General features: G+C 70.5%; 37 protein-coding genes, 1 tRNA gene and 1 pseudogene. 7 read left to right on the top strand and 32 right to left on the bottom strand.

Annotation, left to right across the window (positions count from 1 at the left end):
- The 12 genes and pseudogenes from OXG55_06970 to OXG55_06915 all read right to left on the bottom strand — a co-directional run.
- Positions 1-813, bottom strand: an 813-nt coding sequence (locus OXG55_06970) for a dihydroorotate dehydrogenase (protein MCY4102985.1), incomplete at its 3' end; no start/stop codon positions are given.
- Positions 810-4,190, bottom strand: a complete 3,381-nt coding sequence (gene carB, locus OXG55_06965; GenBank protein MCY4102984.1) for a carbamoyl-phosphate synthase large subunit — start codon at positions 4,188-4,190, stop codon at positions 810-812. The genes carB and OXG55_06970, both read right to left, overlap by 4 nt.
- Entirely contained in the window at positions 4,190-5,341 is a 1,152-nt protein-coding gene (carA, locus tag OXG55_06960) for a glutamine-hydrolyzing carbamoyl-phosphate synthase small subunit (protein MCY4102983.1), read from the bottom strand. Before carA ends, carB begins: the two co-directional genes overlap by 1 nt.
- Complete coding sequence (locus tag OXG55_06955) at positions 5,338-6,639, bottom strand: dihydroorotase (protein ID MCY4102982.1); 1,302 nt, start codon at positions 6,637-6,639, stop codon at positions 5,338-5,340. Before OXG55_06955 ends, carA begins: the two co-directional genes overlap by 4 nt.
- Positions 6,632-7,660, bottom strand: coding sequence for an aspartate carbamoyltransferase catalytic subunit (locus tag OXG55_06950; GenBank protein ID MCY4102981.1), 1,029 nt, complete (start codon positions 7,658-7,660; stop codon positions 6,632-6,634). Before OXG55_06950 ends, OXG55_06955 begins: the two co-directional genes overlap by 8 nt.
- On the bottom strand, positions 7,657-8,154 hold the full coding sequence (gene pyrR, locus OXG55_06945; GenBank protein MCY4102980.1) for a bifunctional pyr operon transcriptional regulator/uracil phosphoribosyltransferase PyrR: 498 nt from the start codon (positions 8,152-8,154) through the stop codon (positions 7,657-7,659). The genes OXG55_06950 and pyrR overlap by 4 nt, the downstream gene beginning before the upstream one ends.
- Positions 8,155-8,404: 250 nt before the next feature.
- Positions 8,405-8,833 carry a transcription antitermination factor NusB gene (gene nusB / locus OXG55_06940; protein ID MCY4102979.1) on the bottom strand — a complete coding sequence of 143 codons (429 nt, stop codon included), beginning with the start codon at positions 8,831-8,833 and terminating at the stop codon, positions 8,405-8,407.
- Positions 8,830-9,393 (bottom strand): elongation factor P, encoded by a 564-nt coding sequence (gene efp, locus OXG55_06935; GenBank protein MCY4102978.1) that lies wholly within the window; start codon positions 9,391-9,393, stop codon positions 8,830-8,832. The genes nusB and efp overlap by 4 nt, the downstream gene beginning before the upstream one ends.
- Positions 9,394-9,420: 27 nt before the next feature.
- Complete coding sequence (locus OXG55_06930; GenBank protein MCY4102977.1) at positions 9,421-10,620, bottom strand: aminopeptidase P family protein; 1,200 nt, start codon at positions 10,618-10,620, stop codon at positions 9,421-9,423.
- Between the two features lies 1 nt (position 10,621).
- Entirely contained in the window at positions 10,622-11,080 is a 459-nt protein-coding gene (locus tag OXG55_06925; GenBank protein MCY4102976.1) for a 3-dehydroquinate dehydratase, read from the bottom strand.
- Positions 11,077-12,108, bottom strand: a complete 1,032-nt coding sequence (locus tag OXG55_06920) for a 3-dehydroquinate synthase (protein MCY4102975.1) — start codon at positions 12,106-12,108, stop codon at positions 11,077-11,079. Before OXG55_06920 ends, OXG55_06925 begins: the two co-directional genes overlap by 4 nt.
- A 138-nt stretch (positions 12,109-12,246) precedes the next feature.
- Positions 12,247-12,714 (bottom strand): annotated as a pseudogene (locus OXG55_06915) (shikimate kinase).
- 96 nt (positions 12,715-12,810) lie between these two features.
- Between OXG55_06915 and ruvX the strand changes: the two are divergent.
- From ruvX to OXG55_06900, 3 genes are read left to right on the top strand one after another with little or no spacing between them, the layout of a single operon-like run.
- A complete protein-coding gene (gene ruvX, locus OXG55_06910; protein ID MCY4102974.1) occupies positions 12,811-13,242 on the top strand; it encodes a Holliday junction resolvase RuvX in 432 nt (143 codons plus the stop codon).
- The gene (mltG, locus tag OXG55_06905) at positions 13,239-14,486 is read left to right on the top strand and encodes an endolytic transglycosylase MltG (GenBank protein ID MCY4102973.1); all 1,248 of its coding nucleotides are present in this window, start codon (positions 13,239-13,241) and stop codon (positions 14,484-14,486) included. Before ruvX ends, mltG begins: the two co-directional genes overlap by 4 nt.
- Positions 14,486-15,334, top strand: a complete 849-nt coding sequence (locus OXG55_06900) for a shikimate dehydrogenase (GenBank protein ID MCY4102972.1) — start codon at positions 14,486-14,488, stop codon at positions 15,332-15,334. The genes mltG and OXG55_06900 overlap by 1 nt, the downstream gene beginning before the upstream one ends.
- A 166-nt stretch (positions 15,335-15,500) precedes the next feature.
- Here OXG55_06900 and alaS read toward each other — a convergent pair whose 3' ends face one another.
- Positions 15,501-18,095 (bottom strand): alanine--tRNA ligase, encoded by a 2,595-nt coding sequence (gene alaS, locus OXG55_06895; protein MCY4102971.1) that lies wholly within the window; start codon positions 18,093-18,095, stop codon positions 15,501-15,503.
- Between the two features lie 83 nt (positions 18,096-18,178).
- On the bottom strand, positions 18,179-18,985 hold the full coding sequence (locus OXG55_06890; GenBank protein MCY4102970.1) for a hypothetical protein: 807 nt from the start codon (positions 18,983-18,985) through the stop codon (positions 18,179-18,181).
- A gap of 385 nt (positions 18,986-19,370) precedes the next feature.
- Between OXG55_06890 and OXG55_06885 the strand changes: the two genes are divergently transcribed.
- Both OXG55_06885 and OXG55_06880 read left to right on the top strand, forming a co-directional pair.
- Positions 19,371-20,132, top strand: a complete 762-nt coding sequence (locus OXG55_06885) for an ATP-binding cassette domain-containing protein (GenBank protein ID MCY4102969.1) — start codon at positions 19,371-19,373, stop codon at positions 20,130-20,132.
- 48 nt (positions 20,133-20,180) lie between these two features.
- Entirely contained in the window at positions 20,181-20,882 is a 702-nt protein-coding gene (locus OXG55_06880) for an SDR family NAD(P)-dependent oxidoreductase (protein ID MCY4102968.1), read from the top strand.
- Positions 20,883-20,930: 48 nt separating this feature from the next.
- Here the strand turns inward: OXG55_06880 and OXG55_06875 are convergent, their stop codons facing one another.
- From OXG55_06875 to OXG55_06845, 7 genes are all read right to left on the bottom strand, one after another.
- The gene (locus OXG55_06875; GenBank protein MCY4102967.1) at positions 20,931-21,974 is read right to left on the bottom strand and encodes a Gfo/Idh/MocA family oxidoreductase; all 1,044 of its coding nucleotides are present in this window, start codon (positions 21,972-21,974) and stop codon (positions 20,931-20,933) included.
- A 24-nt stretch (positions 21,975-21,998) separates the two neighbouring features.
- Complete coding sequence (locus OXG55_06870) at positions 21,999-23,099, bottom strand: aryldialkylphosphatase (GenBank protein MCY4102966.1); 1,101 nt, start codon at positions 23,097-23,099, stop codon at positions 21,999-22,001.
- A gap of 28 nt (positions 23,100-23,127) precedes the next feature.
- Complete coding sequence (locus OXG55_06865) at positions 23,128-24,015, bottom strand: ABC transporter permease (protein ID MCY4102965.1); 888 nt, start codon at positions 24,013-24,015, stop codon at positions 23,128-23,130.
- A gap of 233 nt (positions 24,016-24,248) precedes the next feature.
- On the bottom strand, positions 24,249-25,466 hold the full coding sequence (locus tag OXG55_06860) for a substrate-binding domain-containing protein (GenBank protein ID MCY4102964.1): 1,218 nt from the start codon (positions 25,464-25,466) through the stop codon (positions 24,249-24,251).
- 350 nt (positions 25,467-25,816) lie between these two features.
- Positions 25,817-26,194: a hypothetical protein gene (locus tag OXG55_06855; GenBank protein ID MCY4102963.1), complete on the bottom strand. Its 378-nt coding sequence runs from the start codon at positions 26,192-26,194 to the stop codon at positions 25,817-25,819.
- A gap of 160 nt (positions 26,195-26,354) precedes the next feature.
- Entirely contained in the window at positions 26,355-26,657 is a 303-nt protein-coding gene (locus OXG55_06850) for a nucleotidyltransferase domain-containing protein (GenBank protein MCY4102962.1), read from the bottom strand.
- The gene (locus OXG55_06845) at positions 26,654-27,535 is read right to left on the bottom strand and encodes a hypothetical protein (GenBank protein MCY4102961.1); all 882 of its coding nucleotides are present in this window, start codon (positions 27,533-27,535) and stop codon (positions 26,654-26,656) included. Before OXG55_06845 ends, OXG55_06850 begins: the two co-directional genes overlap by 4 nt.
- Positions 27,536-27,670: 135 nt before the next feature.
- Between OXG55_06845 and OXG55_06840 the strand changes: the two genes are divergently transcribed.
- Positions 27,671-29,002: a Fic family protein gene (locus OXG55_06840; protein MCY4102960.1), complete on the top strand. Its 1,332-nt coding sequence runs from the start codon at positions 27,671-27,673 to the stop codon at positions 29,000-29,002.
- Positions 29,003-29,005: 3 nt separating this feature from the next.
- Here OXG55_06840 and OXG55_06835 read toward each other — a convergent pair whose 3' ends face one another.
- The 9 genes from OXG55_06835 to tig form a co-directional block, all read right to left on the bottom strand.
- Positions 29,006-30,661, bottom strand: coding sequence for a hypothetical protein (locus tag OXG55_06835; GenBank protein ID MCY4102959.1), 1,656 nt, complete (start codon positions 30,659-30,661; stop codon positions 29,006-29,008).
- A gap of 118 nt (positions 30,662-30,779) precedes the next feature.
- On the bottom strand, positions 30,780-32,108 hold the full coding sequence (locus tag OXG55_06830; GenBank protein ID MCY4102958.1) for a replication-associated recombination protein A: 1,329 nt from the start codon (positions 32,106-32,108) through the stop codon (positions 30,780-30,782).
- A 47-nt stretch (positions 32,109-32,155) separates the two neighbouring features.
- Entirely contained in the window at positions 32,156-33,889 is a 1,734-nt protein-coding gene (gene aspS / locus OXG55_06825; GenBank protein ID MCY4102957.1) for an aspartate--tRNA ligase, read from the bottom strand.
- A 14-nt stretch (positions 33,890-33,903) separates the two neighbouring features.
- A complete protein-coding gene (gene hisS / locus OXG55_06820) occupies positions 33,904-35,202 on the bottom strand; it encodes a histidine--tRNA ligase (GenBank protein MCY4102956.1) in 1,299 nt (432 codons plus the stop codon).
- Between the two features lie 5 nt (positions 35,203-35,207).
- Positions 35,208-35,621, bottom strand: coding sequence for a nucleoside-diphosphate kinase (gene ndk, locus OXG55_06815; protein MCY4102955.1), 414 nt, complete (start codon positions 35,619-35,621; stop codon positions 35,208-35,210).
- A gap of 211 nt (positions 35,622-35,832) precedes the next feature.
- Positions 35,833-37,140 carry a Mur ligase family protein gene (locus OXG55_06810; GenBank protein MCY4102954.1) on the bottom strand — a complete coding sequence of 436 codons (1,308 nt, stop codon included), beginning with the start codon at positions 37,138-37,140 and terminating at the stop codon, positions 35,833-35,835.
- Between the two features lie 74 nt (positions 37,141-37,214).
- Positions 37,215-38,483, bottom strand: a complete 1,269-nt coding sequence (gene clpX, locus OXG55_06805; protein MCY4102953.1) for an ATP-dependent Clp protease ATP-binding subunit ClpX — start codon at positions 38,481-38,483, stop codon at positions 37,215-37,217.
- 69 nt (positions 38,484-38,552) lie between these two features.
- A complete protein-coding gene (locus OXG55_06800) occupies positions 38,553-39,176 on the bottom strand; it encodes an ATP-dependent Clp protease proteolytic subunit (GenBank protein MCY4102952.1) in 624 nt (207 codons plus the stop codon).
- A 34-nt stretch (positions 39,177-39,210) separates the two neighbouring features.
- Positions 39,211-40,854: a trigger factor gene (gene tig / locus OXG55_06795; GenBank protein MCY4102951.1), complete on the bottom strand. Its 1,644-nt coding sequence runs from the start codon at positions 40,852-40,854 to the stop codon at positions 39,211-39,213.
- A 157-nt stretch (positions 40,855-41,011) separates the two neighbouring features.
- On the opposite strand from tig, the gene OXG55_06790 reads away from it, so the two are divergent.
- A tRNA-Gly gene (locus OXG55_06790) sits at positions 41,012-41,082 on the top strand.
- A 125-nt stretch (positions 41,083-41,207) separates the two neighbouring features.
- On the opposite strand, the gene OXG55_06785 is transcribed toward OXG55_06790, so the two are convergent.
- Positions 41,208-42,206, bottom strand: a complete 999-nt coding sequence (locus OXG55_06785; GenBank protein ID MCY4102950.1) for a nucleotidyltransferase domain-containing protein — start codon at positions 42,204-42,206, stop codon at positions 41,208-41,210.
- Positions 42,207-42,408: 202 nt separating this feature from the next.
- A complete protein-coding gene (locus OXG55_06780; protein MCY4102949.1) occupies positions 42,409-42,942 on the bottom strand; it encodes a hypothetical protein in 534 nt (177 codons plus the stop codon).
- Positions 42,943-43,071: the final 129 nt, after the last annotated feature.

The raw sequence follows: 43,071 nt of genomic DNA, 5'->3' as shown, positions 1-43,071 counted from the left end.
GACCTGCACGGCGCAGGCGCCCGCCATCAGCATCTCGACCGCATCGGCGCCGCGCGCCACTCCGCCCGCGGCCACGATCGGCAGGTCGCCGAACGCCGCGTGCGTCTCCCAGACCGCCCGCACCGCCAGGGGGCGGATGGCCGGGCCCGACACGCCGCCGGCACCGGCGCCCAGGACCGGGCGACGCTCGGCGATATCGATGACCATGCCCGGGACTGTGTTGATGAGGGTCACCGCGGCCGCTCCGGCCTCCCGGGCGGCGGCCGCCACCGCCACGATGTCGGGAGCGACGAGGCTCAGCTTGGCCCAGCGCGGCAGACCGGCTGCGGCGGCTGCCTCGGTGGCAGCGGCGGTGGACTCGGGCGCCCGGGCGAAGAGGTGCTCGCCCGCCTCCAGGTTGGGGCAGGAGAGGTTCACTTCGAGGGCCAGGATGCCGTCGCGGTGCGGTGCCAGCAGTTCGGCGGCCCTGCGGTACTCCTCGACGGTGCGACCCCAGATGCTGGCCACCACGCGCACGCCGGCCGCCTGAAGCGCCGGCAGTTGCTCGGCCGCCCAGGCCGCCACGCCCGGTCCCTGCAGGCCGACGCTGTTGATCATCCCCGCCGGGGTTGCGTCCACCCGGGGGGCGGGATTTCCCGGCCACGGCTCGGCGGAGAGCGACTTCACGACGACCGCGCCGGGCGCCGTCAGGTCCATCACGCCGGCCATCTCGGTTCCGTAGCCCGCCGTGCCCGAGGCGCACAGCACCGGGTTCGGCAACTCCACCGTGCCCACCGAGACCCGCAGGTCGACGGCCCGCCGGCGCTGCCTCACGCCGACTCCCGGATGTCCCGGTGGTATTCCTGCAGGCTGCGCACCTCCATGGGATGGTTGCGCTGGTCGGCAATACCGGCGGTGGCCGCCAGCGCCGCGGCGACCGTGGTCAGCAGCGGCACGCCGCGCTGCGCCGCGACGCGGCGGATGTCGGCCCCGTCGGCGCGCGGGCCGCGGCCCTGCGGCGTGTTGATGACCAGATCGATGCACCCTGCGTCAAGGAGCGTCACCGCATGGGGGCCGTCGGGGTCGGCGAGCTTCGCCACGACCGCCTCCGTGCCGACCCCGGCGGCGGCGAGGGCGGCTGCCGTGCCCCGGGTGGCCAGCAGCGTGAAGCCCATCTCGGCGAGACGCCGCGCCACGGTGATCCCCGCCTGCTTGTCCCTGTCGGCGAGCGACAGGAACACCGACCCGTTGGTCGGCAGGGCGGCGCCGGCGGCGATCTGGCTCTTGGCGAACGCCAGGCCCGGCCGCTTGTCGATGCCCATCACCTCACCGGTGCAGCGCATCTCGGGTCCCAGCACTGCGTCCACGCCCGGGAAGCGATTGAAGGGCAGCACCGCCTCCTTCACCGAGATGTGCTCGGGTGGCCGCCAAGCCTCGTAGGAGCCGGGAGCAGGCGCCGGCCCGGTCCAGCCCTCGACCGACCCGGATGCGGCGACTTCGGCCAGGGTCCGCCCCATCATCGCCAGCGTCGCCAGCTTCACCAGCGGCACGCCGGTCGCCTTGGCCACGAACGGCACCGTGCGTGACGCCCGCGGGTTGGCCTCCAGCACGAACACCGAACGGCCGTCGGGGCCGCCGAGGCTGCCGTCGGGACCGCGGGGCACCGCGTACTGCACGTTCAGCAAGCCGACGACCTGCAATTCGTCGGCGATCGCCCGGGTGTGCCGCTCAAGCGCTTCGATCACACCCGCCGGGAGGTTCACCGGCGGCAGCAGGCAGGCGCTGTCACCGGAGTGCACGCCCGCCTCCTCGACGTGCTCCATCACGCCGCCGATGAGAACCGAGCCGGCGCGGTCCCGCACGGCGTCGACGTCCACCTCCACGGCGTCCTCCAGGAAGCGATCCACCAGTACGGGCCGCTCCGCCGAAAGGCCACCCTCGCGGCCGAGAGAACCCTCGTGGCTCATCTCGGCCATGGCGACCGCCAGTTCCTCGTCGTCGTGCACGATGACCATGGCGCGCCCGCCCAGGACGTAGGAGGGACGCACCAGCACCGGGTAGCCGATCCGCCGGGCAACCGCCCGGGCCGCGTCGGCCGAGGTGGCGACATCCCCGGGCGGCTGGGGGACCCCCAGGCGCCTGCAGAGCACCCCCCACTGCTCGCGATCCTCCGCCGCGTCGATGGCGGCCGGCGACGTGCCCGCCACCAGCCCCGGCGGCAGTTCGCCCGCCAGCTTGAGCGGCGTCTGCCCGCCGAGTCCCACGATCACCCCGACCACGCCCGGTCCGCCGCCACGCCGCGCCGAGCGCTCCTCGGCGCCCAGCACCGCCAGCACGTCCTCGGTCGTTAGGGGCTCGAAGTAGAGCCGGTCGCTGGTGTCGTAGTCGGTGGAGACCGTTTCGGGGTTGCAGTTCACCATCACCGTCTCGTAGCCGGCGTCGCCCAGCACCTGCGCGGCGTGCACGCAGCAGTAGTCGAACTCGATGCCCTGGCCGATGCGGTTGGGTCCCGAGCCCAGGATCACCACCTTCGGACGATCCGAGGGCGCCACCTCGTCGGAGTCCTCGAAGGTGGAGTAGTGGTACGGGGTCTCGGCGGCGAACTCCGCCCCGCAGGTGTCCACCGTCTTGAACGTGGGCCCCACCCCCGTGGCCAGGCGTGCCCGGCGGACCTCGCCCGCTGTGCAGCCCCAGAGATAGGCCATCTGGGCGTCGCTGAAACCCAGGCGCTTGAGCCCCCGCCAGTCGCGGAGGTTCAGCACCTCGGGGGTGACGCCGGCGAGGCGGTCCCGCTCGGCGGAGATTAGGCGCATCTGTTCCAGGAACCACGGGTCCACGCCGCTGGCGGCGTACAACTCGTCGGTATCGAGTCCCCGCCGCAGGGCGGCCTCCAGCTGGAAGACCCGTTCGGGGGTGGCCACGGCGCAGGCCTCCAGAAGGGCGGCGTCGTCGAGCCGGTCGTAGGCCGACTCGGCCGGATCGCAGTTGAGCCCCGCCCTGCCCAGTTCCAGGGAGCGCAGAGCCTTCTGCAGCGATTCGCAGAACGTCCGGCCGATCGCCATGACCTCGCCGACCGACTGCATCGAGGTGCCCAGGGTGGACCGCGCCCCGGGGAACTTCTCGAAGTTCCAGCGCGGCACCTTCGTGACCACATAGTCAATGGTCGGCTCGAAGGCCGCGGGGGTCTTGCGGGTGATGTCGTTGGGGATCTCGTCGAGGGTGTAGCCCACGGCGAGCCGGGCGGCAATCTTGGCGATGGGGAACCCGGTGGCCTTGGATGCCAGCGCCGAGGAACGGCTGACCCGGGGATTCATCTCGATGACGACCTGGGAGCCATCGGCGGGATCGACGGCGAACTGGATGTTGGAGCCGCCGGTCTCCACGCCGATACGGCGGATGCAGGCGAAGGCGGCGTCGCGCATCTGCTGGAACTCGATGTCCGAGAGCGTCTGGGCGGGAGCCACCGTGATGCTGTCGCCGGTGTGGACCCCCATGGCGTCGAAGTTCTCGATGGAGCAGATCACCACGCAGTTGTCGGCCCGGTCGCGCATCACCTCCAGTTCGAACTCCTTCCAGCCGGCGATGGAGCGTTCGATGAGGATCTCGGAGATGGGGCTGGCGGCGAGGCCCTCGGTGGCGACGGCGGCCAGCTCCTCGACGGTGGAGGCCATGCCGGTCCCCCGCCCGCCCAGGATGTAGGCGGGACGGACGATGACCGGCAGCCCGACTGTCTCGGGGGCGGCCATCGCCTCCTCAAGCGAGCGGGCGATCATCGAGGCGGGCACCGCCAGGCCGATCTCCACCATGGCGGCCTTGAAGCGCTCGCGGTCCTCGGCGCAGGCGATCGCCTCGGGCGAGGCACCGATCATCTCGCAGCCGTGCGCCTCCAGCACGCCTCCCTCGGCGAGCCCCATGGCCAGGTTCAGGGCGGTCTGGCCCCCGAGCGTCGGCAGCAGCGCGTCGGGGCGCTCGCGCTCGACGATCCGGCTGAGCGCCTCGTGGGACAGCGGCTCCACGTAGGTGGCGTCGGCGAACCCGGGGTCGGTCATGATCGTGGCCGGATTCGAGTTCGCCAGGATCACCCGGTAGCCCTCCTCGCGCAGGACTCGGCAGGCCTGGGTGCCGGAGTAGTCGAACTCGCAGGCCTGGCCGATGACGATCGGCCCCGAGCCGATGATCAGGATCGACTCGATGTCGTCGCGGCGTGGCATCAGCGGTCGGCGCCCGCGGCGAACGGCGCCCCGTCGGGCTCTGCTCCGTGCAGCTCCCGGAGCCAGGAGTCGAAGGTGGCGAAGAGGTAGCCGCTGTCGTGCGGGCCGGGACCGGCCTCGGGGTGGTGCTGCACGCCGTAGGCGGGAACCTCCAGGCTGCGGAGACCCTCGGTGGTGCCGTCGTTGAGGTTGCGGTGCGTGATCTCGGTGCCGGGCACCCCGCCGTCGGCTACGCAGAAGTTGTGGTTCTGGCTGGTGATCTCGACGGTGCCCGTGGCGAGGTGGCGCACCGGGTGGTTGCCGCCGTGATGCCCGAAGGGCAACTTGAACGTCTCCCCGCCGAGCGTGGCGCCGAGCAGCTGGTGGCCGAGGCAGATGCCGAAGACGGGCACCTCCCCCAGCAGCCCCTCGATGACCTCGGTGGCGCCCCGCACCGCCGCCGGATCACCGGGACCGTTGGAGAGCAGCACACCGTGCGGGCGGCGAGCCAGGATCGCCGCCGCGCCGAAGCCGGCGGGGACCACCTCCACATGGGCGATGCCGGCCAGCCGACGCAGGATCGACGTCTTCACGCCGAAGTCCACGACGCTGATGCGCCAGGGACGCCGGCCGTCGCCGCGGGTGGTGGCCCGCAGGTAGGGGCGCTCGCAGGTGACGGTTGCGACGAGGTCGACACCGTCGGTGCCGGGCTCGGCGGCGGCCGCGGCCCGTAGGTCCGTCTCCGCGGCGGTGCCGAAGGCCCCCACCATGGCGCCCTCCGAGCGGATGTGGCGGGTGAGCCGGCGGGTGTCGGCGCCGGTGAGGCATGACAGGCCATGGCGCACAAGGAACTCCTCCAACCCGCCTCCGGCCCGCCAGCTGCTGGGGGTCGTGACCAGGTCGCGCACCACGAGTCCCCGGCAGAACGGGCGGCGACTCTCGAAGTCGACGTCGCTGACGCCGTAGTTGCCGATGTGGGGATAGGTGAAGGTGATGATCTGCCCCGCGTAGGAGGGATCGGTGAGAACCTCCTGGTAGCCACACATGACGGTGTTGAACACGACTTCGCCGGCGGTGACTCCCCCCGGTGGCTCCGCGCCGGCGATCTCGCCCTCGAAGATCTCGCCGTCGGCGAGAACCAGCGCGCCGGGGCGCCTCGCCGCCGGCGTCATCGCTGCGCCTCGCCGTCGACGACCAGCGCTTCACCGGCCACCAGCGTGTGTCGCACCCTGCCGCGCAGCCGCCGCCCCACATAGGGCGTGTTGCGGCTGCGGCTGGCGCCGCCGCTGTCGTCAGGAGTCCAGATGGCCGACGGATCGAACACGCACAGGTTGGCCGGGCGGCCCGCCGCCACGGGCCCGCCGTGGGCGCCGTCGATGCCGGCGATGCGCGCCGGCTGCCACGACAGCAGCGCCAGCACCCTCGCCGGCGACAAGTCCAGCTCGGTCAGGGCGAGGGCCAGCGCGGTCTCCAGGCCAAGCATTCCCGGCGGGGCCTCCTCGAAGGGGCGCTCCTTGGCGTCAGTGGTGTGGGGCGCATGGTCGGTGGCGATGGCGTCCAGGTTGCCCCGGGCCAGGGCGGCGCGCACCGCCGCCACGTCGTCCGCGGCGCGCAGCGGCGGGTTGACCTTGAAGCGGGCGTCGTAGGAGGCGCAGCACTCGTCGGTGAGCGTGAAGTGGTGCGGCGCCACCTCGGCGGTGACCGCCACGCCGCTGCGGCGCGCCGCCTCCACGATGGCCACCGAGCCGGCCGTGGAGAGGTGCTGGAAGTGCACGGGCGCCCCGGTGAGGCGGCTGAGGGCCACGTCGCGCATCACCATGATTTCCTCGGCCTCGGCGGGGATGCCGGGAATGCCCAGCCGCGAGGACCACTCGCCCTCGTGCATGTGTCCTCCGGCGGCGAGCGAGTCCACCTCGCAGTGTTGCGCCAGCCGCACCCCGAGGTCGGAGGCGTACTCCAGGGCGCGGCGCATGACCGCGGTGTCCTGCACCCCGGCGCCGTCGTCGGTGAACAGCCGGACGCCGAGCGCCGCCATCTCCGCCATGGGGGCAAGGCGCTCCCCCGCCCGGTCGACCGTGATGGCGCCGGCCACCTCCACCTGGCAGAGCGAGGCGCGACCCAGTTCCTGCACCTCGCGCACCATGGCAGCGGAGTCGATGGATGGGTTGGTGTTGGGCATCGCCACGACGGCACAGAAGCCCCCGAGGACGGCGGCACGGCTGCCGGATTCCACGGTCTCGGCCTGCTCGCCCCCCGGCTGGCGCAGGTGGGCGTGCAGGTCCACCAGGCCCGGGGCCACGATGCAGCCGCGGGCGTCGAGGGTTCGGTCACCGCCGCCGGCCCCCGCAGCCAGACCGTCGTCGACGGCCGCGATCGTGCCGTCGGGCCCGACGAGCACGTCGGCCGCCCGCTCGCCGGTGGCGTCGGTGACGGTGCCGCCGGCGATGACCAGCCGGGACCGCTCAGCCACCGCCCACCTCGGCGGCGGACGCCTGTTCGGTGGCCGGGGCGGCCTCGGCATCCGGTGTCGAGGCGATCCCCGGTTCGGCGCCCAGCAGCCAGAACAGCACCGCCATCCGCACTGAGACGCCGTTGGCAACCTGCTCGGAGATCGTGGTACAGGCCATCTCGGGCACTTCGGAGCCGATCTCGACCCCGCGGTTCATGGGACCGGGATGCATCACGATGGCGTGGTCGGCCAGGCGCCGGGCGCGTTCGGCGCTCAGCCCGAAGCGCTCGTGGAACTCGCGCAGGCTGGGCAGCAGCGCCCGATCCTGCCGCTCGCGCTGCAGGCGCAGCAGGTACACCACATCGGCGCGGGGCAGGACATCGTCGATGCGGCTGCTGACGCTCACACCCCAGCCGTCCACCGCCGGGGGCAGGAGCGTGGCCGGAGCCACCAGCGTGACACCCGCGTCCAGCAGTTGCAGCGCCGCCACCAGCGATCGGGCCACGCGCGAGTGGGCGATGTCGCCCACGATCGCCACGTGCCGCCCCTCGATGCCACTCAGTCGTCGGCGGATCGTGTAGCAGTCCAGCAGGGCCTGGGTGGGATGCTCGTGACGGCCGTCGCCGGCGTTGACCACCGCGGCGTCCAGCCAGCGGGACAGTTGCACCGCCACACCGGCGCTGCGGTGCCGCACGACCACGCAGTCGACACCCATTGCCGTCACCGTCTGGGCCGTGTCGCGCAGCGACTCTCCCTTGCTCAGCGAGGAGTTCCCGGCGCTGAAGGTCACCGTGTCGGCCGACAGGCGCTTGGCCGCGGTCTCGAAGGAGAGACGGGTGCGGGTGGAGTCCTCGAAGAACAGCGAGGCGACCGTCTTACCCCGCAGGGCGGGCACCTTCGGGATGGCCCGGGTGTTGACCTCGGCGAAGCTGTCGGCGAGACGCAGGATCTCGCGGATGCCGTCCGCGCCGAGGTCGCCGACGGACAGCAGGTGCCGCCGACCGCCGGCGCCGGCGGTGGGACCCCCCGGTGGCCCGCTCATACCGTCACCCCCAGAACGACGCCCCGATCACTGACGTCCACCATCTCCTCGCGCCGGGTGGGCAGGTTCTTGCCCACGTAGTCGGCCCTGATCGGAAGCTCGCGGTGGCCGCGGTCGACCATCACCGCCAGTTGCACGGCCCGGGGGCGCCCGAAGTCGCAGACGGCGTCGAGCGCGGCGCGCACGGTGCGGCCCGTGTACAGCACGTCGTCCACGAGCACCACCGTGCGTCCCGTCAGATCGCCCGAGATGGTGGTGGGTGCCTGCACCAGCACGGGCCGCAGACCGATGTCGTCGCGGTGCATCGCCACGTCCAGCGAGCCGCAGGGGACATCGGCGCCGTCGATCTCGGCCAGCAGCCCGGCCAGCCGTTCGGCCAGGAACACTCCCCCGGTCTGCAGCCCCACCAGCACCAGGTCCGCCGTGCCGTCGTTGCGCTCGATGATCTCATGCGCCATGCGCCTCAGCGCCCGGCCGAGCGCCTCGGCGTCCATGATCTCGACCCGAGGCACGAAGTCGCCCGGAGCGCCGGCGTGTCGAGCGGGAGCAGCCGCATCCCCAGAACCGGAAGGATTCGACGACTCGGCCGGAGAAGAAGTGGCCGCGGCTCGTACCCTGCGCTCGCGGTCAGACAGCGTGAAACCTCCGGTCCGTGCGGGCCTCGCCGGACCCGCTTAACGGTCGGCTGACGGTACCACGACAGCCGACGTCAGCAACGCATGCCGTCGAAGGGATTTCCGAGCGCTAGACGCGCACCTGCCGGGCGACGGTCGCCAGCACGCCGTTCACGAAACGGCTCGAGGACTCCGTGGAGTAGAGGTTGGCGAGCTCCACCGCCTCGTTGAGCACCACCGCCGTCGGCGTCTGCGGCCGGTGCGCCAGTTCGTAGACGGCGAGGCGCAGGATGGCGCGGTCCACCGGCGCCATGCGCGGCACCGACCAGTCCACCGCCACCTCGCCCAGCAGCTCGTCGATGGCCGCGCCGTGGACGGCGACGCCCTCGACCAGTTCTGCGGCCAGCGGTTGCGGCGGCAGGTGCTGGCGCCGCAACAGTTCGAGAGTGTCGAGTTGGCGGGCTTCGGCCTCGTACAGGAGCGCCAGCGCCCGCTCGCGCGCCCCGCGGGCCTCGCTGCGGGCGCCCGGCGTGGCGTCGGGGTCGGCGTGCCCGCTCACCCTCGGGCGATGTACTGGCCCGAGCGGGTGTCCACCTTGATGCGCTCGCCCGGCTCGATGAACAGCGGCACCGACACCACCAGACCGGTCTCGGTGACGGCCGGCTTGGTTGCGCCGGAGACCCGGTCGCCCTGGATGCCCGGCTCGGTCTCGGTGATGGCCAGGGTGACCGCGGCGGGCAGGTCGGTGCCCACGATCTCGCTCCCGTACATCTGCAGGATCACCGAGTCACCCTCGATGATGTAGCTCCCGGCGTCACCCAGCGTGGCCTCCTCCACGTCGAGCTGCTCGTAGGTCTCGCCGTCCATGAACACCCGGGCCTCACCGTCGCGGTACAGGTACTGCATGGAGCGCTTGTCGATGATGGCCCGCTCCACCTTCTCGCCGGCCCGGAAGGTGCGCTCCAGCACCGCCCCGGTGCGGGCGTTCTTGAGGGTGGTGCGCACGAATGCGTGGCCCTTGCCCGGCTTGACGTGCTGGAACTCCACGACCGAGAACAGTCCCTCGCCCAAGTCGAGGGTCATGCCCGTCTTCAGGTCGTTGGTGGTGATGGCGACCATTCCTACCTCCGTCGGGTGTGGCCGGGCTCAGCCCACGACCAGCGTCTTGGGCGAGCACGTGAGGCGCCGGCAACCGTCGTCGGTCACGACCACGGTGTCCTCGATGCGCACGCCTCCCTCGCCGGCCAGGTAGATGCCCGGCTCCACCGTGACGACCTCGCCGGCGGCGAGCACCTCGTCGCTGCGGCTGCTGAGGCTGGGCGCCTCGTGGATGTCGAGACCCACCCCGTGCCCGGTGCTGTGCAGGAAGGCCTCACCCCAGCCCGCGTCGTTGATGACCTCGCGGCAGACCGCGTCCACGTCCGCGCAGGGCACACCGCCGGCGACGGCCTCGACGCCGGCCTGCTGCGATGCCCGCACCACCTCATAGACCCTCCCACCGGGGGGCCGCGGCTCGCCAACGCAGACCGTGCGGGTCATGTCGGAGCGGTAGCCGTCGATGATCGCCCCGAAGTCGATGACCACCAGATCCCCGGGCTCGATGCGGCGCGGGCCCGGTCGGGCGTGGGGCAGGGCGCTGTTCTCGCCGGCCGCCACGATGGTGTCGAACGCCGAGCCGGAGGCGCCCCGGCGGCGCATGAGATGGTCCAGTTCGGCGGCCACGTCACCCTCGGTGGGCCGCTCGGCGAGGCGCGGCAGCACCTCGGCCAGGGCGCCGTCGGCCACTGCGGCCGCCGCGGCCACGCGGGCCACCTCCTCGGGCGACTTGCGGCGGCGCAGACGCTCGATCACGCCGGTCGACGGCACCAACTCGGCGCCGCCGAACCACTCGCCGGCGAATCTCCGGTAGCGGGACCAGCTCACGTTGTCGGCCTCGAGGGCGATGCGCCCCAGCCCGGCAACGGCCCCGGCGGCCGCTTCCTGCTGCTCGCTGCCGCGGTTGGCGATGACGACCCTGCCCTCGACGCCGGCGGCTGACAGCTCGACGGGTGCTTGCGTGGCGTAGCGGCCGTCGGTGATCACCAGCAGATCGTCCGCCGTGAGCACCACGACCATGGCGGAGCCGCTGAAGCCGGTGAGCCAGCGCCCGTTCGCCAGGTTGGTGAGAACCAGCGCCTCGACCGCCACGACGTCGGAGCCGTTGCCCTCGGTGTCGTTGACGGGGGCCACCTCGACCCCCTCGGCGAGGATCTCCCGCACGCTCGCGGCCCTGCCGCCGACGCGCAGCGGCGGCAGGTCGGCCGCGATCGGTGGCGACCCCGCGGGAGTCGCCGTATCCGGCGCCATCTCAGCCACCCGCCAACTCTGCGGCGGCCTCGACGGCCAGCCGGTAGCCCAGCCCGCCGAAACCACAGATCAGTCCGTCGGCGACCGGGGCGACCACCGAAGCCTGCCGCCAGGCGTCGCGGGTGTACGGGTTGGAGAGGTGCAACTCCACAACCGGACCTTCGAAGGCCGCCAGGGCGTCCTGCAGGGCGCGCGAGTAGTGCGACAGCGCGCCGGCGTTGATGACGATGGCGGCGACGCGGCCGACCGCCCCGCCCACGGCGTCCACGAGGTCGCCCTCGTGATTGGACTGGGCGTGCTCGAGGGCGAAGCCGGCCTCGGCCGCAGCGGCGGTGGCCGTGCGCACGTGGTCGTCGAGGGTGTCGGTGCCGTAGACCTCCGGCTCTCGCCGTCCCAGCAGTTGCAGGTTGGGGCCCGACAGCAGAAGGATCACAGGAACAGGGGGGGAAGTCTGGTTCATCTGATTGCCTCCAGGGCTTCGGCCAGCGCGACCCGGTCCACGCCGCGCACGGGTTCGAGCCCGCGCGGACCGTCCAGGACGAGGGTCAGCTCGCCGACGGCCTTCTTGTCCCGGCCGAACAGGTCGATGAGCTCGCCGGCCTCGGTGCCCGCCGGCAGCGAGGCCGGCAGACCGTAGGCGCTCACCACCTGCCGGTGCTCGGCCACCCTATCGCCGTCGATGCGCCCCAGCCGTCGCGCAACCTCGGCGGCGTAGACCAGGCCCACGGCCACAGCCTCGCCGTGGCGCAGACCGAAGCCACCGGCGATCTCCAGCGCGTGGGCCAGCGTGTGCCCGTAGTTCAGCAGCATCCGCCGCCCCGACTCGCGCTCGTCGGAGGCCACGATCTCTGCCTTGAGCCGCACGCAGCGGGCGATGCGCTGCTCGAGGGGCAGTTCGGCCATGGCGGCGGCACCCGGCCCCGAGTCGTCGCCGGCCAGGAAGTGGTACTTGGCCATCTCGCCGAGCCCCGAGCGGTACTCCGCAGCGGGCAGCGTGGCCAGCACCTCGCTGTCGCAGAGCACCAGCGACGGCTGCCAGAAGGCTCCCACCAGGTTCTTGCCCTCCGGCAGGTTCACGCCGGTCTTGCCGCCGATGGCCGCGTCGATCTGGCCCAGCAGCGTGGTGGGGACGAAGACCACGGGGGTGCCCCGGTGGTAGACGGCGGCGGCGAACCCCGCTACGTCGGTGACCAGACCGCCCCCGACCGCCACCACCGCGTCGCCGCGCGTGAGGCCGAAGCGGGCGAAGCGCCGGCAGAGATCCTCGACGGTGGCCAACGACTTGAACCGCTCCCCCGCCGGGATGGTGAACGTCTCGGCGGCGGAGCCTTCGCCGGGGTCCACCTCCACCCCGATGCCGTCGGAGGTCACGACGACGACCCGGCGGGGTGTCGCCGGCATGCAGGCAGCCAGTTCGGCGGCCAGCCGGTGCCGCACGCCGGGTCCCACCAGCACGTCGTAGGAGCGCTCGCCGAGCCCCACACGGATGCGGGCAGGCCCGGTCCCGTCCTCACCCGTCTCGTCCTCGCCCCTCTCGCCACCGCCTTCCCGGTGGCCGCTGCCGTCCTCGGCATCACCCTCGCCGGTCGTCATCCACCCGCGGACGCGGGTCAGGCGTGTCACCAGAGCGGAGGCCGCCTGGAGCGCGGAAAGCTCATCGGCGTCCAGGACGACGTCGGCAACCTCGTCGTACCAGTGGTCGCGCTCGACTGTCAGCTTGCGCAGTCTCGCCATCAGCGCCTCGTCGTCCTCCGCTCCCGCCAGCAGCGGGCGCCCCGAGCCGTCACCCAGCCGGGTGGCCAGCGCCTCGGGCCGCACCCTCAGCCAGCAGACCACGGCGCCGGCCAGCCGGGCACGGTTGGCGGCGACGGTCACCACGCCGCCGCCGGTGGCCACCACCAAGGGCTCGGCGCTCGCCAGCACCTCGGCGAGCGTCTCGCTCTCGCGGCGGCGGAACCCGGCCTCTCCCTCGGCCTCGAAGATCTCCGGGATCGAGCGGCCCGCCCCGGCGGCCACCAGCTCGTCGCAGTCCACGAAACGCCGCCCCAGCACGAGCGCCAGCCTCCGCCCCGTCTCGGACTTGCCCGAGCCCATCATCCCCACGAGCGCAATGTGACGCACGGATCCGAGGCTACCGGTACCGCCCCACCCTCCCCGGCAGCGGCGTCCCGAAGCGGTACCGTCGGGTACGTGCGAGCGTTGGGCGTCGACCTGGGGACACGCAGGGTGGGGCTGGCGCTGAGCGACTCCGAGGGCCGCATCGCCACGCCTCTCGAGGTCCTGGAACGGACCGGGTCGGAGGCCCAGGACCACGCCGCCATCGCCGAGGTGGTGGCCGAGCGCAACGTGGCGGTGGTCGTGGTGGGGCTCCCGATCTCGCTGGACGGATCCATGGGTCCGGCCGCCCGCGCCGCCCGCGCCGAGATCGCGCGGCTGGCACCGGCGGTCGGGGTCCCGGTGGAAACCTACGACGAGCGCTTCAGCACCGCCGCGGCCGAGCAGCACCTCGACATGGGCGAGGTGCGCGGATCCAAGCGGCGCCAGGTGGTGGACATGGTGGCTGCTGCCGTGCTGCTGCAGTCCTGGCTGGATGCCCGCCGCCACGAACCCCCGACCACGTGAACAGCGATCGCGACTCGCCCGGGATCGACCCGCTCCTCCCCGGCGAGGCCGCTGATGCCGCCCCGGTGCCGCCCACGGTGACCCCACCGGTTCCGGACGCCGGGGCCCAACTCGATCCCGCTCCCGGCGACATGCTCCTGGACCCCGAGGCGATCGCCGAGGACGAGGCCCTGTTCTTCGGCGACGACGCCTGGACCCGCTTCCGGCGCCCCTGGGGGTTCTGGCGGCGCCTGCTGGTGCTGGCGGGCGGCTTGGCGCTCGTGCTCGGCGGCGCCTACTGGTGGGGCAACTCGTGGTTGCAGCGCCAGCTCGACCCGCCGGGCGAGCCGCAGGGCCGCTTCCTGGTGGAGATCCCCAACGGCGCCGGCGTCAATGACATCGCCAGGATCCTGGCCAACGAGGGCGTCGTGGCCAACGCCACTATCGCCCGCCTCTGGTGGCGCGACGCAGAGAGCCTCCAGGCCGGGGATTACTACTTCGCCGAGAACATGTCGGTGGATCAGGCCCGGGCCATCCTGGAGGCTGGGCCGATCCCGCCGGCCTTCGAGAGCATCACGATTCCCGAAGGTCTGTGGCTCGGCGAGATCGCCGACCGGCTGCTGGACTCCCTGCCGGAGTTCGACCCCGCCGAGCTGCAGGCCGCGCTCAGCGACGGGCAGATCCGGTCCCGGTACATGCCCGTCGGGATCGACAGCCTCGAAGGCGTCCTGTTCCCCGACACCTACCAGGTGGACGAAGCGGGCGTGAGCGACGAGCGCGCCCTCCTGCGACGGATGGTGGAGCAGTTCGACACCGTCGCAGCCCAGGTCGGCTACGACGACGCCCTCGAGCGCATCGGCCTCACGCCCTACCAGCTGCTGGTGGCCGCCTCGATCGTGGAAGCGGAGGCGGCGCGCTCCGAGGACCGCCCGAAGGTGGCGCGGGTCATCTACAACCGCCTCAATGCCGGCATGCCCCTGCAGATGGACGCCACCGTGCTGTACGCCATCGGCCGGCGCAAGAGCTCGCTGACGCTCACAGACCTCGACGTGGACTCGCCCTACAACACCCGCAGGTTCTCGGGCCTGCCGCCGACGCCGATCGCCGCGCCCGGCCGGGAGTCGCTGGCCGCTGCCATGAACCCCGAGCCGGGAGAGTGGTTGTACTTCGTACTCGTCGAGAGGGACGGCACACTGTTCTTCACCGAGGACTACGACGAGTTCCTGGTGCGGGCGGCCGACGCCCGCGCCCGGGGGGTGTTCTGATGACACAACCGGCCGGCCTCAGCAGCCACACCCGCCTGGCGATCGTGATCGGCGACCCGGTCCGCCACTCGCTGTCGCCGGTCATCCACAACGCCGCGTTCGCCGCCTGCGGGCTGGATTGGGTGTTCCTGGCCTGCGAGGTGCCCGAAGGGCGGGTGCCCGATGCGCTGGCGGGGGCGCGGGCGCTAGGGATCGAGGGCCTCTCCGTCACGATGCCGCACAAGGCGGCGGTCGCCGCCGCGGTCGACGATCTCTCGCCCGCGGCGCGCCTGCTGGGCGCCGTGAATTGCGTGGCACGCCACGGCGAGCGGCTGGTGGGCCACAACACCGACGGCGGTGGCTTCGTGGACGCCCTGGCTGATGAGGCCGGCTGGTCGCCGGCGGGAACTCGCTGCGTGGTGCTCGGCGCCGGCGGCGCCGCCAGGGCGGTGACCCTGGCGCTGGCCGACGCCGGGGCGGTGGAGGTCGCGATCGTGAACCGCACCGCCCCGAACGCCGTGATCGCCACCGCGCTGGCGGGAGATCGGGGGCGTGTCGCCGAGCCGGGCGAGGTGGGCGGCTTCGATCTCGTCGTCAACGCCACCCCGCTGGGGATGCGCGGCCACAGCGGCGCCGCGATGCCCCTGGATCCGGAGCTGCTGCGGCCCGACCAGCTACTCGTGGACCTCGTCTACGAGCCGGCCGAGACGGCCCTGCTGGCCGCGGCGCGGGAGCGCGGTCTGCGCGCCTTCAACGGCGTGCGCATGCTGGTGCACCAGGCTGCCCGGGCCTTCCAGCTGTGGACCGGCACCGACGCGCCGGTCGACGCCATGGTGGAGGCCACGAAGCAGGCCCTGGCGCTCCGCTGACCGGGCCGGGAGGCAACGCTCTGGAGCCACCCGTCATTCCGGTGCAGAGCCTGCCCCGGACTCGATCCGGGGCCGGAATCCATTCTCCGGCGGTCCGACCGGTGTCGAGGTTCGGGGCCGTGCCGATCCCTGGGTTCCGGCTTCCGCCGGAACGACGAACGAGGGCTCAGACGTTGTCCCGCTGAGTTGCAGCCGCCCGACGCACCAGGTCCAGGGCCGCGTCGAGGTTTGCGGCGTCCTTGCCGCCGGCCGTGGCGAAGTCGGGATTGCGGCCCCCTCCCCCGCCGACCAGCTTGAGGGCGTCGCCCAGCAGGTCCGAGGCGTGCCAGCCGGCGCCGGGCACCACCGCGGACACGAACGCCACGCCGCCGCTCGCCGGCGCGGTCGCCAGAACCACCCCTGTCACGCCGTCGCGGTCGCGCACCGTGACGGCCAGGTCGCGCAACTCGTTGCGGTCGACGCCGTCGATGCGGGCCACCACCAAGCCGCCGTCGGCCGCTGCGGCCAGGTCGCCGGCCCGGTCGCCGGCCGCCTGCCGCCGCAGGCCCTTCAACTCGTCCCGGAGGGCCTTCAACTCGCCCGCCCAGCGTCCCGCGCCCTCCACAACCTCCTCGGGCGGCACGCCCAGCACGCCGGCAGCCTCGTCCAGCCGTGATTCGGCGCGGCGCAGCCGCTGGATCGGGCCGTGGCCGCACACAGCCTCGAGGCGACGGATGTTCGACCCGATCGATCCTTCCGAGATGATCTTCAGCGGCCCGATGTCGCCGAGCGCCCGCACGTGGGTGCCGCCGCAGAGTTCGATGGAGTTGGGGCCGGCCTCCAGCACCCGCACGGTGTCGCCGTACTTGTCGCCGAAGAAGGCGATCGCTCCCGCCGCCTTGGCCTCCTCCATCGAGGTCTCGTAGTGCCGGCACGCCGGGTTGTCGAGGATCTCGGCGTTCGCGACGTCTTCGATGGCGGCGATCTCGTCGCCGCTGAGGCCGCTGTAGTGGCTGAAGTCGAAACGCAGCCGGTCGGGCGCCACCAGCGACCCCTGCTGCTTGACGTGCGTGCCCAGCACCTCTCGCAGCGCCCAGTGCAGGATGTGCGTGCCGGTGTGGTGACGACGGATACCGGCCCGCCGCCGGCCGTCGATGACCGCACGCACGCTCTGGCCGGGCCGCAGCCGGCCCATCGCACCTTCGACGTGGTGCAGGTGCAGGCCCGTCACCACGTAGGTGGTGTCGCTGACCGGCAGCGCCTCGTCGCTCCCGTCCAGGTAGAGGTTGCCGGTGTCGCCGATCTGCCCGCCGGCCTCGGCGTAGAACGGGGTGCGGTCCAACACGACGCCCAGTTCGGTCACCACCAGCACCCGCCCGGTTGACTCGTCGCGGTCTCGGCCCACAAACTCGGTCTCGCCGAACTCCTCCAGCACCTCCAGGTAGACGCTCAGATCGGAGGCCGCGGTGGAGCGAGCGGCGAAGTCCTCCCGGGCCCGGCGACGCTGCTGGTCCAGTTCGGCCTCGAACCCCTCGCTGTCCAACTCCACGCCTCGCTCGCGGGCGATCTCCTCGGTCACCTCGAAGGGGAATCCGTAGGTGTCGTGCAGCAGGAACGTCACGCCGCCCCCCAGCGGCTCGCCCGCCTCGAGGCCCGCCAGCGCCTCGTCCAGCAGCACCGAGCCCTTCCCGAGGGTCTCCCGGAAGCGCACCTCCTCCCGTTCGGTGACGTCGCGGATGAAGGCGTGGTTGCCGAGCAGTTCGGGGTAATCATGGCCCATGATCTCGACCACCTCGTCCACCAGGAGGGGGGTCACGACGCTGTTCACACCCAGCAGGTAGGCGTGACGGATGGCGCGGCGCATAATCCGGCGCAGCACGTGGCCGCGCTCGGAGTTGGACGGGAAAACGCCGTCGCCGATGAGGAACGCCATCGTGCGGGCGTGCTCGGCGAGGATGCGCAGCGACACGTCGGAGGATTCGGAATCGCCGAGCCGCACACCGGAAAGTTCGGAGGCCTTGGCGACCAACCGCGCCATCTCGTCGATCTCGAAGACCGAGTCCACTCCCTGCAGCAGGGTCAGGACCCGCTCCAGACCGGCGCCGGTGTCGATGCTGGGTCTGGGCAGGGGAACCATCGAGCCGTCGGCCTGCTGCTCGAACTGCATGAACACCAGGTTCCAGAACTCCACGTAGCGCTCGTCGCCGCCGTGCGCCGGCCCGCCGCCGGGCCCGTACGCCTCGCCCTTGTCGAAGAAGATCTCCGAGCACGGCCCGCAGGGGCCGGTGTCACCCATGCGCCAGAAGTTGTCCTCGTCCAGTCGCTGGATCCGCTCGGCGGGCACGCCCACGGCGTCATGCCAGATCTCGGCGGCCTCGTCGTCGCTGAGGTGGACCGTGATCCAGAGCCGCTCGGGGTCGAACCCGAGGCGCTCGGTGGCGAGCTCCCAGGCCCAGGCGATGGCGTCCTCCTTGAAGTAGTCGCCGAAGCTGAAGTTGCCGAGCATCTCGAAGAAGCTGAGGTGCCGGCGGGTGCGGCCGATCTCGTCGAGGTCGTTCTGCTTGCCGCCGGCGCGCACGCACTTCTGCACCGTCGTGGCCCGCTTGTAGGGCGACGGTTCGGTTCCCACGAAATAGGACTTGAACGGCACCATCCCGGCGACGGTGAACAGCAGCGTAGGGTCGTAGGGAATCAGGCTGGCCGAGGGGACGACCGTGTGGTCGCGCTCGGCGAAGAAGCCGGTGAAGATGCTGCGCAGCTCGCGTGCTGTGGTTCCAGACATGGCGTGGGGCTGGGGTCGTTCGTGCGGCCCGCTCCGGGGAGCAGGATTCCGGGTCGAGGGTATTGCCCGAGGGACCGAAGGTGCTACTCGGGCCGGCCGCCGGTCCGGCGCGCGGTGCGCAGAGCCTGGCGGCCCTCCTCCATGGCCTCGGAGATCTCGCGGGTGACCTCCCGGATCGACTCGACGAGTTGGCGGGCCGGGCCGGTCGGGTCGCCGGCGGCGGTCTCGCGGCCCGCTCCGGCGGCAGCGCGGGACGCAGCGCCGACGCCAGCGTCACCCCCGCCGCGGGTCGTGGTGCCCCGGCGGTCGGATCGGGCGGCCGCGCCACGCTGCTGGACCTGCGCGGCGGCCAGCCGGGCGGCCGCGCCGCGCTGCTGGACCTGCGCGGCGGCCAACCGGGCGCCGATGAGCGCGGCGGCGGCCCGGTAGCCGGCGCGCAGCAGATACGTGGCCAGGCGGCGCGCCCAGGGGGCCCGCCGCGAAGCTCTGGGGACCGCGGCAGCGCCCCTGTCGCCCGAACCCGTGGGGGGCGGCTCGCCGCCGCCGGCGGCGGTGGGCCGGGAGGGGGCGGCGCGGCGCAACAGCGAGGCGACCGCGGCGAACGGCTCCACGAGTGCCCGGTATGTCGCCCGCGACAGAGAGTCGGCCCTCTCGGACACCGCCTCGGCCACGTCCAGCAGCCCCCCGACCCGCTGCACCTCGCCGGTCACCCTCCCCGACGCCTCCTCGATGCGCCGCACGGCGGGCAGCAGGTCGCGGCGAATCTCACCCAGCAGGCGGCGCAACTCCTTCAGCGACCGGCTGATGCCGACCCCCACGGCACCGAGGACCGCCACCGCCACCACCAAGGCCACACAGGCCAGAACCACGGCAAGCTCGCCACCACTCACAATTCGGACCTCCGCTCGGGCGCGACGGCTCCGGACCTCTCGTGCGACAAGAGAGTCGAAGGCTCCCGGAACACGCCAGCACCTCCTCAGAAAGCCGCTGCCTGGGCCGTCACCCTTGGGCGATCGCCAAGGATACCCCCCGGGTCCCCGGCGACTGAGAGGGGTGGATCGAGTGTCGGCCAGGACATTGTTCGGTCGGCCCACTACTGGCGCGGGATCCGCTTTGATAACGTTTCCAGGCTGACGGGCCAGGCCATCAACATCGGAGGGGGCTACGTGACGTGGTGAATGGGGCGACCGATCCCGTCGGTGTGCACCACATCGGCATCACCTTCTTCCAGAAGCCATGACGACTGCGGCGCCGGCAGTGACCCCCGCTCTCGAGTTGCGCGGCGTGAGCAAGTCCTTCGGCGCGGTGCGGGCGGCGCGCGACATCTCTTTCACCGTCGATCGCGGCGAGGTGGTCGGCCTGCTCGGCGACAACGGCGCTGGCAAGAGCACGATCGTCAACTGCATCTCCGGTGGCCTGCATTTCGACGAAGGCGCGATCCTCGTCGACGGGGAACTGGTGAAGATCGAACAACCACAGGATGCACGCGACCTGGGCATCGAGACGGTGCATCAGGACCTGGCGCTGGTCGATGTCCTCGATGTCACGTCGAACATGTTTCTCGGCCGCGAGAAGCCGACGCGGTTCCCCCTCTTGCGCGCCCTCGGCTGGCTCGACCGCCGCGGCATGGAACGCGACACGCGAGAGAACCTCAACCGGCTGCACATCGAGATCCCATCGGTGCGTACCCCTGTCACCCACCTGTCCGGCGGGCAACGACAGGCGGTGTCGGTGGGGCGGGCGGTGCTGTGGGGCCATCACATCGTCCTGCTCGACGAGCCCGCCGCCGCCCTAGGTGTCGAGCAGACGGAGCTCGTGCTGAGTCTCATCAAGCGGCTTCGCCACGAAGGAGTGGCGGTGCTGCTCATCAGCCACAACATGCACGACGTGCTCGAGGTCTGCGACCGGGTCGTGGTCATGCGTCACGGCGCCATGATCGGGGAGATCCGCGACCTGTCCGAGACGACGCCCCGAGACCTCGTCGACCTCATCACGGGCGTCACCCTGGGCGAGGTCGACACGGCGCGGCACAACTAGGCGATCAGGCTCGGCACTCGTCGTCGCTCTCACGGAAAGGCCAGTCTCATAGTCAGGACCGCCCTCGTCACCGGCAGTGCGCAGGGGATTGGTCGGGCCGCCGCCGAGGCACTCGCCGCCGCAGGACATCGAGTCCACGGGCTCGATGTGCAGCCCCAACCCGATGCCAGCTTCGAAGCCATCCAGGCCGACTTGGCCGACACCGACACCTGTCGGCGGGTCGTCGCCGGGATCGGGGCGGTCGACATCCTGGTGAACAATGCGGCGATCCTGGTCGAGAAGCCCGTCGACGAGATCAGCGACGACGAGTTCGATCGGACGATGGCGGTCAACCTCCGGGCCCCGTTCGTGCTCTCGGTGGCGGCCGTCGCCGGCATGGCGGAGCGCGGTTGGGGCCGGATCATCAACGTGTCGAGCGTCGGCGCCCGGACGGGCGGCATCTCGCAGTCGTGCGTCTACTCGGCCTCGAAGGCAGGCATGGTCAGCATCACCAAGAACTTCGCCCGCAACTACGGCCGGTCCGGCGTCACCGTGAACGCCGTGCTCCCCGGGGCAATCAACACCCCGATGGCTCGCGGCCAGTTCGTCAAGGATCCCGATCTCGAGTCATCGGTGCTCGCCGCCAGCCCGCTGTGCCGGCTGGGGGAGGGATCGGAGGTGGCTGCGGTCATCGCGTTCTTGGCCTCCGACGATGCGTCCTACATCAACGGAGCGAGCCTCGACGTCACCGGAGGGTGGGTGATGACCTAGTGCGGGGCGAGTCGGCAACGGTTGCGGTCGCAGGCGCTCGGCCGGGCGTCAGCGCACCGTCGCCACGCCTCCCGCGGCGGCACTCCGGTAGGCGGCTTCTGTGATCTCCACCGATCTCGCCCCGACGTGTCCCGGTGACCGGTTGCGGGTGTCGCGTCCCAGGGCGAGGTCGATCAGCGTGTGCACCGGGCCGTCGCAGTCGTAGTCCCCGGCGCGGTCGTCGAGCTCTACGTCGATGTCCTGGTCGGCGCCGCCGAACCAGTGGACGAACTCACGCCCCAGATCCACTGAAAGCATTCCTTCGGACCCGATGATGCGCACCGACAGGACGTGCTTGTTGCCGCGGTACCCCAGGTGGCACGAAGTCCCCGAGACCGTGCCGATGGCCCCGTTGGCGAACCGGACGGTCATCGCGTCGTGGAGCTCGACGGGCGCCTCGAGGGGCGCCGTCATCATGGAGAACACCTCGGACGCCCGCAGGTCCTCGGCCAACCACAGCGCCAGGCCGAGTGCGTGCGACACCTGGGCCTGGGCGTATCCGCCCCCCGAGAGCGAGGGGTCTGTGTAGGTCTCGGGCCGCGCCGTCGCCACCGGCGACCCCGCGTCGTACGACCGGGCCTCGGCGAGCAGCTCGCGCGCCGCCGAGGACATGTCGACCGTCACGTGCTCCACCTCGCCGAAGCCCCCGTGCTCCTCGACCAGTTCCTTGGCGCGGGCCACCATCGGCTTGTAGTTCCAACCGAGCGCCAGGACGAGGTGTCGCCCGAGCCGCTCGGCCGTCTCGACGAGATTCCAGGCATCGGCGGGGTCGATCGTGAACGGCTTCTCGACCATCACATGGGCACCCGCCTCCATCGCGGCCTTGGCGTGCTCGTAGTGGTACCGGTTGGGGCTGGAGACGATGCATACGTCCAAGCCCATCTCGAGGAGCTCGCGGTGATCGGTGACGCCGCGCTCGAACCCGAACTGCTCGGTGATCCACGGGATCAGCGCCTGCTCGGGCCGCGCGAAGCCGACGAGTGCGACGTCGTCGGTGCGCTTCAGGAGGTTGGGGATGTGGGAGGCGACGGCCCACGAGCCGGCTCCGATCACGCCCGCTCTCAGCCGAGGCATTCCTCAGGGCCCACCGGCGCCGGTCATGCTGAACACCCGCTGCGGGTTCGCTCGCAGGATCGTGTCGAGAACGTCCTGAGACGTGCCCCGCCTCCGCATCCAGGGGACGATGTGCTCCACGATGTAGTCGTAGCCGTGCCCGCCGTAGCGGTGCAGACGGTGCTTGGTGCAGATGTCCATCGACATGAGGACCCGTTCCGCGAACCCGTGCTCCACCAGGAGATCCACCCGGTCGAGACGTTCGGCGTCGTTCGGCATCGACAGCCCGGCCGGACGCCTCGGCACGAGCCCGGCGTCGGTCATCACGCCCACGGTGGGGAACATGGAGGTCTCCTGGCCGAAGATGTCGTACTCCAGGTAGACGCCGGTCTCGGCGAGGTCCAGGACCTCCTTCGGCTCGAGGACGGTCCGGTCGATGTGGGCGATGATGATCCTGCTCGTGTCCATGCCGGCGGTGGTGAGCACGTCGATGATCTCGGCCGGGGCGGCAGGATCGCGGCCCGGGTGCACCATCACCGCGGCGTTCGTCTCCAGCGAAGCGATGGCGGCGGCGCGCAGTGCCTTGCGTTCCGCGTCCCGCAGCGGCCAGTAGCAGCCCATCTCGCCGATGAGCCCGGCCTTGACGCCGGTGTCGTCGATCCCGGTGGTGAGCTCGTGGATCATCTCGGCGGCCAGGTCGGCGTCGGATCGTCGGTCCATGTCGCCGGGGTGGGTCTCGGCGACGTAGAACCCGGTGCCGGCGACGATCTTGACCCCGGTGGCCCGCGAGACCCGGAACAGCGCCCTGGGGTCGCGTGCGATCCACCGCGTCGTCGGGTCGACGATGGCGTCGCCGCCGGCTCGGTAGTACCGCCGCACCTCCTCGATGGCGACCTCCTCGTCGTACAGCTGGAGGTTGTCGACGTTGCTGGTCCAGTACTGGCGGACCCATTCGATGTTGCTCTCCGACACCGGCTCGTGGGCCCGGAAGCGCTCCGACGCCTCCTGCGGCTCGACGAACGACGGGTTGTGCAGGAAGACGTGCTCGTGGGGCATCGTCACGCCGAGCTCCCCGGGCGCGACGGGGCCGGTGACCGTCTGGATGAATGGCGCAGTCTCAGTCATGCACGCTCCTGCCACCGAACTCGTCGGGTCACCGCTGGCTCACCCTGATCCTGAACTGGTCGAAGGCGACCGCCGACAGCAGGAGGGCTCCCAGGATGATCTCCTGCCAGAACGACTGCACGCTCAGCAAGTTGAGGCCGTTGTCGAGCAGTCCGATGATGAAGACCGCGACGATCGTGCCCATCATGGAGCCGCGGCCGCCGCTGAGGCTGGCGCCGCCCAGGATGACCGCGGTGATCACTTGCAGCTCGAGCCCCTGAGCGGCGATAGGTGACGAGGCCCCGAGCTGTGACACCAGGATCAGGCCAGCGAGGATCGCGCTCACCGCCGACAGCAGAAAACCGACGACGATGTTCCTACTGACCTTGATGCCGGCGAGGCGGGCGGCCCGATCGTCGCCGCCCATTGCGTAGATGTGCTTCCCGAACCTAGTGTATCGCAGGACCAGGTGGTAGAGCAACGCGACGAAGGCGAACATGTACGCCGAGAGTGGCACGCTCAGGATTCGGTTGGTCCCGAGCCCACCGAACCCGTCGAGAATGAGCGTCTGGCCTCCGGAGACCAGTTTGGCGGCGCCCCGGAAAGCGGCGAGCGTCGCCAGGGTTGTGATGATCGAATTGACCCGGAGCACGACCACCCCCACCGCATTGATGATCCCCACCAAGAGGCCGGCGCCGATCGCGGCGAAGATGGCCAGCGTCATCGACGTGGGGGCCACATTCGCCATCACCATCCCGACGAACACGGCGCAGGAAGCGACCGACAGGTCGACCTGTCCGGCGATGAGCAGCATCGTCGCAGGGGCGGCGATGATCCCGAGCACCGCCACGTTGGTGACGACGTTGACCAGATTGTTCGGTCTCAGGAGGAATTCCGACTGGATCGAGAAAAAGGTGCCGAGGGCGAGCAGCACCACGAGCAATGCGGCCCACTCCGGAACGCGCCCGAGCCGCGATCGGGTTCGAACGTCCGGCTCAGCGGTGTTGGCGGGACTCGACGCCTTGGTTGTCCTCACCGTTGATCTCCTACGTCAGCACCTCGGTGGGGCCATCCTTCGTCCTGTTGAAAAGGGAACCCCGGGCCCTTCGCTGGAAAGGGCCCGGGGTCCTTGTGCACTCAGGCTTCCATCGAATCTCGGTCGCTAGCCCGCTAGCCGCAGGTCTGGTCTGGATAGAAGTCGGTGAACGGCGCAGTCGGGAAAAGGTCCGTTCCCAGGATCGCGGGGTTGTTCGTCAGCACGATGTGGTTGACGAACAACGGATCCGGGATCGGGATCCCCTGAGCCGCCGCGATGGCTGCCGGAACCGTCGTCCGCCCGTACCGCTCCGGGAAGTACGCCGTGTCGGCGACCCAGCTCTCGTCACAGACGATCCGGTTCCAAGAACTCTCGTCTGCTCCCTGCGCGGTGCCGAAGACCTGACCGTCCCGACCCGCCGCCTCAGTCGCCGCGATGGCGCCGAGGAACATGTCGTCGTTGGTCGAGGCGACGGCGATGACTTCGGCATCGGGGTGAGTGGTGAGCCAGTCACCGAAGTTCACCCTCGCCTCGTCCACGGCGATCGACGGCACGTCGACGAACGTGAACTTGTCCTCGGGGATCTCCCCACAGATCTCCTCGAACCCCGCGACGGCGCCGTCTCCGCGCTCGATGACCACCTGACCCGCGGCCAACGCGTTGAGCAGCACGAACTCGTCGTACTCGCAGTCGAAGTCGGCCTGGATGTGAAGTCCGGTCGAGGCTCCGGTCATGAAGCCCGCCCGGAAGTTGTCCGCCCCGAAGAACGAGGTCTCGCACGTCTGGTGGATGTCGATCGAGATGGTCGGCTTGTTGCCGTATGCCTCACAGATCTCCGCAGCGGCATCCTCGAACAGGTTGAAGTTGATGACCACGTCAACCTCCTGAACACCGAGCGTGCGCGCGCACTCGAGCGACTTGGTCGGATCCACCTCGCCGTCGCAGAACACGAATTCGGCACCGGCGATCTCGGCCTGCTCGCGGATGTTGTCGGAGACGAGCTTCACGAACGGGATGGAGTCGCCGAGCGAGATGTATCCGATCTTGATGCCTTCACCCGAGCCGGGCTCGGCGCCGACGTCGATCAGGTCGGCCTCCGTCAGCGCCGACGGGGTGGTCGTGGTCTCCTCGGGCGCCGCGGTCGTCGTCGTGACCTCGGGCGCCGCGGTCGTCGTCGTGACCTCGGGCGCCGCGGTCGTCGTGGTGACCTCGGGCGCTTGAGTCGTCGTCGCGGCCTCCGTCGCCGCCGTCGTCTCTTCCGCCGCCGGCTCGTCGCCGCTGCCACACGCAGCCGCGACCATGGCGAAGACGACCGCCAAGAGAACCACCAACGACGGTGGCTTGATCCTCATTTGATTTCATCCCCCTTGTCTCATCGAGACGGCAGGCCGTCTCGCCCGTCGGAGCACTCAATCGGTGGATGGCCAACGGCCGTGACCTTGCGACTTTGGCGGGATTCGTAGGGCGCTCCTCCAGAATGCTGTTTCGGACTCCCGGGTGCTCCAAGGTCAACACCAATCCCGGAGACTGTAGCCGCACTGCGCGACTCGCTCCAAGTGCGATCACCAGTCGTTTGCCCGGGCCATCGTCCTCTCGATCAGCGATCGACAGCACGGGTAGCGATACGTCAAGGTCAGAATCGGACAGTGCGCCAACCGGGTGGAGCGCGCCGTGACGGTGAAGCGGGCAATTCTCGGCACGATCAGCGCATGGCCCCGAAGGCGAGCCTCCTCCTAGCCTCGCGCCAGGTCGGGAACTTCGGAGCCGGCACCTCTGAGCGCAGGAACGCCGAGGCGGCTCGGTCGGCGATCTCGTCGAAGACGACCATCGAGTGCAGGTGGGCACCGGACCGGACGAAGTCGTCGATCGCCGCGGGCTCCCGCCAGATGGACTGGGTGTAGAACCGCAGCCGCAGGAAGTCGGCCCTCCGCCGATAGCGGACCACACCAGGGTCGTCTCTCAGCTGGGCCTTGATCTCACCGTTGATCCCGAAGAAGCGCCGAAGGTGCCGCCAGCCCCTCAACTGCAGCCGGGTCACGACAACAATCAGCGGCTCCCGGGCAACGTCGTCACCGGCCATAGCGAGTCCTCCCCAAAGAATGTCAGCCGGCGAGCCGCTCCGACGGGCTGTCGCGCGGGATTCTTGCGCGATTGTCGGAGGCCCTGCCGGCGGCGGCGCTGGCGTTCAGCCAACCGGGCGGGAGGCCTTGGTCCTCGGCCAACCACTCGCCTGCGAGGGTTCAAAGGATGATCGCCTCGAGGAGCATCGCCCGATGCCCCGCGTACTCGTCGGGCTTGAGGCCGCCAGCAGAGACGACGTCCACATCGACGCCCAGCAGCTCCGCGAGGGCGCCTTGGAGGCGCGCCAGGTCGAACAGGGACGACCCCGTCTCGAACCTGGCCAGGAAGTCCACGTCGCTGGCGGGGCCGTCATCGCCGCGGGCCGCCGAGCCCACCAACGCGATGGAGGTGGCCTTGTTGGCGGCCGCCGCGGCCTTGATGGCCTCGCGGTGGGCGCCCAGGACGAGTTCACGCCGAGTCACGGGCCCAGAGTACCCGGCGAGGGCGACACCGGCCCGCCGTGGGAGGGTCGGCGCGGGTCCGTTCCCCGCTCGCCGCCCACCCACGCACCATCGCCGAGCAGTACGAGCTGTGCTCCCCCGCGCTGGACCACCTCCCCGGTCCGGCCCCGGACCCGACGGCGCCCGACCTCAGCCCCTAAGGGGGACAGCCGAGCCAGCGAGGCCCGCAGAGAGGATCGGGCGATCCACCGCGCCTGCTCAGCGGCTACCTCGATGAGCAGGCGGCAGTGGTCGCTGGGGCCCCACTCTTCGACGGTGTTCAGAGCGCGCGCCGTGACCTCGTTGTGGAAGCCGCGTGAGGCGAACACGTAGTCGAGTTGAATGTTGGCGTCCGCTGGTTTCCTCGCCACCGTGTGGTAGGTGGGCACGTTGCGGGTGTCGGCAGGCAGCCACTCCGGTGTCGGCTCCGCCCGCCGGCCGTTGGGGTGCTGGGGCCCCAGGAACTCTAGGCCGAGGGCCGTCATCCGGTCGAAGACGGTGCGCTCGCGGGCCGTGAGAGGGTCGGCAGCGGCCGGTTTGTAGTCCATGTTGAGGTCGCCCGCGGCGAGGATCCGATGCGTGCCGGGGTCGAAGTCTCCGATGAAGGCCGAGAGGTCCGACAGAATACGATGCGCCGAGCCGTCGGGCATTCCCACCGACCACTTGGACTTGGTCGTCTCATGAGGTCTCAGCCACCGCGCGTACATGGACACCGCCACGAACGGCTTCGAGCCGTCGCGCGGCCGGACCCGGGCGGGCGGTTTGGGGTGTTCGTCGTCGCTGGCGCGGCTGGGGTCGTCGTCGTGGTGGTGGGTGCGGCAGGGGGCGGCGCGGCTGCACTCGGCGCGGCTGCCCCTCAAGTTCGATCAGCGGACATCAACCGGCGGGGGATCGTTCATTTCGGCACCTGCTCACCGGTAGGGTGAAGCCGAATCTAGCCGGGTCAAGGAGCGCCGAACCGGCGGCTCGCCCGGTCAAGCACGCAAGGGATTCCAATGACTATCGACCTTGCCGGTAGCCCGTACAGCATTGAAGACACTGGCGGCTGGGTCATCGACAAGGCAGCAAGACTCCAGCAGCGCGCGGACTTACTCCGTAGCCAAGGACGGCTCACGGAACAAACCCTGCGCGCCTACTTCGGCGACAAGCGCTTTGAACAGATCGCCGAGTCGAACGCGATCGAGGGAAGCACGCTCAGTGTCGGCGAGACTCAGGCGGCGATCCTGCGGGGTGTCACGATCACTGGACACGATCCGGCTTACTCAGAAGCGGCGATCAACCTGTCGAGAGCACTCGAGCGCATGGTCGAACTCGCCCACGACGACACGGCAAGCGATATTGCACAGGTAAAGGAACTGCACGCCTTGATTCTCGGCGGATCGACAGCCGGCCTCTTCCGATCCGAACAGGTTCTCATTGCCGGCTCCCCTCATGTGCCTCCCCGATCGTGGGGGGAGGTCATGTCCTCCATGGAGGGTTGGGAGGAGTGGTCGGGCAAGAACTCGTCCGCTCCTGCACTCCTACGAGCCGTCGTACTACACACATGGCTCGCTCACATTCATCCATTCAGCGACGGGAACGGACGGACCGCGAGGGCGGTCATGAACCTGGAACTGATCCGATCCGGCCTCCCGAGCATCATCATCCGCCGAAAGGATCGGTCGCGATACTACGAAGCTCTAGCGGAGTCCGACCTCGGAGGCGACCTAGGGCTAATCGCGGAGTTGATCTTGGCGCGCGCCGAGGACGCACTCCGGGATCTTGAGCGCACCGCGACAGCCCAACGGGGCTATGACCGGACACAGGCGGAACTGCGCAAGGCCCAAGAGCGCCAGGTCGCAATCTGGAACGACGCGGTGCGTCTCCTCTTCTCGCTTGTCGACGATGCCCTCAGACGAGATCTGGGCGACATGGGCCAAGTATCGACACACTGGTACGAAGATGAACTGCTGCTTGACGACTACGTCGCTCTATCGCGCGGGGATCCGGCGGGCAACTCTTGGTTATTCCGGCTATCGACTGACGTGCCGGGATTGGCAAGCCGTCGCTACTTGGCATGGACGGGTTACCGCAGCGTCGAATTGCGCTCCGGAGGCAAAGTCGGACACGGCCCTTCCATCTTGTGGTCAGTCCCGGATCAATCCGGCTTTCGCAAGTGGACGATGGACGATCTGCAATCCCCGGGGGTCGCGGAATTCACACTGCCGCTGCCGAAGGCAGACAAGTGGATCGCGAGACTTCCCGATGGCCGGATTGCGCGACTCGCGCCAAGTACGATCGCGAATCGAATTGCGCGGGCCATCGTCATGTCGATCAGCAATCAGTAGCCACTATTGGAACGATACGAACACCGGCGTCGGGGTGAGGTTCAGCACTCGATCCGGCGTGGCCATCGGGGAGTCCTCGTCGTAGAAGTTCTTCCAACCCCAGTAGAACCCGCCAGCATCGGGCAAGGCGGTCAGGACATCCCATGTGCCTTGCTTGGTCCCTGGACTGCCGTGACCGTCCATGTGGATCAGCACCGCGAGCTCGGGGGGAGTCTCGATCCTATGACGGTTCGTGATCATGGAGACATGGAATTGGTGAACGATGAGCAGCTTCTGGGGGAGGGCCTCCTCCCGCACAAGAGCGGCCAGCCACTCGGAGACCTGGTTGATCTCCGCCGCGTCCACCGTTCCGACTTGGACCATGTGGACCTGGTTCGGCTTGAGTCTCCACTCCGGATCCAGCGCGAGCCCGACATGGGGGAGGCGAAGGAACTCCTCGTAGATCTTCGCCTGGGTCAGGAAGTCGGTCCGTCCCGGCTGCAGATCCAGGACCACGTACAGATCGTTGGCGGCCGCGACCTCGACCCAGGGCCTGATCACATCCAGAGCGGTCACCCTCGAATAGTCCCCGTCGGCACCGGGGGCCGCGGACGCGACGGTGGCAATGACCTCGAAAGTGCCCAGGACGCGGAAACCGTCCGCGTCGTAGCCGGCGACGATGGAACCGAGGCGTTCGACGCCCCCGCCGGGGCCCTGCTCTCCCAGGACTCCGAGGCCTGCCGACTCCGGATGGCCGTACATGGCCACGAGGCGGCGACCGGGCTCGGATCCGAACATAACCAGCCCACCGCCGGGTATCTCATGGCCCCGACGGATGACGTCCATCTGCCAAGCCGCATCCTCACCGAAGTCCGAGAGCAATTCCACCTCCGAAGCGGCGGAGATCGTCTCCCTCGCTTCCGGGGAGGCCGCTCGGAGATCACCGGCCAGAGCGACCACCCCGACGCCGATCCTGTGGCCGAGGGCTGCCAACGGCGCGGCCACCTCAGCGTCGTCGACGATCCACACGCGGTCATAGGGCACTTCGGGCGGTGCGAACGTCGCCTGCTGATCCACCGGTACCGGTTCGAAGGCGAAGCCGGCGAGCGCGGGGGGAAGGATCCGCTGGTCGAACCCGGCGGCCACGATCCGCTCCGGAGCGAGACGCCTGATCTCTTCCAGCAGAGGGGCGTCGAACCAGGAACCGACTAGGAGCAGCGGGCCTCGAATCCCGCGGGACAGCAGCGTGGAGATCGCGTCGGTATTCGTGGCGAACGCCAGACCGACCTCGTGGGCGCAGTCGTACATCGCCTGCGACAACTCGATGCCGGCCGCCGCAGGAGAGGTGTCGGTGATTCGAAGATCCTCCGGAATCCGCTGTGGACAATGGCGCTCCGGTTCGGTGGACGCGGTTGTGCCCTGAGCTTCCGACGCGGTCCCTTGCGTCGAGGCATTCTCTCCGGTGACCCCGGCCGAGGTTGAGTTCGCATCGGAGGGCGCCAGCGCCTCCGGCGTATCGGTGGTGCGTGCATCCCCCGGGGCCTCGATGCCGGGCAAGTCGGACAACACCACTGCCAGGAGAAGTGCCGCCAGGACGGCGAGCAGCGCCAGCGAGCGGCGGGAGAAGGGCCTCCGCATCGGGTATCGAGAGACCCGGCACCACCAGGAGCCGATGCGCATCGGATCGAGTCGAACTCTCAACAAGTGCTCCTGCGATGCTCAATCGGGCTCCCGCGTAGCTTGACAGTACGCCTGACCCGGCGGCTGTTCGTGCATGGTGGCACCGCGGCCACCACGATCATCGCACGGGGTCCTCGGGCTCCTCGCCCGGCGGCGGCTGCCGGCGGGCGCGCAGCCAGCGGTCGTGGATCTCCTGCTCGACGCCGTGGGGCGACGGCTCGTAGTACACGCCTTCGCCGGCTTCGTCGGGGCGGTGCTGCTGGGGGCGCCAGCCGCGGGGGTCGTCGTGGGGGTACTCGTAGCCCTCGCCGTGGCCCAGTCCCTTGGCTCCCCGGTAGTGGGCGTCGCGGAGATGCGGGGGCACCTCGCCACGGCGGGAGCGGACCTCCTCGCGGGCCCGGCTCAGGGCGACGGTGACCCGGTTGGACTTCGGAGCCGTGGCCAGATACACGACCGCGTGCGCCAGGTTCAGGGCGGCCTCGGGCAGCCCCACGTACTCCACGGCGCGGGCGGCGGCGTCGGCCACCAGCAGGCCCTGAGGATCGGCCATCCCCACGTCCTCCGACGCCAGGATCACCAGGCGCCGTGCCACGAAGCGGGGATCCTCGCCGGCCTCCAGCATCCGGGCCAGCCAGTACAGGCCGGCGTCGGGATCCGATCCGCGGATGCTCTTGATGAAGGCGCTCGCCACGTCGTAGTGGTCGTCGATGCCGTACCCCATGGCGGCGGCGTCGACCGCCGCCTCGGCGTCGGCAAGGCGCACCTCGGGTGGCTCGGCGCGCTCGCCGGCGAGGGCGACGGCCACCTCCAGGGCACCCAGGGCGGCCCGCCCGTCGCCCCCCGCCCGCGTCACGAGGTGCTCCAAGGCGTCGGGGGCGGCGCCCGCACCTGTCGCCTCCAGGCCCCGCTGCAGCAGCACGCCCAGGGCCTCATCGTCGAGGGGGTGCAACCGGAAAAGCGTCGAGCGTGACAGCAGCGGCGGGTTCACCTCGAAGTAGGGGTTCTCCGTGGTCGCCCCCACGAGCACGATCAGCCCGGACTCCACCGCCGGCAGCAGGGCGTCCTGCTGCGCCTTGTTGAAGCGGTGCACCTCGTCGAGGAACAGGATGGTGCCCTGTCCGTGTTCGCCCAGGCGCTGGGTGGCCGCAGCCAACTCGGCGCGGACATCCTTGACGGTGGCGGAAACGGCGCTGCGGGCGACAAACGCTTTGGCGGTGCTGGCGGCGATGACCTCGGCGATCGTCGTCTTGCCGGTGCCGGCCGGTCCCCAGAGCACCAGCGACGACACCCTGTCGGCCTCGATGAGCAGGCGTAGCGGGGCGCCCGGACCCAGCAGGTGGTCCTGGCCGACGATCCCGTCCAGGGTCCGGGGACGCAAGCGGGCCGCCAGGGGTTGGCGGCGTATCCCCTCGCGGCGGGCCCGGTCGGCGAACAGACTGTCGGCCATCGGCTACGAGTCTGCTGAAGATTCGCCGGTCATACAGGCCGGCGCCCTCAGGAGGGGCGGAGGCGAAGGCCGAGTTCGGCCAAGTGGGCAGGCTCGACGGGACCCGGCGCGCTCGTCAGCGGGTCGGCACCCGATTGGGTCTTCGGGAACGCGATCACCTCGCGGATGTTCTCCTCGCCCGCCAGCAGCGCCGCCAGCCGGTCGATGCCGAAGGCGAACCCGGCATGCGGCGGCGCCCCGTAGCCGAAGGCCTCCAGCAGGAAGCCGAAGCGGCGCTCGGCCTCGTCCGCGTCGATGCCGAGGGTGGCGAAAACCTGCCTCTGAATGTCGGCGTCGTGGATCCGCACGCTGCCCGAGCCCAGCTCCCAGCCGTTGATCACCAGGTCGTAGGCCTGAGACCGCACCCGCAGCAGCGATTCGCCGCCGCCCCGCACGAGGTAGTCCAGATCGTCGGGATGCGGCATCGTGAACGGGTGGTGGGCGGGTTGCGGGTTCCCCTCCTCGTCGATGTCCTCGAACAGCGGGAAGTCCACGACCCACAGCGGCGCCAAGCCGCCCTCGGCCACCGGCGGGCGCCCCAGCTCCAAGCGCAGCAGGCCCAGCACCCGGTTCGCCACTCGCCGCTCATCCGCGATGAGCATGATCATGTCGCCGGGTGCGGCTTCCAGCCGCTGCGGCAGAGCCGCCTGCTCCTCGGGCGACATGAACTTGCTGAGCGCCCCGTCGAGGGCCAGCGCACCGTCCTCGCCGGCCTCACCGATCCTGAACCACGCCAGACCCTTGGCCCCCCAGCGTTTGCAGGCGGCGGTCAGCTCATCGATCCGGTTGCGGCCCATGTCGGCCCCCCCGGCGACCGTGATGCCCTTGACGCACGGCACCTGGAAGACCCGCGCCTGCGTTGCAGCGAACAGGTCGGTGCAGTCGATCAACTCCATGCCGAAGCGGGTGTCGGGCTTGTCGCTGCCGTAGCGCTCCATGGCATCGTTCCAGGTGATGATCGGCACCTCGCCCAAGGGGGAGCCGGTCACCACGTCCACCGTGTGGCTGACGGCGGTGGTGATGAAGTCGAGGACCTCATCGGCGCCCACGAAGGCGGCCTCGGCGTCGAGCTGCATGAACTCGAACTGCCGGTCCGCCCGCAGGTCCTCGTCGCGCAGGCAGCGGGCGATCTGGTAGTAGCGGTCGAGGCCGCCCACCATGCAGAGCTGCTTGAAGAGCTGCGGGCTCTGCGGCAGGGCGTAGAAGTCGCCCGGGTGCAGCCGGGAGGGCACCACGAAGTCCCGCGCCCCCTCGGGGGTGGAGGCCACGAGCATCGGCGTCTCGATCTCCACGAATCCCTGCGCGTCCATGGCCTCCCGGATGGCGGCGTTGACCCGAGCCCGGATGCGCAGGTTGCGCTGCATGCGCGCCCGGCGGAGGTCCAGGTAGCGGTAGCGCAGTCGGAGGTTCTCGTCCACGTCGCCGTGCAGCGGGATGGGCATCGGCTCGGCCCGCTTGAGGATCTCGGTGCTGCAGTCGCCGATCTCCACCTCGCCGGTGGACAGCGCCGGGTTGGCCGTGCCCTCGGGCCGCTCCCGCACGATCCCCGCGATGCGCACGACGTACTCGCTGCGGGCGTCGATGCGCTCGTCCACGACGCACTGCACGACGCCCGTGTGGTCCCGCACGTCCAGGAAGGCCAGATGCTCGCCGTGGGTGCGGCGCCGGTCCACCCAGCCGCAGACGACGACGGGACTGCCGGCGTCAGCGGCGCCGAGCTCGCCGCAGTAGCGGGTCCGCATGCCTCTCGCCTCGTTCACGGCGCGCTCCCCTCTGCGGCGCCCCCGGCCAGCAGCCGGGCCAACTCGGCCGCGACGTCGGCGCGGGGGATCCGCCGCTGGACCGACGCCGGCACCTCCGCGGCCTCGTGGCCGCGCATCCGGCGCAGCGACACCACCCCGCCGGCCAACTCGTCGGGACCGACCAGCAGCGCCCAGCGCGCCCCGGAACGGTCCGCCGCCTTCATCTGCGCCTTCATGGAGCGGCCGTCGAAGGCCCGCTCCACCCGGACGCCTGCCCGGCGCAACTCCTCGGCCAGCAGCGTGGCCTCCCGACCGCCGGTCACGTCCACCACGAACACCTCCGCCGCTCCCGAGGGCGCCGGGAAGGTGTCCTCGGCGTCGCAGGCCAGCAGCAGGCGATCCACGCCGAGCGCGAAGCCCACGCCCGGTACCTCGGGACCGCCCAGATCGGCCACCAGACCGTCGTAGCGACCGCCGCCGCCGACTGCGTCCTGGGCGCCGTCGAGCGCATCGGAGGCCAGTTCGAAAGCGGTGCGCCGGTAGTAGTCCAGCCCCCGCACCAGCCGAGAGTTGCGCTCGAAGGGAATGCCCAGCGCCTCCAGTCCGGCCAGCACCGCGGCGAAGTGCTCGGCTGCCGCCGGGCTCCAGTAGTCCTCGATGCCCGGGGCGCCGGCCACGACGGCCCGGTCCTCGGGGCGCTTGGAGTCCAGCAGGCGCAGCGGGTTGCGACCCAGCGTCTCCCGTCCCTGCGCGGACAACTCACCCGCCCGCTGCTCGAAGTAGGCGGCCAGCGCCTCCCGGTAGGCGGCCCGGTCTGCGCGATCGCCCAGGGAATTCACCACGAGGCGCAACCGCCGGAGACCGAGACCTGCACAGAAGCGCCACGCCAGCGCGATCACATCCACGTCAGCCTGCGGGTCGTCGCTGCCGAACAGCTCCGCTCCGACCTGGTTGAACTGCCGGAAGCGGCCTGCCTGGGGCTTCTCGTAACGGAACTGCGGACCCTCGTACCACGCTTTCCACGGCAGCGGGGGCCGGTGCTGCACGAAGGCCCGGGCCAGCGAAGCGGTCAACTCGGGGCGCAGCGCCAGGTGCCGGTCGCCGGGGTCCCGGAACTGGTACATCTCCTTGGAGACGATGTCGGTGGCCTCGCCCACGCGCTGGAACACTTCGATCTGCTCGAACATCGGCGAGACGACCTGGCCGTAACCCCCCAGTTCGGCAACGGTGGCGAAGGCGTCCACCAGGGCGCGCAGCCTCGCGGAGTCCGGCGCCAGGATGTCGCGCGTGCCCCGCGGCGCCTGCAGTGACATGGCGCTCAGATGTCCAGATCACCGAAGAACAGGGCGATCTCCCGCGCGGCGGCGGCCTCGCTGTCGCTGCCGTGCACGAGGTTCTCGGTGACCTCCAGGCCGAAATCGCCGCGGATCGTCCCCGGCGGGGCGCCTGCAGGGTTCGTCGGGCCCATCAGGGTGCGCACGATGGCGTAGGTCTCCTCGGGCCCCTCCAGCACGAGGGCCAACGTCGGCGAGCGGCCGATGAAGTCACGCAACTCGGCGTAGAACGGCTTCTCGACGTGCTCGGCGTAGTGGCGCGCCGCCAGGTCGGCGTCGATCTGCAGGAGCCGAGCCGCGGCGATCCGCAACCCCTTGCGCTCGAACCGGCTCAGGATCTCGCCCACGAGGCCGCGCTCGACCGCGTCCGGCTTGCACAGCACCAGCGTTGCGCCCATCTTTCCCGCTCCGATTCGCTCCGAGATACCCCGCCCGGGGACCGGGAGTCAGGCTACCTGCGCCGGTGGGGCCCGGGCGGGAGTCCGGGTGCCGCGGACCGGGCGAGGGCCGCCGCTGCCACCGCCGGCGCTCGCCTGCGTAATCGATCCGGCTCCGCCCCGGCGTCCTCCGCCCTCCTGCTTCCACACGGACCGTACGAGTCGTTCTTCCCTAGAAGCTCCAGGTGGTGGCTGATTCGATCGTTTCGGCGCTGCGCGCGGCACCGGCCACGTAAAGGGAACCCGACACGAAGACCAGGTCGCCGTCGGCCGCTTGCGCCCGGGCGTGCCGGACGGCGGCGGCGGGATCCTCGACGGCCTCGCAGCGGATGCCCGCCTCGCCGGCGATGCGGGCCAGTTCTACCGCAGGGATGCCGCGGGGCGACGGTGCGGTGGTGGTGACGAGCAGTTCGCAGCGGTGGGCGCCGATCTCGGAGAACATCCGCCCCGGGTCGCGCTCGCGCATCATGCCGATGACCATGAAGGTGCGGGCCGCACCGGCGAAGTCCTCCTCGAGCGCGACGCGGGCGGCGGAGGCCCCGTCGGGGTTGTGCGCGCCGTCGACCACGGTCAGCGGCGCCCGCCCGACGACCTCCAGGCGCCCCGGCAGCCCGGCGCCGGCGAACGCCTCGCTGACCACTTCGGTGGGCAGCGGGGAGTCGAAGAACGCCTCGCAGGCGGCCAACGCCAGCGCCGCGTTGTCGCCCTGATGCCGGCCGTGCAGCTCCAGGAACACGTCCTCGTAGCGACCGGCAGCGGTGATGTCCAACATCCTGCCGCCCAGGGCCAGGTCGTTGCGGGCGCAGGCGAAGTCCTCGCCCCGCAGGACCGTCCGGGAGGGTCCGACCTCGCAGAACACCTCGCGGAGAGCCGGATCGGTCTCCCCGAGAACCAGCACCGCCCCGGGTTTCACGATGCCGGCCTTCTCCCACGCCACCGCCGCCCGCCATCCGGGACCGCCGTCGGTGTGGTCCTCCCCCACGTTCGTGACCACTGCCACGTCGCCGTCGACCACGTTGGTGGCGTCGTAGCGTCCCAGCTTTCCGACCTCCACGACGGCCACGTCCACGGCGGTGTCGGCGAAGCAGCGCAGCGCCGCGCCGGTCATGATCTCGAACCAGGAGGGTTCGAGCCCGGCGGCCTCGACCACCCGCCGCACGTCCCCCAGCAGTCCGGCGAGCATGTCGTCGGTGACGGGGGTGCCGGCCAGCTGTATGCGCTCGTTGATGCTGCTGACATGCGGGCTCATGTAGGTCCCGGCGTACAGCCCCCTCGCCGCCAACAGGCGGCTGATCAGGTGCGCCGTGGATCCCTTGCCGTTGGTACCGGTGATGTGGACCGCCGGGAAGTCCCGCTGGGGGTCCCCCAACACCGCCGCCAGCGACCGCATCCGGTCCAGCGACAGACCGTGCACCTTTCCGGCGGCGGCCTCCAGGTTGACGTGGCGGTCCAGCCACGCCATGGCATCACGCAGTGTCATCGCCGGCGGGGAACCGCTCCACGGCGTCGTGGGACAGACGAATCACGCAACGGATGGCGTGGGACAGCCCAGGCTCAGGAAGCAGCGCGCCTCGAGGCCTCGGCGGGACGCAGGCGTGGAACCAGGGTGGGGTTGGCGTTGGCGCGAACGGTGGCGGCGTCGATGACGCAACGCTCGATGTCGGTGCGCCCCGGAAGCTCGAACATGAGGTCCAGCAGTACCTCTTCCATGACAGCCCGCAGGCCGCGGGCCCCGGTGCCACGGGCCATTGCCACTTCCGCCACAGCCTCGAGGGCCTCCTGTGTGAACTCCAACTCGACGTTCTCGTACTCGAACTTCTTGCGGTACTGCTTCGTGAGGGAGTTCCTGGGCTCCACGAGGATGCGCACCAGGGCGTCCTGCTCGAGGTTCGACACGGCGCCCACCACCGGCAGCCGCCCGACCAGCTCGGGGATCATGCCGAAGCGCAGCAGGTCCTCCGGCTGCACCTTGCTGTAGAGCTCGCCGAGGTCCTTCTCCTCGATCGGGCGCACGTCCGCGCCGAATCCGACTCCCTTGCGGCCGATGCGGTTCTCCACGATCGTGTCGAGGCCGGCGAACGCCCCGCCGCAGACGAACAGGATGTTGGTGGTGTCGATCTGGATGAGCTCCTGGTGCGGGTGCTTGCGTCCTCCCTGGGGCGGCACCGAGGCGGTGGTGCCCTCCAGGATCTTCAGCAGCGCCTGCTGCACGCCCTCGCCGGACACGTCCCGGGTGATCGAGGGGTTCTCGCTCTTGCGGGCGATCTTGTCGATCTCGTCGATGTAGATGATGCCCGTCTCGGCCCGCTTCACCTCGTAGTCGGCGGCCTGGATGAGCTTCAGCAGGATGTTCTCGACGTCCTCGCCCACGTAGCCGGCCTCGGTGAGGACCGTGGCGTCGGCGATGGCGAACGGCACGTTCAGGATCTTCGCCAGGGTCTGGGCCATGAGGGTCTTGCCGCAGCCCGTCGGGCCGATGAGCAGCACGTTGGACTTGGCCAGCTCCACGTCCTCGCCGCCGCCGGCGGAGGTGCCAAGCTGGAGGCGCTTGTAGTGGTTGTAGACCGCCACGGAGAGGATCTTCTTGGCCCGCTCCTGGCCCACGATGTAGTCGTTCAGGAACTCGAAGATCTCCGCGGGCTTCGGCAGGTCCCCCATCGGGACCTCCGGCGGTTCGAGCTCCTCGCGGATGATCTCGTTGCAGAGATCGATGCACTCGTCGCAGATGTAGACACCGGGACCGGCGATGAGCTTCTTGACCTGCTTCTGGGTCTTCCCGCAGAAGGAGCACTTGAGGAGTTCGCCCTCACCAAGCTTGGCCAACAGTCCTCCTCCTGCTGCTCGTGCTGATCGGTCGGTTCCTGATCGTTCGGTTCACGGCTCGGCGCGCGCCTAGGGCACGGCGCTGATCCTCGGCGGCTCGTCCGCGCTGGTCGTGAGGCCGCGAGACTCGATGATCTCGTCGATTATCCCATATTCCTGCGCTTCGGCCGCGGTCATAACGTAGTCACGGTCGGTGTCGGTCTGGATCTTCTCGAGGGTCTGGCCGGTGTGGCGGGCGAGGACCTCTTCGAGCTGCGTCTTGAGGCGCTGGATCTCCCGGCTGGCGATCTCGATGTCGGAGACCTGACCGTGCGCCCCGGCGTAGGGCTGGTGGATGAGGATGCGCGAGTGCGGCAGAGCCAGACGTTTGCCCGGCGCGCCGGCCGCCAGCAGCACCGCCGCGGCGGAGGCCGCCTGACCGAAGCAGATCGTCGTCACGTCGGGGCGGATGTACTGCAGGGTGTCGTAGACGGCGAACAGGGCGTTGATGTCGCCGCCCGGTGAGTTGATGTAGAGGCTGATGTCCTTGTCGGGGTTCTCCGACTCGAGGTGCAGCAGCTGGGCGCACGTGAGGTTGGCGATGGTGTCGTCGATCGGCGTGCCGAGGAACACGATGTGCTCCTTCAGCAGGCGGGAGTAGAGGTCGAAGGCCCGCTCGCCGCGCGTCGTCTGCTCGATGACGGTGGGGACCAGGTAGTTGCGGGGTGCGGTCACGGGCCGGCGGCTCCTAGCGCCTCTGTGCCCGGCGACGCAGCCACGAGCTGCGGGCGTCCTCGGGCGCATCTTCATCTGTAGAGGATACGGCCCGGGCCTCGCCCTGCGGCACGTTACCGGGATCGCCGGCTCCGGGCCCGTCGCCGCCGGCCGCGAGACCGGTGTCCGGACCCGAGTCGACTGCGGGGCCGGCTGACGGATCGTCGCCGGAGCCGTTCCCGTCGAGTTCGCCGCCGTCGGCATCCTCCTCGTCGAGACCGCCGCCGTACTCCCCGTCGAAGAGGTCCAGGGTCACGGCGCCGTCGGGCCCCGACGAGGCGACGGCGCCGAGGCCCTCGGCGTTCGGCCCCGAGAGCAGTTCGCCGGCGATGCTCGCGCCGTCGGGGTCGCGCAGCGCAGCGTTCTCCGCCAGCCATTGGAGGGCGAGTTCCTTGCGGAGCCCGGCGCGCATCGGAGACCAGCCGCCGCTCTCGTCCAGCTTGCGGCGGAACTCCTCGGGGTCTAGTTCCATGAGCGCAGCGACGCGGTCGGCCTCGTCGGCCAGATCGGCGTCGGTCACCTCCAAGGCCTCCGCGTCGGCCACTGCCCGCAGCCCGAGATCGAGCCGCACGCTCGCCTCGGCATCTCGGCGCACCTCTGAGTGCAGCTGCTCCTCGGGTACGCCGCGCGCGGCCAGGTAACCCGCGAGGTCGCCTTGGTGGTCCCCCAGCACCTTCTGCAGCCGCTCCAGGCGCCGATCGGCCTCGGAGGCCACCAGAGCCTCGGGCAGGTCGGCCACGACGAGTCCGGCAACGGCTTCGGCGACCTGCTCGCGCAGCAGCATCCTGGCCCTCGCACGCTTCTCCTCCCCGAGGCGCTCGGCGAGGTCGTCGCGCAGCTCGGCGACCGTCTCGAACTCGCTGACCGAGCGGACCAGGTCGTCGTCGAGGTCGGGAAGGATTCGGGCCTGCACCTCCTTCACCAGGATGCGGAACCGCAGCAGATCCTCGACGGACTCATCGGGGTGGCGGGCGTTGAACTCCAGGATGTCGCCGGGGCGAGCGCCGCGCAGGTTCTCGTCGATCTCCGGGACGACGGCGCCCGATCCCACCTCGTAGGTGTAGTCCGAGACGGTCAGGCCCTCCACTTCGACGCCGTCCTGTCTTCCGACCACGTTGATGGTCACATGGTCGGTGTCGATGGCCGGTCGCCCGACCGTCTCCAACTCGCTGAACTGCGCACGCAGGTTGTCGACGGCCAGCTCGACCTCGTCGTCGGTCGGCAGCGGGCTCGGAATCTCCACAGCCAGCGTGTCGTAGCCGTCCACGCTGACCGTCGGGCGCACCTCGACGAGCGCCTCGAAGGTCACCGGACCCTCTTCCTGCCCTGCGGTGATGTCGATCTCGGGCGGGGCGATGACGTCCACGTCGTGGCGGACCACCGCCTGCTGGTAGTAGGCCCCCAGGGCGTCCTGCATCGCCTCGGCACGGATGTACCCGGTTCCCAGGCGGGCCTCCAGGACCTTGCGAGGCGCCCGACCGGGCCGGAACCCGGGGAGACGCACCTGGCGGACGATCCGGCGGTAGGCGGCCTCCTCGGCCGCGTCCATCTCCTGGCGGTCGAGGCTGATCGAGATCCTGACCTTGCCGTCGTCGGCCTGCGCCAGCGTGCTCTCCACGGCAAAAACCCTACCGGCGCGGTCGGATTCGCCCCCTCTGGGGTCCCGGGGCCTCCCGCCGCTCTCCCCCGGGTCGCATCAGCGTGGACTCCCGCACCCGGACCTGCGCCGTGGCCGCCGGGGACCGCCCGCGGCCTCGCTAGCCTGATCGAGGCCCGCGGGCGTAGTTCAACGGTAGAACCTCAGCCTTCCAAGCTGATGACGGGGGTTCGACTCCCCTCGCCCGCTCACCGCCCTCGCAGTGAGTCAGGTCACGTCGGGAGATTGTCTCTGCGGCCGCGCTGACCTGGCGTGTCGTTGCAGATCCTTCGGCAACCTCCAGCTAGCGGCCATCCAGGACAACCGGTGCGCTGTCAGAGGTCGATGCCGTCCGGCAGCGTCGGTACGCCCGACTGCACGTCGACGGCGCCGATCAGCAAAGCGTGACTGTCCCGCTGCGCCACGGCCTCCTCGAGCGCCGGGCCGGGTTCAGTCCTCTGTCGCAGGTGCGCCGCCAGCAGCGCGGTGATCTCCGCCGCCATCGCCGCGTAGGCAGGCGCGAGACGCCCGGCGTCGGCATGGAGCACGTCCGCGTCGTCCGGGTAGGTGTTGCGCTCACGCCACGCGGACAGCACGTCGGGGTCCACGCCGTGGCGGTCGAACACGGCCGCCGCCTCCGGGCGCGCCGCGTCGGGCACGAGGCCGAGGCCCCTGGCGATGCTGTGGCCCGCGCGCTTCATCTCCTTCTCGGTCGGAGCGGTCTCGCCGTGCAGCACGGCGAGCGCCTTCAGGGAGGTCTCGGCGGTCAGTGCCGCCGCGGTGCACAGGGTCGCCAGACGCTGGAGGCGTGCGCGTTCCTGGCGGGCCGGCGACAGATGCGGATCCGACTCGGCGTGGCCCCGGGTTGCGGCGGCGGCTACGTCCCGCAACCGCGGGACGACCCGGGCGTCGAAGTAGCGCAGTGCCTGCTGCGGATCGCTCATCGGCAACACCATCTCCTTGCCCCAATCCACGGGGCGCCCGTCGGCGGCGGCCGCCACCGGAACCGCCTCCACGGCGATCCTGCGCTCGAACGACGTGGACACCCGTTCCACGCGGGCCCGCCACTCCGGGCGGTCCGTCACGTGCACCTGCACCGGCCACGCCACGACCGCCCCGGCCGTCGCCTCCAGTTCCTGTCGGCGCACGCGGCGCTCGGAGTAATCCAGATCAGCGAAGATCGCCACCAGATCGATATCGCTGAACGAACTCGCCGTGCCACGGGCGACCGACCCGAACAGCAGCACCTCGTCGACGCCAGCGGCGAGCAGCGCCGCCGCCGCGGCCTCCGCATCCTCCCGAGTCGGTGCCTCAGGTGGCGCAACAACCGCCATGGGGCCAGTCTACGCGGCGGCGAACAGGCGACGTACATCTCGCTCGCCCCGAAACGCTTTCCCGAACGCTTCGACATCGACACCTGGAGAACGGCCGCATTTGACGGTGCCCGTCGGCCCAGACGGATGTCGACGGGCACAGGAGGTTGGATGTCGTAGGGGTAGCGAACCCGCACACTGGTCGTATACAAGTGGCCGGGGGTCAGGAGCACTCGACATCGACGCCGTCGAACGTGCTGTCGAACTGGGGCCCGAGGTAGATCGTCACGATTACTTCCGAGCGACTGCCGGACCACAGTTCGTTGCTCCATTCGCCGATGCGTCGCCCGTCGCGAGTGAGGTGGACTTCACAGTAGGTGTGCGACGATGAGAGGCCGCCGACGACCACGAAGTACTCGTCCCGGTCGTCAGACCAGTAGCTATCGGCGACATACAGACCGCTGCGCGGCGCCGGCGCTGCCTGGGGGGTGCCTGCGGAGGTGAGGTCGATGGGGCTGCTGCGCAGCCAGCGGCCGACTTCGGTACCAGCGGGGAAATAGCGGGCCCTCGGCAGGAGGCGGTCGCCCCAAGTGCCGTTCAGCTGCTGCTGGATGCCGAACTCAACGCGACCATCTTCAAGGCGCTGGGCGACGATGCGGATCGTCACCTCGGATTCCTGACTCCCGACCGCGGTGGCGGGTACGAGCGCGCCCAGCGCGACGAGCGCGGCAAGGCTGGCGAGCAGTCGGCGTCTCACGGGTGGCTCCCTTCGAGGGATTGAGCATCGTTTCGCCGTCACGATACTCGGAGACCGAATCCGAAGGGAGCCGCGAGACGTGCTCGTCGCGGCGTCCGATCGTCATTCAGGGGCTTGGCGACCGCGGTG

Source organism: bacterium, from assembly GCA_026708055.1.
GTDB lineage: Bacteria > Actinomycetota > Acidimicrobiia > Acidimicrobiales > CATQHL01 > VXNF01.
The sequence above is the reverse complement of the archived record's forward strand: the minus strand, read 5'-3'. Positions and strand labels throughout refer to the sequence as shown.

Excerpts from the sequence above, each read along its gene's own strand:
- OXG55_06870 (MCY4102966.1), bottom strand. The coding sequence starts at position 23,099 with ATGACTGAGACTGCGCCATTCATCCAGACGGTCACCGGCCCCGTCGCG.
- aspS (MCY4102957.1), bottom strand. The coding sequence starts at position 33,889 with ATGCGGACCCGCTACTGCGGCGAGCTCGGCGCCGCTGACGCCGGCAGT.
- ndk (MCY4102955.1), bottom strand. The coding sequence starts at position 35,621 with ATGGGCGCAACGCTGGTGCTGTGCAAGCCGGACGCGGTCGAGCGCGGC.
- OXG55_06925 (MCY4102976.1), bottom strand. The coding sequence starts at position 11,080 with ATGAACCAGACTTCCCCCCCTGTTCCTGTGATCCTTCTGCTGTCGGGC.
- pyrR (MCY4102980.1), bottom strand. The coding sequence starts at position 8,154 with ATGGACGCCGAGGCGCTCGGCCGGGCGCTGAGGCGCATGGCGCATGAG.
- OXG55_06835 (MCY4102959.1), bottom strand. The coding sequence starts at position 30,661 with ATGCGCATCGGCTCCTGGTGGTGCCGGGTCTCTCGATACCCGATGCGG.
- OXG55_06840 (MCY4102960.1), top strand. The coding sequence starts at position 27,671 with ATGACTATCGACCTTGCCGGTAGCCCGTACAGCATTGAAGACACTGGC.
- carB (MCY4102984.1), bottom strand. The coding sequence starts at position 4,190 with ATGCCACGCCGCGACGACATCGAGTCGATCCTGATCATCGGCTCGGGG.
- alaS (MCY4102971.1), bottom strand. The coding sequence starts at position 18,095 with ATGTCTGGAACCACAGCACGCGAGCTGCGCAGCATCTTCACCGGCTTC.
- carA (MCY4102983.1), bottom strand. The coding sequence starts at position 5,341 with ATGACGCCGGCGGCGAGGCGCCCCGGCGCGCTGGTTCTCGCCGACGGC.
- OXG55_06785 (MCY4102950.1), bottom strand. The coding sequence starts at position 42,206 with ATGGCGGTTGTTGCGCCACCTGAGGCACCGACTCGGGAGGATGCGGAG.
- OXG55_06900 (MCY4102972.1), top strand. The coding sequence starts at position 14,486 with ATGACACAACCGGCCGGCCTCAGCAGCCACACCCGCCTGGCGATCGTG.
- OXG55_06830 (MCY4102958.1), bottom strand. The coding sequence starts at position 32,108 with ATGGCCGACAGTCTGTTCGCCGACCGGGCCCGCCGCGAGGGGATACGC.
- hisS (MCY4102956.1), bottom strand. The coding sequence starts at position 35,202 with ATGTCACTGCAGGCGCCGCGGGGCACGCGCGACATCCTGGCGCCGGAC.
- OXG55_06810 (MCY4102954.1), bottom strand. The coding sequence starts at position 37,140 with ATGACACTGCGTGATGCCATGGCGTGGCTGGACCGCCACGTCAACCTG.
- OXG55_06950 (MCY4102981.1), bottom strand. The coding sequence starts at position 7,660 with ATGAGCGGGCCACCGGGGGGTCCCACCGCCGGCGCCGGCGGTCGGCGG.
- efp (MCY4102978.1), bottom strand. The coding sequence starts at position 9,393 with ATGGTCGCCATCACCACCAACGACCTGAAGACGGGCATGACCCTCGAC.
- OXG55_06855 (MCY4102963.1), bottom strand. The coding sequence starts at position 26,194 with ATGGCCGGTGACGACGTTGCCCGGGAGCCGCTGATTGTTGTCGTGACC.
- OXG55_06860 (MCY4102964.1), bottom strand. The coding sequence starts at position 25,466 with ATGAGGATCAAGCCACCGTCGTTGGTGGTTCTCTTGGCGGTCGTCTTC.
- OXG55_06930 (MCY4102977.1), bottom strand. The coding sequence starts at position 10,620 with ATGGCGCCGGATACGGCGACTCCCGCGGGGTCGCCACCGATCGCGGCC.